This is a genomic window from Vibrio sp. 1151_11, from assembly GCF_029478525.1.
Lineage (GTDB): Bacteria > Pseudomonadota > Gammaproteobacteria > Enterobacterales > Vibrionaceae > Vibrio > Vibrio anguillarum.
The window spans coordinates 403,701-461,371 of sequence record NZ_SHMN01000001.1; the positions used below are offsets into that span (position 1 = coordinate 403,701).

The window sequence follows — 57,671 nt, forward strand, 5'->3', positions numbered from 1 at the left end:
AAGCGCCCCATGAACATGGCCAGTAGCCCATACCTTTGGATCAAGTTATCGGTAGTGCGCCACTGTTTTTCTGAGACTTTGTTGAGCCAAGTTGAGACTAATCGCCACTCTTTAAGTTGGTGGCCTTGATAAAAGGCGATCGCACTGCCCAGCCAACCAGCAAAAACCAGCACGCCAATAATGGCATAAAGGTTGAGTACCCCAACGGCCGCAAGGCTACCGCACAGTACAATCACACTATCGCAAGGCAGCGGCGCTGCTGGAATAAATGCACTTTCAACGAAGATAAGTAATCCAATGCAGAGGTAAAGTAACGACAGATCGACCTGTTGTAGCGCAAACAGATCTTGATGCCATAAGGCAGAGAAAATAGACAAAAAAGTATTCATAACAAGCTTCCTCAATCAGTAAATAGTAATAATTGGTCCGATTGAAAAAGGTGTTAAGCGTGGGCGAAGCGTGAATACAGGTTGGAAAATTGCAGTGCTTTACGCACAAAAACGTGAGTTGATTGACCTATATACAGAGAACAAATGACGACAAACGCAGTGGTACTGAGAGTGTAAAAAAGTAGGGTAGTTTCTGCGCTCGTCTTTTCGTCGTCATCTGAGATTAACCGAAGCCCACTGACTCGTGGCGATTCATGCCTTGTGGTTAATATCGCTGCATCACGATCAACAAAAAATGGATGACTGGAAAAATGAACATGCTGGATTGTCGTAGACTCACTCGCCGAAAAGCTTTGTGTAGCATTGAGGTTGAGCGAGGAGAACAGGCTCAATAAGCTAAACAAGAAGGCAAACATCAATGATTGGATCATAACTATCGCGAGGCTACTTAAACTGAGGGTGAGTATGCGGCGTGTCAGCGGTGCGTGTAAAGGAATTTTAGCCCTGGAAAAGCGTGAAAAAGTGAGCAGCGCTGCTGCTCACTCATGATAGTTAAATATTAATGATGCAAATTATATTGCTGCCGCAGTTGAGCTCTCGCTCGCTTTTGCGCGGTTTTTAAGGAAGGCGTAACCAAAGCCAGTCACCGCCGTACCAGCCGCAATCGCGATTAGGTACATCAGTACAGGTGTAATCGCATTTGGGATCAGTAGGACAAATAAGCCGCCGTGCGGAGCCATTAATTTCGCGCCAAACAGCATAGACAGTGCACCCGTTAACGCGCCGCCTGCCATACAAGCTGGGATAACGCGCATTGGATCTTTCGCTGCAAATGGAATTGCCCCTTCAGAGATAAAGCATAAACCTAGTACAAATGAGGCTTTACCCGCTTCACGTTCACCGGCTTCGAATTTGTCTCTGGCAAGGAAAGTCGCAAGGCCCATACCTAACGCTGGCACCATACCCGCAGCCATAATAGCGGCCATTGGTGCGTAAGTTTGCGAAGCAAGTAGACCAACACCAAAGGTATACGCTGCTTTATTAATCGGCCCACCTAAGTCAAAGCACATCATCGCGCCTAGGATTACACCCAGAAGTACGGCGTTGGCTGAGCCCATGTTGTTTAAGAACTCAGTCATTGCAGCCATGATGCTCGATACAGGGCCACCGACGATGTAGATCATCACCAAGCCAGTAAAGAGACTCGCCACAAATGGAATGATGAGGATTGGTTTTAGCGCTTCCATCGATTGAGGTAAGGAGACTTTATCTGCAATGAATTTAGCGGCGTAACCTGCAATGAAACCGGCCACAATACCACCAAGAAAACCGGCTCCGGTAGAGCTTGCCAACATCCCGCCAATCAAACCAGGAGCAAGCCCCGGACGGTCAGCAATCGAGAACGCAATAAAACCCGCCATGACAGGGATCATTAATGCAAAGGCTGAACCGCCACCAATGGTCATCAGCGCTGCCGCCAATGTGCCTTGCTCTTTAAACGCTTCAATACCAAACACAAAAGAGAGTGCGATGATCAAACCACCCGCGACTACGACAGGAAGCATGTGAGATACCCCAGTCATCAGGTGCTTGTACACCCCTTTTTTCTCTTCGGTTTGATTGTTATTAGACGCTGACGATTGCGTATAAATAGACGCTTGGTTAAACGCGTTGGTGATCTCTTGCTCGGTTTTTTTCAGTGCAAGGCCAGTACTGGTTTTGTACAGTTTTTTGCCGTTGAAACGATCGAGTGGCACTTCGATATCGGCCGCAATGATCACCAAATCCGCATCAGCAATCTCTTGCGCCGTGAGTTGGTTTTTCGCGCCCACAGAACCCCGTGTCTCTACTTTGATCTGGTGGCCAAGGCGTTTTGCATGGTTTTCTAGCGCTTCTGCCGCCATAAAGGTGTGTGCAACACCCGTTGGACAAGCGGTGATAGCCACGATTTTTTTAGCGGCTTGCGTTACGACTGGCGCAGACACCGTTTTTGCCTCTTGCTCAGTTAGGATAGTTGCTGCATTTATCGCGCTGTTTAAAAAAGCAACGGGATCAGACGTGCAGGCTGAAATGTCACTTTGGTACACTTTTTTGCCGATAAAGCGGGTGGTATCTATTGGTGTATTACGAGCAATAACCACCACATCTGCGTTGTCGATTTCACTGCTAGAGAGCGTATGGCCTTGAATGATGCTGGAATGACATTCAACCACAGCGGTCCAATTGAGCGATTTTGCCGCTTGTTCAAGCAGCCCGGCAGCAATGATGCTGTTTGCAACGCCACTGGGGCATGCGGTAATAATAGCAATCTTCATAGTTACGACCTTCTGTCCTTATGAGTTAGCGCTTAAGCTAACGGGTTGTAATTGGATTTGTTGTTGTAGGGTTTCGAGTTGTTTTCGGTTTGACATACCCACGCCGACTTGCGTAACAGCTAACGCAGAGAGGGCGGTGGCAAAAGTAAGCAGTTCTGTTTTTTCCATCTGCTGCATGTGTCCCCAGCAAAGGCCAGCGACTAAAGTATCGCCTGCGCCAACGGTGCTAACGACCTGCATACGTGGTGGTTTTGCATGCAGCCATTGATGTTGGTTCAACCACATCACGCCATTTGCTCCCATCGACACCACGATATTTTCAATGCCTTTTTCGGCCAGTTGCGCGGCGGCAGCTTGGCATTGCTCAGGAGTGTGTAGTTCACGCCCCACAAATTGAGAAAGCTCTTCATCGTTTGGTTTAATCAACCAAGGCTTTGCGTCAAGACCCGCTTTGAGGGCATCACGACTACTATCAAACAGCACTTTTTTACCCATGAAGTGCAGTTTTTCGATCCACGAAGCACATAATGCTGGAGAGATGCCCTGTGGCAAGCTACCAGCGAGCACAAAATAGTCGTGATCAGCGGCTAATCTCTCGAGAGTGCGTTCGAACTGCTCAATGGCAAGCGGCGTCACTTCAACTCCGGGGAAATTGATGTCGCTCACTTCGCCTGATTTCTCGACCAATTTCACGTTAATACGGGTTGCACCATCAACACGAACAAACTCATCAATTGCGGCCATTTGATCAAATAGCTGACAGAACAACGCTTGGTTATCACGGCCAAGAAAGCCGGTCACAGTCACCTTTGCACCGAGATCGCTCAGTACTTTCGCAACATTAACCCCTTTACCTGCGGCGTGAAGTGAACCTTGTTTGACTAGGCTCACTGAGCCAACATTCAGCACATCCAAGCTACCTGTTAAATCAAGCGCTGGGTTTAGCGTGATAGTGACGACTTTATTTGTCATGGCTTAATCCTCACCCTTCACCTAGACCAGAAGCAATCGCTTTACCGATCGATTCTAATGCTTGCTCGGCGTCTGCCCCCTCAGCTGAAAACTGAAGCTGGTGGCCATGTTTTACGCCCAGCGCAATGACTTTCATCAGGCTTTTCGCGTTGGCTGTTTTTCCGTCGCCATCTAAGTTAGACACTTTGATATTGGCTTCAAATTTCTTCGCTTCGGCCACCAACATCGCTCCTGGACGAGCGTGCAGACCATGTGCATTTTTGATTTTGAATACCGCAACCTTGCTTGCTGCGCTCTCATCTTTTGCCGGAGCTTGCTCATTGTCATTGCTGAAGAAAGCCAATAATTGGGCAGCATTCGCATTGAGCAAGGTTTCTTGCTGTTGCTGAAGCACAAGCTGCGTGAGCTTATCCAGAATGTTTTGGTGAGCATTATTACAAGCGGCAATCGCGATCAAGGCTTTGACGTTGAGTTGATTGTATTCACACGCATTGGCGGTTGACACAAACGAAATGCCCGTGCGTTTGACCGCTTTGTCACTGCTGATTAACCACAATCCCTTGCCTAGGTGGGTTGGCTCTTTCGTGACCAGTTCGGCAACAAATTCATTGTCGGCACAGCCGGTATTGCGTAGCAAACCGCCAGCGACGGCGCTCATCTGTACCATATCACTGGCAGGGAAAAGCAGTTGGATCAACGAAGCATCAAAATCAGGCTCAAATTGCACTTCACCATTGAGGAGTGCAATGACATCATTGGCACTGGACGCTTGTTTCAGTTTCTCTTCAACGCCATCGGCGGATAACACTTGCGTCAGTTGCTTCAGAATGCCCAAATGTTCATCGGATTTCGCTGCAATACCAATCGCGACATAAACGGTTGTGTCGTTACCCCAGTCAACGCCGTTAGGGAAGTGATGAACGGCAACACCCGTTTGCTTAACCAGTTGACGTGTATCGGTTGTACCGTGTGGGATCGCGATACCATTACCAAGAAAGGTCGAATTCTGAGCTTCACGGTTAAGCATGCCATCGACATAACCTGCTTCGACGAACCCTTTGTTGGTTAGATCCGCTGCAATAGCTCGAATCGCCTCTTGCTTGTTCGTGGGTGATTGGCCCAAAGTAATATTGTTGGAATTGAGTTGCAGCATTTTGGCCTCTTTGCCTTACGGCTTAATTCGTTATCACTTTGAAGTATGTATTTCACCTAAGTGATCGTTTATTAGTATGATTTATTCAAGCTGAATCGTTTCAGCTTTTTTCCCAAAAAAATTCAGCAAACCTATTTTTGACGAAAAATGGCGCTGTTCAACTTATTCGCACTGCTCATTTTTTAATAACACTCACATTTGGTCATCTTTACATCGACGGAGTGATGGTCAAATGTAGCCTTAGTTATCATTTTGTAATTTTGCTGAATCCTTTCAGCTTTTATACTGAATCGATTCAGCGTATAATTCAACTTCATCAAGGATCAAAAAATGCGTTCTATGATCCGACGCACAGAACAAGAGTGGTTGATATGACACTAGATGAGATAGCGAAGTTAGCGGGAGTCTCTAAAACCACCGCCAGTTATGTAATCAATGGCAAAGCGCAGAAGTACCGCATTAGTGAAAAAACCCAGCAGAAAGTGATGGCGGTGGTGGATGCCCATAATTACCGTCCCGATCACGCCGCTTCTGCTTTGCGAGCAGGAAATAGCCGCTCTTTTGGGCTCATCATCCCTGATCTTGAGAACACCAGTTACGCGCGTCTTGCCAAATTGTTAGAGCAGAACTCTCGTCAAGCGGGTTACCAAATTCTCATCGCCTGTTCGGACGATGACCCGCATACCGAAATGTCGGTGGTGGATGCCTTGGTCTCACGCCGCATCGATGCACTGTTTGTTGCCAGCGCGATTCCTCACGCCAGTGAGTTTTATCTCAAGTTGCAACATTCAGGTACTCCGGTTATTGCGATTGACCGCCCGTTAGATGATGAATTTTTCGCCTGTGTGATCAGTGAAGATTTCAACGCCGCGTTTGAATTGACTCACTCTCTATTAACGCCGGAGATTAAAACCGTTGGTTTGGTCGGTGCATTACCAGAGCTTAATATTTCGCAAGAACGCCAGTTGGGTTTTGAAGCCGCGCTGAGAGCGAAAAATCTGCACAGTATCATCGGTTATGGCGCGCACTTTAACCGTGAAGAGGGCAAACGAGTGGTGAATGAATGGATCGCCAATAACAGTATGCCAGATGCGATCGTCGCGACTTCCTACACTCTGCTTGAAGGGATTTTAGATGTATTGTTTGAAAACCCAAGTTTAATGAATCAGGTTAAGTTATCGACATTTGGTGACAACCGTCTACTTGATTTCTTGCCGATTAAAATCAACTCGTTGCCGCAGCAGTTTGAGCTGATTGCCGACAGCGCACTCGCGTTGGCACTCAACGCTTCGGCAAAACGTTATCAAGCTGGGATCGAATTGGTGCCTCGTAAACTGAAAGTTCGTATTCATTGATGGTCACTTTTTAGCTTGATTTTTATAAAGTCATCAAGAAAATTCACGTAACCTAAGCTCTGTTTTGCTCGATCTTACGTCGCTTTTCTTGGTTAATCGCGTATTATGAAGCACTTTGATTTTCGCTATCTTTAGGGTTGGAATGAAGTTTCTGCACACCTCTGACTGGCATCTCGGTCGACAATTTCATAACGTTTCTTTATTGGATGATCAGCGCGCAGTACTCAATCAATTGATTGAGTATCTGCAGTGCAATCGGGTGGATGCTTTAATCGTCGCCGGAGATATCTACGATCGTTCAGTTCCACCGACGGCAGCCATTGAATTGATGGATGATATAGTCAACCGGGTGTGCAACGAGCTTTCCATCCCCTTAATTATGATCCCCGGTAACCACGACGGGGCGAAGCGTTTAGGCTTTGCGGCCAAGCAGATGCAACACTCGGGCTTGCACATTATTAGCAATTTTGAACAGATGATGCAGCCTGTGGTGCTAAAATCAGCCACTGCTGGTGAAGTGGCATTTTATGGTATGCCTTATAACGACCCTGAAGTCGTTCGCCACCACTTTGGAGAGTCCGTAACCAGCCATGATGAAGCCCATCAATACCTTATTGAGAAGATTATATCGCAGTGGAATCCGTCACAACGTCACGTTATGATTGGCCACTGCTTTGTTGATGGCGCTATCGAATCTGACTCTGAACGTCCTTTGTCCATTGGCGGTTCTGATCGTGTCAGTCATCAACACTTTGTACCTTTTGATTATGTTGCGCTCGGCCATCTGCACCAACCGCAGAAAAAGGGGGAAGAGTATATCCGTTACTCTGGCTCTCTAATGAAATACAGCTTTTCAGAGCAGCACCACAAGAAAGGAGCGACCTTGGTTGAATTTGATGAACAAGGTTTTGCCAGCGCCACGCATGTGCCACTGACTGCTCCTCATAGCATGCGTATTATTGAAGGTGAGTTGCTGGAGATCATAGAGCAAGGCAAAACAGACCCACACAACCACGATTATCTGTTGGTTCGTCTTACCGACAAACACGCGATACTGGACCCGATGGAAAAACTGCGTCAATCCTACCCCAACGTACTGCATTTAGAAAAACCGGGCATGTTGGTGGGAGTTGATCAAGCAATGGGGCGTGCACGTTTGGCACGCGGTGAGGTGGATATGTTCCGCGATTTTTTCTTAGAAGCTAAGCAAGAAGCGTTAACCGCAGCGCAAGAGCAAGCGGTGATCGACGTCATTCAAGCACTAAAACCGGGAGCCCAAGCCTAATGCGTCCAATACAATTGACCCTGCAAGCATTTGGCCCCTTTGCTCATAAAGAAGTGGTGGATTTTACCGCCTTGGGTGCCTCGCCGCTATTTTTGATTAATGGTCCAACCGGAGCGGGCAAAAGTTCACTGCTCGATGCCATTTGCTACGCTTTGTATGGTGAAACGACAGGCAGTGAGCGCACTGGTGATCAAATGCGCTGCGACTACGCGGACCCGCACACGCTCACCGAAATCAGCTACCAGTTCGAGCTTGGCGGGCGAATCTACCAAGTTGATCGCTCGCCCGACCAAGAAGTGCCGAAAAAACGCGGTGAAGGCTCAACAAAAAAATCCCATGCTGCGAGCTTGTTTGAATGGGTCGATGGCGAAATGAAATTGCTTGCTAACAAGCCTAATCCTGTCGGTAAAGCCATGGTGGAATTGATCGGTTTAGATGTAAAACAGTTTCGCCAAGTGATGGTCATCCCCCAAGGGAAATTTCGTGAATTACTGACTGCCAACTCCAAAGAGCGGGAGCAAATCTTTGGTCAGTTGTTTCAAACTCACATTTATAGCCAAATTGAACGAGCGCTGTTTGAGAAAGCCGCGGGGATCCGCAAAGCGAAAGAAGAATTTGATCACCAAATTAAAGGCGCATTGGATGTCGTGAACGCAACTAGCGAGTCACACCTTGAAACGTGTATTGCTGAGCTGTCACCCCAATTAACGGCCGCTCACGCAGCGTACCTAGATGTCCAGCAAAGGTTTGATGCAGCGAGCAGCGAGCAAAAAGCGGCGCAAACCCTTGCTAAACAATTTCAAGAGCAGCGTCAACTCGTGCAACTTAAAGCCGATCACGATGCACAATCGTCAGTCATCGATGCGGTAAAAGCTCAAAGGCATCAAGCCTTGCAAGCTACGCGCTTAGATTCACCCTATTACGAATTACAATCGTCACAACGTCAGTTAGAAGCGGCCAACCAAGCAAAAGTCGAAAAAGAACAAGCGATTACGCAGTCACAACAGCAGTGGCAACAGGCCAAAGCGGCTCAAGAAGACGCGGCAGAAAAAGTCAAAATAGTGCCGAATCTGATGCAACAAATTTATGACTTAAACCTAATCAAAACTAAGCTTGTTGAACGGGAGCATCATCAAAAAGCGCTGCAACAAGCCTTACGTGAAGTGGAGCTCGCGACGCAAAATCGCCACAACTTGCACGCCGCTGTTGAGCAGTTTGAGCAGCAAATTATGCTTAAGCGTCAAGAGTGCGAAAGAGTCAACCAACAGTTAGCTGAGTTAAAAGGACAGCGCTTAGAGCTTGAAACCATCAAACAGCAGATTGATCGCTTATTAAAGCAGCAGCAGCTTGAACAGCGTTTAGCCACAGAGCAAACTGCACTGAGCCATAGTCAGCAGCAGTTTGATTTGGCACAGCACGCAACGTTGGACGCGAAACAGCAAGCCGATAAATTAGAGCTGATTTGGCACACCAACCAAGCCGCCGAGCTGGCTCGAACCTTGGATCAAGGTGATGAGTGCCCAGTGTGTGGCAGTTGCGAGCATCCTAAGTTGGCGCGTTATGCTGGAGAAACGGTGACTAAGGCGCAAGTGCAGCAGGCGAGAGCGATACAGCAAAACAAACTGGCCACAGAGCAAGAAACGCTAAAACAGCAACAGCAACGAGCGACCCAATACGCACGGCTTGAGCAAGAGATGGCAAGTTTGAGGGAGTCATTATCTGGAAATACGCAAAGTTTAGTGCAACTGCAGCAAGCTCAAAGCGATCTTGAACATTCCATTGCTCATCTTGAATCGCTCAATCCAGAGCAATTAGCTCAACAATTGGCAAAATTAGAACTGCAGTTAGCACAAGCTAAGCAAAATGCTGAAACGCAGCAGCATAAAGTCGAACAAGCCACCCTAACGGTTGCCAAAGAGCAGACTGAAGTTTCTGCATTAAGCCAAGGGATCCCGGAGTTGTATCAAGACAGTTTGCATTTGAACGAATCTTTAACCCAGTTAGAGCTGCAATTGGCTAATCTCAACCGTTTAGATGCGGAAACCAAAGCGCGCTTCAATCAAGCGAACGCCGATTTTTCTGGTGCGAAAGCGGCGTTCGCGGCGGCGGTCGAACACCAGATTCATTGGCAAAATGCGTTTACGCAGTCACAGCAGCAGTGGCACAGTGCGCTGATTGAGAGCCAGTTCGACGATACTGAGCACTATTTACAGGCACGTTTATCTTCACAGCAGATCGAGCAGCTTGAAAAGCAGATCAAACAATTTGACGAAAGAAGTACGACGTTAAACGCTCAGCTTCAAACATTAGCCAGTGAGCTGAGTGAAAAAAGTGAGCCCAATCTTGCTGAGTATGCAAGCGCGGTCGAGGCCACGGCCGCGTTGCAGCAAAGCGCACTGGATCAATGGAGCACGTTACGGTCTAAAATGGATGCCTTAACCAGTGTGAAAGAAAAAATCGCTATTTTACATATAAAAAATGAAGCCTTAGAGCAAGAGTACCAAGTATTTGGGACTTTGAGCGATATCGCCAACGGCAAAACAGGCGCTAAAGTGAGTTTACACCGCTTTGTTCTTGGCGTGCTGTTAGATGATGTGCTGATCCAAGCCTCAATGAGGCTGCAGATCATGAGTAAGGGGCGTTATCTGCTCAAGCGTAAAGAAGATCGCGCCAAAGGTAATGTGGGTTCAGGGCTTGATCTGATGGTCGAAGATGGCTACACCGGAAAATGGCGAGATGTGGCGACCTTGTCTGGTGGTGAATCTTTTATGGCGGCGTTGTCATTAGCGCTGGGTTTATCGGATGTGGTGCAATCATACAGCGGCGGTATTAAACTGGATACACTGTTCATCGATGAAGGTTTTGGCAGTTTAGATCCTGAGTCATTGGACTTGGCGATTCAAACCCTTGTCGACTTACAACAAGGAGGCCGAACGATCGGCATCATTTCTCACGTGAGCGAGCTGAAAGAGCAAATAGCCTTACGCATTGATGTCGATGTGGCGAGAAACAACGGCAGTTCAATAAGACTTGTTGCATAATGAATGGGAATGTAGGTTATCTTGTGCTAGTTATTAATAAGCATAGCGTGGCGAGTGTGACTCACTTCGACGTTTAAAAAGACCAGGTTATGCATAATGATGATTATAAAAATGAATATATCAGTTTGGTAAGGTTGCATGGACGTAGTAAAAAAAATATACCAGTACGCTGAGCCGAACCTCACCCTTGTGGGATGGATGGGGTTCATTGGTTTTCCCCTTTATTATTACGTGTGGACTTATCTCTTTCCACAACCTTATGAAAGTATGGAGTTACGGGCGATTTGCGCCATTTTATTTGCGGGGATTATTTTTCGCAATTCAACGCCGAAACATTTACAGCACTACTTACCTTACTATTACTTGTTTTCAATAGGATTTTGTTTGCCATTCTTCTTTGGCTACATGATGCTGATGAACGATTGGTCAACGATCTGGGCGATGTCGTTCATGGCGTCTATTTTCCTCCATATCCTCTTAGTCCACGAAACAAAAGTCATGCTGATTCAAGCCGCCATTGCATTAGCATGTGCTTACTTTGTGACTTATGGCGTAATGGACGCGGAACTGCGAGTGATGGTGGAATGGCCGTACGTACCGATTTTTCTATTTACTTACATTTTTGGTAACCTGTTCTATTTTCGTAACCAAATTGAACATGAAGCGAAGGTGTCGATTGCCAAGTCTTTTGGCGCAGGGATTGCGCATGAAATGAGAAATCCATTAAGTGCGTTAAAAGCGTCAATTGAAGTAATGGGTTCGGTATTGCCCAATCCTACTGCATCCAAATCAGAGTCTTATATGCTACCGTCTAAAGATTTAGATCTGATTGCTGGTCTATTAAGAGATGCTGATGAAGTCATTCGCTCCGGTAATGAGACCATTGATTTGCTGTTAACTTCGATTGATCAAAATAGGGTCTCAACATCGACCTTTAAAAAGCATGCTGTAAAGCCTGTTATAGAAGAGGCACTGCGCAGTTTTTCTTATAAAAGACCAGAAGACAGGCAGGCAGTGACTCTTAAGGTGGTGGATGACTTTGATTTTTTAGGCAGCAGTACACTGTTAAAATACGTGCTCTACAATCTACTCAAGAATGCGTTCTACTATCAAAATAACGATATGTTTAATATCCATATCACCTTGAAATCAAGTGAGAATTGCCACCAAATTACAGTGAAAGACAATGGTGTTGGTATTGAACCTCATTTGCTGGACGATATTTTTAAAGACTTTTATACCTTCGGTAAAAATGGCAGCTATGGTCTGGGGTTACCCTTTTGCCGTAAAGTAATGCATGCTTTTGGAGGGGATATTATCTGCCGTTCTGAACTTGGAGAGTGGACGGAGTTTACTTTAACGTTTCCCGAGTATGATTCGCAAGCCGTCGCTAATATTAAACTCGATCTAATGAAGGCGAAATCTCTGCTTTATATTGGCAAAACGAGCATAGTGAATCGTTATCTCAGTGAGAAATCGTTCTATCTTGGTTTCCAGCTTAATGTCTTAGAGCCTGAGAGTGCTTTGCGTCGAGAAGAGTTTGAATTTGAGTTTGATCTGATCTTTGTGGATCTGCAAACGTTGGATGAAACGCCGGATTACTTAACCAAACTGGAACCTAAACTGCATTTTACACAAGCAAAAGTTTGCTATTTATATGACCAAAATCAGCGTTACGCGCTGACGATGGAGCGTCATTTAACTATTTACCCAATTGAAAAGCACAAATTGTTATTGGATGGATCGGCGATTATTGATGAACTACTCTTTGAAACGGAAGAGCTTATTGCCGATAAAAATGCTATCCCGTTAAAACAATATGATTATGAAAAACGAATTTTGTTGGTCGATGATAACCACTCCTTACGTAGCTTCACCGCTCTGTTGCTAGAAAAGCAAGGGTATGAAGTACTGCAAGCGAGCGATGGGGAATTAGCATTACAAATGTTGGCCAATAATTCAATTGACTTGGTGTTAATGGATATTGAAATGCCGATTATGGATGGTATTTCGGCCACTTTATCTATCCGTTCATCCACCGCTTCTTACAGTAAAGTGCCTATTATTGGGCACACGGGTGACAATAGCCCTTCAACGATAGAAAAAATCCGTACATCAGGAATGAATGATTACGTTTTAAAACCAGCGGATAAAACGCTATTGTTAAAAAAATTAAGTCACTGGATTTAATAACCCTAGGTAAACCCTAGGGTTATTCCTTACCTTATCCTTCTTATTTGAGATTGCACCATTGGTTTAGTATGTCGATGCGTGACTTACTTGAAATAGAGACTGCTATCATTTTGGGCCCTTTCACACACGGTTAATATGGTGTCAATTTGTGAGTCAGTGACATTACTATTTAACGAAAGCCGAATAATGTTTTTATTCTTTGAAGTGGCAGGCCTGCAAAAAACAGCACCAAATATTTGATTCTCTTCTAAATAATCGCGAACTTTTTCTGTATTTCGTTCATCTCCGGTTTCTAGCGCTATGATTTGGGACTCACTTCGTACGCTTAGCCCTATACTATTTAGTCCACGACGCAGTGTGTGTGCATTACGGTGCAACTGAATTCTTTTAGAATCGGCTGATTTGATAATGTCCAATGTCGCTTCTAGCGCTTCGACTTCATAAGGCAAAATAGTTGAGCTAAAAATAGCGGGATAACCCACAAAAGGGATGCAGTGATTCACATTATTATTCGCCCAAATAGCGCCAGCGCGATACGCGAATGTTTTCGCAAGGCTAGCTGTAATAAAGTCAACCTCTGCTGTTAACCCTAATTCACTGACAAGTCCTGCACCTTTTTCGCCATGTGTGCCAAGTGAATGCGACTCATCAACTAAAATGGCGCATCCATACTCTTTGGCGATAGTGACCAAATCGGTGAGTGGTGCAACAGTACCGATAGTGCTGTAAATCGAATCAACCACAATGAGCCCTGGGCCGTGTCGAGCGATCAGTTTTTGCAAATGATCACAATTATTGTGCATGAATGGGTGGATATTGGCATTAGCATAGCGAGCACCTTCCCACATTGACATGTGAGCAAAAAAGTCAATGTAGACGTTACTTTGTGGCCCGCACACGGCTTGCAACAAGGCTGTATTAGCATTCCATCCTGATTGAGAAAGAAGGCAACTATCAAAGCCTACAAATTCTGCAAATTTCGTTTCTAATGAAGGTTTAGACTCTTCATCTTGTAGGAAAATAGCGGACATAAAAACACTATCATGTGTTTTATCGATGGCGTTTTTCAGCCGTGCTTTAATTAATGGATGATCAGCCAAGCTTAAATAATCATTACTTTGTAACACTATGTCGTTTTTTGTTGGTCTTTTCCCTAGGACTAGGTGTTTTCCGTTAGCATTTGCATTAATCAAATCATTGATGAAATAGTCAATTCTAGATTGTATAGAAGCCGGTAGTTCGTGTTTCCACTTACGTGAATTCATGGTTATATCCTTTATATGTTTTTAATTAAATGCCAGCTGACAAAGGATATATTGAATATTAATTTAAAATTGTCACGAGTGAGTTTTTATTATTTTGGCTACTATTGCAAATTAAGGTATAGTGTCTTTTATATTGTTCGTCATTGCCTAGGCTTATCCAGCCCTAATTAATTTTTAATTAAAGATAAATATTAGGTTTTTATTTATTAGCAAATAATTCAGGCCAATACATTTTTATATAACCAATAGAAACCCAAACGACTAAGAAAGTAGCAATAGTCAATTCAAATAACCCAAATTGATGTAACCAGTGCCATTGCGGGTACTGTCCTTCAAAGAAGGTGGTTAAACGATGCATGGCGATAGCACTGATGACAGAAGGGAAGGTCACAGCAGCAATAGACGGTTGAAACTTGAGCCTGAGCAGACGGATATAGCAAAGGTAAATAAGTAGTGTCATGGTGATGGCAATGCCAGCCAGTGCGCCTGTTAATATTGGATCAGGATGAGGGAAGTTGACCAAATACGTCGCGAGGGTGAGGTTAATAGGTGCAGCCATAATCGCGAGTGTTGGGCGTGCGCGTTTAGGTAACATTCCAGCAAACACCAAACGATATAACACTAACGGCAGCATAAAAAAATAGATAGCGATACAGACAGAGACGAGTGTTTCTGAAAAGACAGTGTGGCCAAATTGCGTGCCAGCGAGCGAGCTACTGATTAACCCAACCGGATAAAGAAACCAGCTTGGTACAATATGGCTGATTTTAAAGTTCATGGCCTGAAAACTGAAGAAAAGCAGCATCATGGTGAAGTGCAGCAAGAGCGCGGTAAACCAAATAGGATAAGCAATGAGCGGTGAAATTAAAGCGAGATAATCACTTAAGATCAGTAAAGTCATGCTCATTGGAGCCATCAAGCTACCTGAAAGAGGGTGGCGAATGTCCTCCATGAATGTCTTGAAGCTGGTGAGGTATTTTAGCAAGACAGGCAGCAGTAATAATGCACCGAGCAGTGCCAAATAGGGGCGAATAATGAGACCGACCGAGGGAATATAAAGTGCCCACGCATGCCCGAGGCTGATCACACCTAATGCTAGCGCCGCTTGAGAGGGCGGTGTGCTTTGTACTTGAATTAACCTTTTCCAGTTCAACGATAAACTCCATGTCATCATTTGCTCTAGAAAATGAATAATGTATTTCTAGCAGCCAGCAAACGAGCGCATTATCAAGTTTATCGAGTTGTGGTGCAACATCTCACTTTCTAATTTGTTACTTAGACATAACAATTCGCAGCGGAGTCAATATTCATGAGTCTCACGATTACTCTTTTGGTGGAAGATCTTGTTGTTGCAGCTTGGCATTTTTCAAGGTGCGATGGAGCAACTGACTATAAATGGGTTGGCCGCCAAGTAATTGAGCGAAAATAACCGCGCCAAGGCTAGTAATAATCAGCGGTAAAATTAAATAATAATTATTGGTCATTTCAATAACTAACAAAATACCTGTAATGGGTGCGCGAACCGTTGCGGCAAACAGTGCACCCATGCCTGCAATGGCGAACATTCCTGGGTCAATCGCTAATTGTGGTAACAGTTCTTGCGCAATCAGGCCAAAGGCGTAGCCAAACAGCGTGCCTAATGCCAGCATTGGCGCAAAAATCCCGCCCGGAGCACCAGAACCAAAGCAGATCAAGGTGGTAAAAATACGACCAATGAACAAAAGCAGCAAGATAGCGGCACCGTAGTCACCATTGGTGATATTAGGGATTAGTGAGATGCCACCCCCAGTCAATTCAGGAATATACAATAAAGTTAAGCCAAAACAGCCTCCCAATAGTGAACCCGTGAGTAAATATCGCTTACGATCATTGCGATGAATTCTGGCAAAAATATCTTGTGATAGTGTGATTAAACGGTTGAATAGCACACCGAAAATACCAAACAGTCCCCCAAGCAGCAGAAACAGCCATAGTGAAGCTAGCTCTGGTGCTTGATATTGCGGCATTTGGATCACAGCATGTTGGCCATTAATCACGCGAAAGACGATATTTGCCGCCACCGCAGAGACAATGACGGCACGTACTGAAATGAGGGTATAGCGAAACTGCGGGCGCATCTCCTCTATCACAAACATGATGCCCGCCAGCGGCGCATTAAATGCGGCAGCTAGGCCTCCAGCTGCGCCAGAGGCTAAGAGTGAGTGGCGGGTATCGTCATTTTTGATGCGGAAAATATCCGACACCATTCGGCCAATGGCTCCCCCCATTTGAACCGTGGGCCCTTCACGTCCCAAAACCATACCAGAACCTAAGGCGCCCATACCGCCAAAAAACTTCACTGGCAGTACTCGCCACCAACGAACGGGGCGCATACCATCCATCGCGCCTTCAATTTCAGGAATGCCAGAACCGGCGGCTTCGGGCGCAAACCGGTGTACAAGGAAATAACCGATAAACGCCAACGCTGCACTGATAAGAAAAGCGGCCAACCACAAGGGTAAGATATTACCAATCTCACTTTTTAACCACTCGGTGCGTGTTTCCGAAACCAAGTGCACAGCGGCCTCAAAGTAAGTACCAACAATCCCAGCAAGAATACCGACAATGAGCGAAAGAAAAAGGATTGAGAGTGGTGTTTTGTCCTTAGAGAGAAATTGGTTAATCGTATCTTTTGGAACTTTTGCAAGCAGTGACTGTTTCAATCTCTCTCTTTTGGTCATGTAAAAAAGGGCCTCGATTGGTAAATGTGAACATATTTTGTTACAGAATTATACGCGCCAAAGCCATTAACTATAGCGTCAAAGCTGCAATGTTGATTTCCATATCTGGAAGATGGAGAGATTCTCTACTAAAAACGAGATCTGAGTTTAAAATGAGTTAAAAAAACAGAGATTGAACCTTGCTAAGCCAGCCAAATGAACCATAGTTAAAACGTAAGGCAGATTCAGATATCGTACAGGGAGGAATTCAAGCCTTACCTACAATTTGGATGGAATCAGCAATATTTCAATTCTATGTCCTCGTTTATGATCGGGTTGCATCTATAGTCCTCCCGATTCGCGAACTCACGATTGAGTTACGAGGGGAAAGGCGCGCTCACCGTAGTGCGCCTTTTGTCGTTTATGTACCTCGGCTCATTGTTGCCTGTCTAACTGGCAAACCATGCACTGGCTTCTTATTTCGGTATATACTGCCGCAAAAGGAGTGCTGACATGACAAAAAAAGTACCAACTAACATTATTACCGGTTTTCTTGGTGTAGGAAAAACGACGGCCATTTTGAATTTATTGAAGAATAAACCTGCTGATGAAAAGTGGGCGGTGTTGGTCAATGAGTTTGGAGAAATTGGTATTGATGGGGCGATGATGTCTGACCAAGGCGCGCTGATCAAAGAAGTACCGGGCGGCTGTATGTGCTGCACTGCGGGTGTTCCTATGTCTGTTGGAATTAACGCCTTACTTAGGCAAAAGCCCGATCGTCTATTAATTGAGCCAACAGGGCTTGGGCACCCTAAGCAAGTGGTGGCAACTTTAACTTCTGATCAATATGCACCGTATGTCGATTTAAAAGCCACGATCACTTTAGTGGATCCGCGCAACTTGCGTAATGAAAAATACACATCCAACCAAAATTTTAATGACCAATTGGCCAGTGGTGATGTGGTGATTGGCAATAAAGTGGATCAATGCACTAGTGCTGATGTGGATGCGTTTAATGACTGGGTGACTGATCAATCACCCGCGAAGATTTTTAGCAAGTTAGTCAAGCAAGGTGAGTTGCCTTTAGAATTATTAGATATTGAACGTCTTCACGGCGCAGCTTCTACTCATATTGAAGCGCATCACCATCATCATGCTTCGTTAGAACCACAGTTTGCGTTACAGCCGGGTAAAGCGTTTGTGCGCAAAGAAAATCGGGGCCAAGGTTATTTCAGTTGTGGTTGGTTAATCGGCGCTGAATACCATTTTGATTTTGATGAGCTTTTTTCTATGCTGAGTGCCCTGACCGCTGAGCGTGTTAAGGCGGTCGTCAATACCGATAAAGGATGTTACGCCTTCAACATCAACCAAGGAGTCGTTTCAGTGAATGAGATGAGCTTAGAAGGGTTTGAATCACGCTTAGAAGTGATTGACTCACAGCTCATGCCATGGGATCAACTCGAAGCGGTATTGCTGAAATTGGCGGGTATCTCTCAATAGGATCCAAAGAAAAAACCAACAAAGAAAGAACAAAGAAAAAATGAACTAAGAAAGGCGAACTGGAACGGCTTCGTCTTTCTCGTTCACTTTATAACTTCTTATAATGCGTTGAGCTATTTATGGCTGCCTTGTTGCGTGATCAACGCGTTCATCAGATAAAATCTGCCCATCTTTGATATTCACTATTCTGTGAGTTCGTTTCGCTAATGCGAGATCGTGAGTGACGACAATAAGCGTTCGTCCTTCTTGATGAAGCTCATTGAACAGGGCTTCAATTTCAGCGCCTGATTTTGAATCTAACGCACCTGTCGGTTCGTCAGCTAAGATAATTTGCGGATCATTGACCAACGCGCGCGCAATCGCCACCCGCTGCTTTTGCCCCCCCGAGAGCTGGTTGGGTTTATGCTGCATGCGATCGCCAAGCCCCACTTTTTCTAATAGTGTTGCTGCACGTGCTCGGCGCTCTTTTAATTTTACTCCGCGATAGACCAAGGGTAGGGCGACGTTATCGAGAGCATTAGCGTATTCGAGCAGGTTGAAACTTTGAAAAACAAAGCCAATTTTTTGATTACGAATATGAGCCAATTGATGGCTGCTGAGCGAGGCGACCGCCTTGTCGTCCAACTGATATTCACCCGATGTAGGAACATCCAAGCAACCGAGGATATTCATTAAGGTTGATTTACCCGAGCCTGATGGCCCTAGAATAGAGAGAAATTCGCCTTTTTGAATCGATAGCGAAACACCGTCTAACGCTTTGACCAACTCTTCACCACTGCGATAGTGCTTGCTGATATTGGTCAATTGAACAAGGTTCGGTAAGTTTTGTTTATTCACTTTGTAATGCCTCTAATGGCGTAATGCTAGCCGCGCGATTGGCGGGAAACCACGCGGCAATCACACCGACAATCGCCAGCGCCGCGATCACAAGAAAGACAATCGAAAACGACAGTTCGGGTAAGGGTTTCCCTAATTGCTCAAACAGCATATTGCCTTCTAAGGGAGCGTATCTTAATAAGGTGATCAGCCCGTAAGTGGATCCTAAGCCAGCTAAACCGCCAAGTGACATCGTGAGCAAGGCTTGCACTAAATAATGGAGTTTGATAGTGGTTGGCGTAGCTCCGACGGCCATTCGTACACCGATGTCTCGCGTGGATCGTTTTACCGTGGCGTACATGACATTGGCAATACCAATGCCTGCTACGCCGAGGGTAATAAGCCCAATAATGCCCAAAAAGCCTTGTAGACCGAATAAGAAACGGCGCATGCTTTTTTGCCTCAATAGCATATCTTCGACTTGCAAGAGCTGCGTGTCTGAAGCACTGGCACCGTACTTTCTGGCGATCACTTGCTTAATCACTTGCGCGGCTTTTTCGCGATCAACCGTGGCATTGAGCTGCACATTGATCGCTGCAATCGCTGCGTTGGGGTTAAAACGTTGCCAAGTGCGAAAAGGCACAAATACCGCGTAGTCAATAGGGGTTCCTTGTTCTACCTCTGCACTTGTCTGCGCTATCACGCCGATAACGGTAAAGTTTTCATCACCTATTTTTATCAATTGACCTACAGGGTTTATGCTCAGCGTCTGGGGTTCCAGCCAACTCCAACCATCCTCAGAGTTGAACAATTGCACTGCGGCGTTATAACCGAGTACAACCACTTTACGCTGCTGTTGATTATCGAGCGGGTTGATCCATCGCCCTCCTTTGGCTATCTCAATACCAGTTAAGGACTGATATTCTGGGTTAACCGCTAGTGGGCGCTGCCAGGTGCCATTGTCTTGATTGCTGACGCGTTTATCCCATTGTGCGCTGACTTCAGCGCGTTGGATAAAGGGCAGTGCGCGAACAAGCTCAACATCATCCGCTTGCAAAGAGAGGGCTTTCCCTTCAAAAAAGCGTCCGGCGGTCTGGCTGGCATAACCCCCGGTCACATAGAGTAAATTGCCATTGCCACTTTGTGATGAGCGTGTAAGCCCTTGGCGTAATCCTTCGCCTGTTGCGAGCATGGTGGCGATGCAAAGTGTGCCCCAAGCCACCGCTAAAATAGTGAGTAGCAAGCGCAGTTTTTCGGCCGCCATCTCTTGATAAATTTGCCTGATAGGTAACATCATTATTAAGCCCTCGCACTTAAGGCGATGACGGGGGTGAGATTGGCCGCACGCTTTGCTGGGAAATAAGCAGCCAGCAGTGCAAACAACGTGGTGACGAGCAGTGACCAGCCTAGAGCTGGCACAGTGATGACTGGTTCGCCGAGCCAATCAGGTAAGCCGATGTAATTCAGTAATAGCACCACCAGATAGGAGAGGAGCATTCCGAACACTGCACCTAATACCACTAGCAACCCACCTTCTAAAATAAACTGGCGCAAAATGATCTTCGGTGTTGCGCCAATGGCTAAACGCACACCAATTTCCCGCGTTCTTTCCGTGACAGAAAGGAACATGATATTGGCGACGCCCAAAGCGCCGACCGCAAGCGTCATCGCTCCACTTGCCCCTAAAAATAGTTGTATACCTCGAAACAAGGCATTGAAAAATTGAGCGCCGCTGCTGAAGTCAGGTAGGTTTATGGCCTCAGTATCGCTCGGATCAAAATGTTTCTGTTTGGCGAAGAAAGAGAGGATGTTCATGCGCAATACCGCTGCTGGTATCCCTGCGGCGGGCTGCACAAGGAAAAATTCAGGCTCACTTTGCCAAAGATCAGTAAAAGCGCTGCTTGGGATCATCACTTGGCTGTTTTCATTGTTTATAGAAATGCCCCCTTCTTGCTGCTGAGTAATACCGACAACCGAGAAGGGAATGGTATTGACTTTGATCGTATCACCAATGGATAGCTGACCAACTTGTGCCAACTGCCAACCAACCACCGCAATTCGGGAATGGTTTTGCTGATCGCTGGCGTGAATGCCGCGTGACCCCGCGGTCAGTTGCAAGTTGCGCAATGCTAAAAATTGAGAGTCGATCCCGCTGACGTAACCGGGAAGTGTTCGGCCTTTTACATTCGTGACTTTAGCATCCCATTTCCCGTAGATAACCGATAATGCGCTGATGTTTGGGTGCTGTGCCAAAGCGCGCATTTCCGGCTCGGAGAGGGTGATTGCTCGTCTTGCCGCAAGCCCTTGCCAAGGTTTGGTGGTTTGGCTGGGGAAAGCCATTTGCGTGTTGCTCATTAACAGCGCGAAAGATTGTGTATTGATGCGATAAAATCCTTCGCCCAAGGCGACGAGCACTAAAACCGAAACAATACCCCAAACGATAGCAATGACCGCGAGGGCGCTGCGTAGCCGATGGGCAAGCAGCGTTTGCACGACTTGTTGTAGGCTCGAGATCATGAGTGCAGTGCCTGAGAGAGCGAAGCGATCACGTCATCATCTAACTGCCCAGCGGCTTGCAGCAGGCCAATCCGCTGCTTCCAATATTGGTACAATCGCCGTTGTAAACTATTTTTGCTGTTAAATAGAGCGTTATGGGCGTCAATCAAATCAGAAGCTTCAGTCATTCCTGACTCATAAACCGTTTGCTTACTTTTTAATGCTCGCTCTCGTGAGCGGACTTGCAACTGAGCTATCTCCACTTGTCGCCAATCCAAATGGATTTGGCTAAAGCCACTTTGAATTTTGCGTTTAATCTCGATATCTACCTTGCGCAGTACTTGCTTGGCGCTTAAGACTTGCAGCGCAGCCTGATCGACCGTGGCGCGCGTGGAACCATTCAAATCCAACGGAATTTTTAAGCTTAAACCAGCACTGAGATCCCCATCTCGACCCTGATCATTGTCTTGGTAAGAAACACTGCCAGATAAGGTGGGATAATATTTGGCTTTGGCTGCATCTCGGCCAAATTCAGAAGCGGCGACTTCCTGCTGGGCAGCCAATAACTCAGGGCTGTTATTCTGCGCAAGCTTTAACCATTCAGTTTCGCTGCTGACCTGCATTGGCGGTTCAATGAGGTCGGTCGTTTTAATTTGGTCGATGTGCTGTGGGTCTTGATTGATGAGCGCGATAAGGGCTGACTTTTTCTCTTCTAGAGCGGCTTGCGCACTGAGTATATCGGCTTGCTCATCGACGTGGTTAGCACGCATGTCTTCCAATGCCGTTGATCGAATTTTTCCTGCTTTGTAGCGCTGCTCGGTAATCTTCAGCAGTTTTGCACCTTCTACGAACTTTTGCTCAGCAAGTTGTCGATCGCCTTGTGCGCTGGCGAGATCGAGATAGGCATACAGTAATGTTGCAGCCAGCTCATTATGTGCAGTCTTCACTTTTAATTGTGATGCCACATAGCTTGCTTGAGATTGGTCGAGCTGTGCCCAATTAGCGCTATCCCAAATGGTTTGATTTAATGTGGCACCATAGCCTTTAGTGTTGTTGCCATCGTCATCCCATGAGGTATCCGCGCTGAGACTAAAAGAAGGCAGCAAGGCACTTTTGGTACTTCGGACCTCTGTTTCACTGATTTGAGATTGGATCTGTGCTTGTGAATAAGTAGGGTCAAAAGCTTTTGCGGCTTGCCAAGCTTGTTCAATAGTGATGGCGTGAGCTGAAAAAGTCACCGCGCCACAGAACGTCATTAGCGCGGCTGCTAGCGCATTACGTTGAAAAGGGCGCTTAGTGGTCATCTTTGCCTCCGAATAAACTGTTGTCGATGATCACATCGTCCGCTGATAAACCCGCAATCACTTCCACATTAATGCCATCGGACAAACCTAAGGTTACGGCGCGCACTTGGTAACCTTGTTCTGACTGATCTGGGATCAAGACTTCAGGTTTTTCACCGCTAAATCGTAATGCGCGTTCTGGAATGGTGATGACGTTTTCCACGCTCTTTAATGTGATCTGTGCGGTAGCAGAAAAGCCCGAGCGAATCACCATATTGTCAGGAAAGCGAATCTGGTTAATCTCCACTTCAAATCCATTATCAAAGCTAGTCGTTTTAGTATCACTAGGGTTATTCAACTTATCAGATTGAACCGCAACTTTGCTTAATACGCCGCTGATTTCTGCTTCTGGATACGGTGCTAACGTTAAGTTGACGGCCATCCCTGAGGCGAGTTGCGCCGCATCATGTTCACTGACACTGCCTTTGAAAATCATGTCATTCATATCGGCAATCGACATCATTTCAGTTGCCGCTTGGCTTGAGGCAGTGGAAATGATCGGCTCTCCTACTTCCACTTTTAGGTTTAAAATGGTGCCATCAATGGGGGCGACGAGTGTGGACGTGAGTTTCGAATCGCCAACCGATGCTTCACCGCTGCGGATCAGCTCAAGGTTCTGCCTTTTTTGTTGCACTTCGGCTTGTTTTGATTTTAGCTCTGATTTTGCTTGGATTAGCTCACCGTAGTTTTCCGGCACAATCTTTTGTTCAACTAACTGCAGCAAGTTTGCCAGCGTCTGTTTGGCGGAATCTAAGCTCGCCTCACTTTGCATTAAAGCGGTGGTTGCGTCGGTTAACGCTTGCGGTGTTGGATTTGGACGTACTTTGATCAAAGGCGTGCCCAAGGTAACTTGTTCACCGACCCGATGATAAATTTCACCGACAATCCCCTCAATTTGCGATTTTATAGATACCGAGTGAGCTGGCACGATTTGGCCAACAGCGATTGCCTGTTTGGCAATATTTCCCTGTTCGACCGTCAGAGTGGGGAAAGCCGAGAGAGATTCATTGCTATTGGTAGTTAGGTAATAGCCCCCGCTGATTAAGGCGGCGCTAATTACCGCGATGGCCCAACGCTTTTTCATGAGCAATTCCATATCAAGGAGAAAATAAACAATGGTGGTATGACTTGAGTGTCATCAGAAGGTTCCTTCATGCTATAGAAGTAGCGCATAAAAACCTGTATTGATTTGTCATGATAATGTCAGCTAGAAATAGCAAACAGCATGCAGTTGTCTGTTCTGATGAAAAGGGCGATCATTGACCGCCCTGATGGTAATAGTAGAAATGAGGTGTAGCGTAGAAGGGATCCGAGAGGAATTTAGCGCTTATTACGCAAATAACGTTTACGACGCTCTACTTTTTTGGCTGCTTTTTCCTCGGCTTCTCTGGCCGCTCGTTCTTCCACTTCCACTAACTCTTTGGTGATCATTTCAGGGCGTTCAAGAGTAATTTGGCCGAGAATACCTTGGCGCAATTCATGCAGCAGGATTTCCGACGCTTTGTGTAGATCAATACGGCCACCGGGGCGCAGAGCACCACGTTTGCGGCCAATTTCTTCCATCCATTCCACGTCAGATTGAGGTAGCTCATCGATTTGATAACGCTCTTGCAAACGCTCAGGATAAGCTTGCGCTAAATACTCAACAGTATAAAAGGCTACATCCTCATATTCCATTGCAGTATCTTTTACTGCCCCCGTTGCGGCTAGGCGAAAACCACTGTGCGGGTTTTCCACTTTAGGCCATAAAATTCCCGGAGTATCGGACAGCACAATGCCATTTTGCAAATTGATACGTTGTTGGCGGCGAGTAACGGCGGGTTGGTTACCTGTTTGAGCCACAGCGCGACCGGCTAACGTATTGATGATGGTTGATTTACCTACGTTCGGGATACCCATGATCATGGTGCGAATATTTTTCCCCACTTCTTCACGATGTGGTGCCAACTTACGGCAAAGCTCCATGATCTTATGCACTTCTTGAGGGTTAGACGTGGTTACCGCCATTGCTTTCACCCCTTGTTCTTTCTCAAAATGGTCGATCCACAATTGCGTCATTTCAGGGTCTGCTAGGTCACGTTTATTGAGTACCTTCACACACGGTTTACTACCACGCAAATGGGAGATAAGTGGATTCTCGCTGCTAAACGGGATACGAGCGTCCAACACTTCGATAATCACATCAACTTGCGGAATGACCTCTTCGATCTCCTTACGTGCTTTATGCATGTGTCCCGGAAACCATTGAATTGTGTTGTTAACCATTTGAAAACTGCCTTTTAATGTAAAAATTCTGCTGGTGGAGGAAGAGAGTTTTTATTGATGTTTATGAGAATCATCAACAAGGTTTACTGATAACCACCGCAGTTTTAGATGTGATGATGTTAACATTTAATTGGCGAGGCTGGAATCTAAGCTGTGCGGTGAATTTTACGTGTTCTGCAAAGGTGGAGCGGCTTAGGATTGACGACGCTCGTGCAGTTACATCTCTTGTCGGTGAGAGAGTACTGAGCCGAGCAAAAATTCGGTCAGATCGTGCTTGGTTAAGCAAGTTTTTGCCCAGTGGAGCAATTTATTGCTCAATCAGTCAAAAAGCCAAATTTAACCTATTGAAATATAATAATTTAACACTGGCATTGCTTTTGCTTAGTGAGGCATTACATTATGCGATGTGATTCACGAAAAAGGACCAAACCATGCCAGTCGCTCTTCGAACCATTTCTTACCAAGCGTTATTAAACGCAGAGCAAGCCCATATGCCAGCTGTAAGATTATGCTCTACGCAGGGGAAACCGTCATGATCCTCTCTTGGTTTCAGCAGCAACAAAATCATCGCTATTGGTTAGTTGATCGCAAGCTTCACAAGCAGGCCTTACAGCAAAATGGGGGCTTTGGATTTGAAGAGGCCGTGCCTCTGTTTTATGGTGCAATGTTTACTGAGGTGATGCCACTCTCTCCATGGTTAATCCCTGTTTCTGAATCGGTATTGTCGCTCCCTGAAGCGTTACTTGAACAGGGTATTGGGCTGTCAAGCCATGCCGTGGGTGATGAAGTTTTGCAGCATCTTCGCAGTTTATTAATTGCCGGATTAGAGGGCGAGGAAGTAATGTTTCGCTTTTACGATAGGTCGGTCATTATTGCTATGTTAGCGAGAATGGACCAATCAGAAGTGAACCAGTTTTTGGGCAATATCAATCAATTGGCTGCATTAGATAATGGTGGCCAAGGCCACGATCGAGATCAAGGCCACTTAGTCACGTTTGACAACACCTCGCACGCGCCATTTAATGCTCAGCAAGGTTCTTGGTGGGTGATAAAAGCACATCATCTTGATAAACAAGAGAACTTACCTTTGTTAAAAGCTAACCTTGAATCTTGGTTATGGCAGCATTTCCCCAATGCAATGGACCAGCATCTTACGCAAGGGAGTGATATCGCTTCCATGCTCACACCGTTTCTCTCTGCTGCTGAGCAAACCTTAACGTATCGTGTGATGAGTGCGGCCATCGCGGCGATTATGGGCAACGAATACTTGGCTCAGCCTAGCATGATAGAACTGATCAAAGACAATCAAAATGAAGAGATTAAATACGCTCTGCATGCCTTAAGTCGCCAATTACAACATGAGGGATAATCATGGATTCATTTAACCATTGCGTGCAGTGCAACCCCGAGAAAAACTGGTTGGAACTGGAGTTCATGAGTGAAAACGATGAACCGATTGATGGCCTTGCCGTCACCATTACGAACAAAATTACCTCCAACACACACACGCAAACCACCAGCGCTGGTAAAGTATTATTTGCAAATATTGCCGCAGGTGAATGGCGCGCTTCCGTCAGCCAAGCCTCTTTGTTAAGCGAAGTCGAAAAGTACGCCAGCCGTAAAGAAGGGCAAGAGTCGCCAGTGAAAATCCGTGCATCGGCAGAGCTGGATGCTGCTGAGAAAAACCCGAAACGGTATCACAGCACTACCATAGGTGATTTTTGGGATGAAGCCCCGCAAGATGAGTTTTTGCAAGAGCAGCATAAAGGGATAGATACCAATGCCTCTGCGGAAAAAGCAGGGTTCAGCCTTAGCCACAACCAAAGTTACGTTTTCGAAATCAAAGCACTGCGCAGTTATATGCCAGTGATTATTGATACCGATGAATTTAGTTTGGTGAATAGTTATACCTTTGCGTTGTTATCGAAATTGGCTTATGCGACTGATAAAAAAAGTATTGATCTAAAATCAGAGGCTGACAGTACTGGGAGTATCGAAACAGTTATAAATCAGTTCAAGTCTAGGCAGTTGCCGATACAGTCTGGTAATCAAAAAGTGAGATGGCTTGTCAAGGAAATACCTTACAGCAGAGCGTTGAATTTTAAATACTACGATAACCGCCAGAAACATGCCCAAGGCTATATCCTGTTCAATGAAGAAATAGCTATTGTTTCGGTTAGAGGTACTGAGCCGAGTTTTTACGATAAAGATAGTGCCATTGATCCAAATTCAAAATTCATCATTACTAAAGTGGCTAACGGCATTGACGCTGTACTTAATTCGCCAGGTATAAATGACCTTGTTAAAACAGACTTGGATGCAGCACAAATTGCCCCTAAAGAATTTGGAGGGACTTATATCCATCGGGGGTTCTATCGATATGCTATGGCATTATTAGATATTATGCTGAAAGAATTAGATAAACATGGGGGCAAGAAATTATATTTTTGTGGTCATAGTTTAGGTGGTGCAGGGGCACTGCTGTTAAGTGCGCTAACTAAAGACGCCTATAATTCTTCACAGCTACGCTTATACACTTACGGAATGCCACGTACAGGAACACGCAGTTTTGTTACTCGGTATCAGGATATTCTGCATTATCGTCATGTTAATAACCATGATGGAGTTGCTCAAATCCCCATGACATGGGCAAATACCGATCTTACAGAGGGGCTAGATAAATCGGATGTGTTTAGTAGTGGTATAACATTGATTAAGAAAATGCTCACCGATAACGACGATGATAATTATCTGCACCATGGTCATTTATCGCAGCTACTGACTTATCAAAAACCAGATCAGATTCTATTAACACCCAGACAAACACAAGTGACGATGTTAGATATGGCAAAATTAGCCACTAATGATTCTGTCTCGCTGGTAAATAATTTGTCCGAAGTATCGATTGCTGAGCACGGTATGGATCATTATGTACCTAACTTATGGCAACAGCTTCTTGCTTTAAGTAATGAAAGTTTAATGACGCATTATCAAAAAGCGATATCAGCTCTCGATCAAGAAATTGCTACTTTACAGCAAAATTATCTCACCGTTAAACAAACTTGGGCTCGTTCTATCGGAGATGGCACTCCTGCTATGGGAATTGGACGTTTGATGAGCGAGATGAATTCTATAAATAGGTTAATAGATAACCGTAATCAGATTAGAGGTGAACTAAAGCAGATAGTCTCTGACCCTCAGCGTTTACCTTTAGCAAAACTATTAATAGCGCAGCAAACATTACCTGATGAAATTAAGGAACAACTGCAATGAAGTTATTGAATAGCCTCACAAGAAAAAAAAGAATATCAGTTATTATATTATTCATTGTATTCGTTTTTCTCGGTTTTGATTACTATCAAAGTACTCAGCCGAATATTTGGGGCGATGAACCTGATGAATCCTATATTACTATATCAGGCAAAAAGCCTATCGATACTAAAATAGATGCTTGGGTTGGATGGGGAGCAAGTGGAAGCAACTGTAAGGCGCGTACGTTCAGTTTTTCTAATGTGAAATGGTCAAAAGGGGCAAATGTAGATTTACATATCACCTATGATTTTTCTGCGGATCCCAACCGATATGAATTGAGAATTCCCTACCAGAAATATTATGACGCATTAAACTGTGATGTTACTCTTGGGGATATTATAGTTCAGGCATATAACGCTTTCGATACTGTTGGTTTCGCTCAATTAAGAATTTATAGTCCAAATTCAGCTGACGACAAATTTTTACCATTTAGTTCTTTGATTGAAGCAAAGGATTGCAATGGCGATATATTTAAAAGTATAAGAAAAGAGTGGGCAGGGGCCATTGGTTGTCATTTTTATGTCGATGGAAAGAAAAAAACTAAAGATGAAGAATTTAACGCTTACACCGTCTATTACGATTTCTCGAAATTTAATAACGACACTGTGATTCATTACGATATTTTAGCCGGTGAGAATTACCGCTCTGAGCCGTTAGATAAAGAGAAAGGGCCGCAATAGTGATATTTATCGCTAATGCCAACAGGAAAAAACGAATATCAATTGTTGTATTATTCATTGTATTAGTTTTTCTTGGATACGATTATTACCAAAGCATTCAACCGAATATTTGGGGCGATGAACCTGATGAACCCTATATTACGATCACAGGTAAAAAACCAACCGATGCTCACATAGTTGCATGGGCTGCATTTTGGGTAACGGGCGATGAATGTAAAACCTATTCCTATGATATGTTTGGCCGTAAAGCGCACAAGGGAGGGAAAATTGATAAAAAATATACCTATGATTATTCAGATGAACCAAACCGCTATGAATTGCGTTTACCTTATAAATCCGTAGTAGATAGTAATCAGTGTACGGTTGCCTTAAGAGATGTTTCTATTCATGTGTACAACGATTTTGATGAAAATGGTTTTGCTGAATTGCGAATTTATTCTCCAACAAATAGCTATGATAAGGCGATTGATATTAATTCAATCGTACAAGCAAAGGAATGTAATGCCAAAATTTGGCAATGGGCAAGCAAAGATAGATGGTCAGGAGCTATGACTTGTTTTTATTTCGTAAATGATATAATTAAAATCAAGGAACCAGAATCAAACGCCTACACCGTCTACTACGATTTCTCGAAATTCAATAACGACACCGTGATTCATTACGATATTTTAGCCGGTGAAAATTACCGCTCTGAGCCGTTAGTGCAAGAACAAGCTGCTGTGGTGCAGTAATTAGGCATAACGTCAGACTTTAATTGCGATCTTCCCAAACTGCGGCAGGTTTGTGTGAAGCCAAACGTTGTTTATTCAAATGGTTACATTTAAACTCGTTGCAACATCCTTATCGGTTACCCTACCAAGAATAGAAGGCTCGTGCTAACACGGTAGGTAGGCGATATAAAAGCCGATTTTTACGTGAGGAAGCGCATGGCGCAATCTAATTTCAAATTCTTGCAAGGGGTGAACGATTTTTTGTTCGTCATTGCCCGCGCGGCGGAAAAAAACTACCCGGACGACCCTAACACCACGTTAGTCAAATTACGAATTTTTGGCGAATCCACCGCTAAGCACCTCGCTAAATTGCTCGATATTGAAGAGAAAGAGAACCAGCACGACCTGTTGCGTGAGTTGGGTAAAATTCAATTTGTCGATGATAGCATCCTCAGCGTATTCCATAAGCTGCGCAAAATCGGCAACCAAGCGGTGCACGAATACCACAACGATTTACAAGATGCAGAAATGTGCCTGCGCTTGGCGTTTCGCCTCGCGGTCTGGTATTACCGATTAGTCACCAAGCAGTACGATTTTGCGGTGCCGATTTTTGTATTGCCCAGCTCAGAAAGCAGCGACAAATTTGAGCAAGAAGTGCTGAGCCTTAAGCAAGAACTGGCGTTGGCACGTCAAGCAGAAACACAAACCAAAGCGGAGTTTGACGCCCAACAAGCGAAACTGACTGCGCTGAATGGTTATATCTCGGTACTGGAAAGTAAGCAGGAAGAGACGCAAGAACAAAGCGCGGCGCGTATTGCCGCTTTGCAAGCCAAGTTAAAAGAAAAAGAGCACGAGCTAGCACAGAAAACCGAAGTTGAGCGCAAAGCTTATAAGCAGCAGATCACCCAGCAAGCCGCTTCGCGTAGCCTAGAGCTAAACGAAAGCGAAACCCGCTATCTTATTGACGCGCAGCTACGCAAGGCGGGCTGGGATGCCGACAGCAAAGTGCTGACATTCGCAAACGGCGTACGCCCGCAAAAAGGGCGTAATATTGCGATTGCCGAATGGCCAACCGGCAGAGATGAAACCAGTAAAACGGGCTTTGCCGATTACGTGTTGTTTGTGGGCCTAAAGCCGATAGGAATTGTCGAAGCGAAAAAAGCCAACCAAGATGTGGCCGCCAAACTGAGCGAAGCGTATCGCTACAGTAAAACCTTTGATACTGATTTTCTGCGCCGTGAGCTAGAGCAAGCAGCGGCTAACGACGAGCACGCTTTAGCGCACGTTGCCGAAGCGTTACCGCTGTACTTGCCAGCGTGGGCCGACTCAACGGGCAGCGCCACGTTCAAGGTGCCGTTCTGTTTTTCCGCCAATGGGCGAGACTATCGCGCGGCGGTGAAAAGCAAAAGTGGCATTTGGTTTCGAGATGTGCGCCATCCGACCAATATGCCCAGCGCCTTACCGGAATGGCATCGCCCGGAAGAGTTACTCGCTAAGTTAGCTTGTAATACGCAACAGCAAAACCGCTGGTTTACCGACAACCCAGAGATGAGCGAGTTGGGGCTGCGTTACTACCAAGAAGAAGCCGTACAAGCAGTAGAACAGGCCATCGTGGTGGGCCAGCGCGACATCTTACTGGCGATGGCCACTGGCACGGGCAAAACGCGCACCGCGATTGCCTTAATGTACCGTTTGATCCAATCACAACGTTTTCAGCGCGTGTTGTTCTTGGTCGATAGAACCTCGCTTGGCGTGCAGGCGCTCGGCGCATTTGAAGACACCAACATTAAAGGCGACAGTTTTCATGCCATTTTTAACATCAAAGGCTTAACCGATCGCTTCCCCGAAGACAGCACCAAAATTCACGTGGCCACGGTGCAATCTTTGGTTAAACGCACCTTGCAAAGTGACGAGCCGATGCCTGTTGGCCGTTATGATTGCATCATTGTCGATGAGGCGCACCGCGGTTACATTCTCGATAAAGAGCAAACCGAAGGTGAAGAAAAGTTTCGCAACGCGTTGGATTACATCTCCGCTTACCGACGGATTATCGACCACTTTGATGCGGTAAAAGTAGCACTGACTGCCACGCCAGCACTGCACACGGTCGATATTTTTGGCGGGCAAAACAAAACGCCCGTTTATCGCTACAGCTATCGCAAAGCGGTGATTGATGGTTACTTATGTGACCAAGAACCGCCGATCAAAATCAAAACCAAACTGAGCAGTGAAGGAGTGTATTTGTCGCAAGGTGCACAAGTGCAGCGCTTATCTAACCAAGGTGAGTTGATCAACGACACTTTAGAAGATGAACAAGGCTTCGAAGTAGCGGATTTCAACCGCAACTTAATTGTTTCCAACTTCAATAAGGTGGTTTGCCAAGAGTTGGCGAATAATGCTCAGTACGTGATTGACCCAACCAGCGCCCAAAAAACATTAGTGTTTTGTGTCAACAACGCTCACGCCGATACAGTAGTGGAAGAGCTGCGCAGTGCATTTAAAGCCAAATACCCAGAGCTTGAGCATGATGCGATCATCAAAATCACTGGCGATTCCGATAAAGACAGCAGCAAAGTGCAGTCGCTGATCACCCGCTTTAAGCAAGAGCGCTTGCCCAACATTGTCGTCACCGTTGATTTGCTCACCACAGGGATTGATATTCCGAGCATTTGTAATTTGGTGTTTATGCGCAAAGTGCGCAGCCGGATCTTGTATGAGCAGATGAAGGGCAGAGCAACGCGCCTTTGCCCTGAAGTGGGTAAAACCTCGTTTCGGATTTTTGATGCGGTGGATCTTTATAGCACGCTGGAAAGTGTCGATACCATGCGCCCCGTGGTGGTGCGCCCGCAGGTGGACTTGCAAACCTTGGTCAACGAAATTACCGATTCACAAACCTACCAAATCAGCGAAGCGGACGGGCGCAGCTTTGCCGAGCACAGCCATGAACAACTGGTGGCGAAACTGCAACGCATTATTAGCCACGGTCAATTTAACCGTGATAAATCCAAATCAGTCGAATTGCAGATCAAACGATTGGATGAACTTTGCCTTGATTCCGCTGGCTGCGATTTTGCCAACTTAGGTAAAACCCTCAAACAAAAAGGACCGCAATGGTCAGCGGAGATCTTCAATAAAGTGCCCAATTTGGTTGGCCGCTTAGAGCAGTTAAAAAACGAGATCAACACCCTACGTGAGATGCCGATATTCACCGACCTGCATGATGAAGTGATGGAAGTGAGCCAAGTGTGGGGCGATCACGACAGTGCCGAAGATTTCCTTGAGGCGTTTGATCGCTTAGTTGATCTTTCCATCAATCAAAAAGAAGCGCTGGAGATCATCGTTAATCGCCCGCGTGACTTAACCCGCAAAAGCTTAATTGAACTGCAAGAGTGGTTTGATGAGCAGAACTACAACGACTCAACCTTGCGCCACGCATGGAAAGTCGCCAAAAACCAAGATATCGCCGCGAAATTGATTGGTCATATTCGCCGTGCTTCGATGGGCGATGCCTTAATACCGTTTGAGCAGCGGGTTGATTTAGCGCTGGCGCGTATCACACAAGCCAATGATTGGAACGCCGAGCAATTAAGTTGGTTAGCACGCCTTGCCAGCTCCATTAAAGACAAAGTGGTGCTCGATGAAGACACCTTTAAAACCGGCAACTACAAGCGTAAAGGTGGCAAGCGCAAGCTAATGAGCGTGTTTAATGATCAATTAGACACCATTCTCGCCGAGTTTAATCAATATCTATGGGATGAACCGGCTTAGGTCGGTTACAATTCTACCCCACCCTAACCCTCCCCTAAAAGGGGAGGGAACCTAAAGAGAATTCAAATGAACAATAACGATTTAGTCGCCAAACTGTGGAAGCTGTGTGACAACTTGCGTGATGGCGGGGTGTCTTACCAAAACTACGTTAACGAGCTGGCTTCCTTACTGTTTCTGAAAATGTGTCAAGAGACAGGGCAAGAGCAAGATTTGCTGCCAGTAGGATTTCGCTGGGCGGATCTCAAATCGCGTATTGGTCAAGATCAGCACCAGTTTTACCGTAATATGCTGGTGCAGCTTGGCGCAGACGAGCACGCGATTGTGCGCGCCATTTTCCAAAACGTGAATACCACCATTACTCAACCCGCGCAGCTCACCGAATTAGTCAGCAACATGGATAGCCTAGAGTGGTTTGATGGCGGCCAAGGCAAAAGCCGCGATGATTTTGGCGATATGTACGAAGGCTTGCTGCAAAAAAACGCCAACGAAACTAAATCCGGTGCGGGGCAATACTTCACCCCTCGCGCACTGATCAGCACCATAGTCAAAGTGTTACAGCCGCAGCCGCGGGAAATCATTCAAGACCCCGCCGCGGGTACCGCTGGCTTTTTGATTGAGGCGGATAAATACATCAAAGCCCAAACCAACGATTTGGATGACTTGGACGATGACGACCAAGATTTCCAAATGAAAAAAGCCTTTGTTGGCCTAGAGCTGGTACCCGAAACGCGCCGTTTAGCGCTAATGAACTGTTTGCTGCACGATATTGAAGGCGATGCCAATGATGGGGCGATCCGCCTTGGCAACACCCTGGGCAGCGCCGGTGAAAACCTGCCCAAAGCTAATGTGATTTTAACCAACCCGCCGTTTGGCAGTGCGTCCAGCACCAATATTACCCGCACCTTTGTGCACCCAACCGGTAACAAGCAGCTCTGTTTTATGCAGCATATTTACGATGCGCTGGATCCGGGTGGCCGCGCGGCGGTGGTGATCCCCGATAACGTGTTGTTTGAAGGCGGCAAAGGCACAGACATTCGCCGCGATTTAATGGATAAATGCAACCTGCACACCATTTTGCGCTTGCCGACCGGCATTTTCTACGCGCAAGGGGTGAAAACCAACGTGCTGTTTTTCCAAAAAGGCACGCCAGAGAACAAAAACCAAGATAAAGACTGCACCAAAGAGACGTGGGTGTTTGATCTGCGCACCAATATGAACACCTTTGGTAAACGCCGCCCACTCACCGAGGCCCATTTTGCTGCCTTTATTGCCGCCTATGGTGCGGATAAAAACGGCCAATCTGCGCGCGAAGAAGGGGTGTACGATACGCTCGGCGCGATGTATGCCGAAGGCACCGACTCGCTAGAGCAGACCATCGACAACGCTCGCTGGCGCAAATTTAGCCGCGACTTCATTCGCGAGCAAAAAGGCGACAGCTTAGATATTAGCTGGCTGAAAGATCTTGAAGCCACCAGCGCCGAAAACCTGCCCGAGCCAGAAGTGCTGGCCGGAGAAGCGATGGCCGAACTCACCGAAGCCATGGCTGAAATTTACCAACTGATGCAAGCCCTCGGCGCGGAGGATGTCGCTGAAGGGCAAAAGTTGTTGGTGGCCGAGGCGTTTGGCTTGGAGGAAAAGGTCCTAGGTTCTAGGGACGAGGTCCTAGGTACGGCTGCGGAGGCAAACTAATGAGTGAATTGCCGAAGGGGTGGGTAGGTGTTCCCTTAAATAAAATTGTCGATAAGATTGTTGGTGGCGGAACGCCAAGCAAATCAGTGCCTTCATACTATCAAGGAAATATACCTTGGATGACAGTTAAAGATATGAATAAGTTGTATTTAACAGATACAGTTGATCATATTACCCAAGAGGCTGTTGAAAACAGCAGCACTAATATAATTCCGGCAGGGACTCCTATTATTGCTACTCGTATGAGTTTAGGAAAAATAGTTCGTGCTAGTTTTGACTCGGCAATTAACCAAGATTTAAAAGCGTTATTTGTTAACCGGGAACTGAACGACTATTACTTTGAATATTGGTATCGCTCTCAGGGTATGAAAATTCAATCTTTGGGGACTGGTACAACTGTAAAAGGAGTAAGACTAGAGGTAATTAATGCCCTCGAGTTCCCACTCGCCCCACTCGCCGAACAAAAACGCATCGTGGCTAAGCTGGATGAAGTATTGGCGCAAGTCGATACCATTAAAGCGCGGCTTGATCGCATCCCCGCGATCCTCAAACGCTTTCGCCAATCCGTCCTCGCCGCCGCTGTGTCGGGTAAGTTGACGGAAGATTGGCGTGTTAAAAATGTAGGTTGTTGTGCAGAATCAGAGCTTAACACTAATTTTTCTAAAAAATCAGGGAAACTAAGGCTTCGAGGTAAGCAGACCAACTTAAGTGAATTAAGTCTTTTAACTTTACCTTCTAGCTGGACATGGACTCAAAATTACAAATTGGCTAAAGATACATCTAATGCGATTTGTGCAGGTCCGTTTGGGACGATATTTAAAGCTAAAGATTTTAGAGGTGAAGGTGTACCGATCATTTTCCTTCGCCATGTAAAGAAAGATGGCTTTAATCAAAATAAACCTAACTATATGGATAGAGCAGTTTGGGAAGAGTTTCATCAAGAATACAGTGTCAATGGTGGTGAATTGTTAGTTACTAAGCTAGGAGATCCTCCTGGGGAATGTTGTATTTATCCGGAGAATGCTGGTACATCAATGATAACTCCAGATGTACTGAAAATGGATGTTGATGAACAAAGCGCTGAGAAGAAATATTTAAGTTCATATTTTAACTCGCCAATATCAACAGAGCTTATTGAAAAGCTAGCTTTTGGCGCGACTAGATTAAGAATTGATATCGCTATGTTCAAAGGCTTTCCAGTGCCGCTGCCTCCTATCGAAGAACAAAAACAAATCGTTCGCCTTGTCGATCAATACTTCGCTTTTGCCGATACCATCGAAGCGCAAGTGAAAAAAGCCCAAGCGCGGGTGGATAACCTGACGCAAAGTATTTTGGCCAAAGCCTTCCGCGGTGAGCTGGTGGCGCAAGACGCAAACGACGAGCCCGCCGATAAGCTGCTTGAGCGCATTGCCCAAGCGCGCAAAGAGGCTGAAGCGTTAGCTAAGGTTGCAAAAAAGACGGAGAAGCAGGCTGTAAAACAAGGATAACGTTATCTCTACCGCTTGAAGCTGCAAGGAATACTGCGTAGCTTCAAGCCGCACAATCAAAAACAATAATAAGGATGTTGGCTAAAATTATGCAAAAAAATACCCTGACTCTTCCCAAGGTTTGGCGTGGAGTAAAACTTTTCTTTAAGTGGCTGTGGCTAATCACCCTGTTTCTATTTGGTCTTGCCCTGTATTTATTCTTGGTTCCATTAGGGATGTTTGAATACGCTTTCTCGTTATCAGAGTTAGATATTATTGAAACGTCCTTTATTGTTTTCTTAGTCATGTTTTTTTACCGCTATATTCAACTGTGCCGGCGAAGTGACGCGCCTTTGGTGCGAAAAATTATCACGCCATGGGTTCATCAAGCCTATTTGGGGTTATTTTCTATCGGGCTAGTTGTGATCGCTATTAAGTTTTTTGCTTATAACTTGGAGCAACCGGTAGAGCCTTTGGTTGAGATTATCGAGTATCTTTGCAGTGTTGCTGTTTTTGGCTATAGCTATTACCGAGTGAGTCAACTGTCGAATCAACAAGTATCAACAACACCAGTTGCCAATACGCAAGGAGCGGAACAATGAAATCTATCCATTACTTAACCGCTTTGCTTTTCTTGTTTACTGCGCCAAGCCATGCTTTGCTGCATTCGGATGCAAAGCCCGGCAGCGCCGAGTTTTTGATCTCTGCTTGTCAGGAGTACACGGAACTTTACCAGAAGAAAGATGACCTACGCTTTGGTGCATTTCTCACCACCTCAAAAGAAGAGAGCTTTCGTGCTGGCTATTGCCTTGGTGCGATTATGCATACCAGCAGCACGTGCACATATTCTTCTAGATTCTCTGTGTATCATTCTGCTGAGCGGATTGCGTTAGCCAAAAACGTCTACATGTATTCCGAGGAAGAACTGCTGGAGGATGCTTTGTGTCGTTAGTGAATACCAATCAGGCGGTCAAAGCTTTATTTGGTCTTGAGGGTAGTGAGCCTTTACGCTCCAAGGCCAATACTTATCTACGCAACGGCGTTATTCCGCCATCATTGGTTGTTGATGAAGGGTTTAGCGATGCCAGTATAGATAAGCGTGGTAAGAAATTGCTCAAATCTCAGGCAGTGGATTGTTTGTTTAACGCGCTAGTGCTGGACGGTTTTTTTAATGATTCGACGTTGGTCAAAGCGATTTTTAAAGACTTTGCGACCCGGATGGAAAGTGTAATTCTGTGTGAGGAAGTATTACTCAAAGCACAAGCCGTCAACGAGGTGATGCATTTATCTCTGGCGGCGCAGCAATTTCTCAGCCAGTTGCGCGACGATGCGTTCAATTTGCATGAATCTCGCTTAGTTTGCCCATTTTCTGAGCAGCGTTTGCCGCAAATGGATCTGGCGATGCAAAATACCGGTTTACTGTACCAACTGCTCAGAGCGCAGCGCCTTTCTCTCTCGCATAAAGAACAAATCTTACTCTGCTGGTTAGAGCAAGATCTCTTGGCTGCAGCTCAACTCGCCGACCAAGTCGATTTGGCGCTTTTACAGCGAGATATGGCGTTAGCGGAGCTTGTGCAAAGGGTTCGTAGAGAGTATCAAGAAGGGCAAAGTTTCAACGCGCTATTAAATTGCTTACCGGACTAAAAAAACGCTTTTTTGTGCAGTGCACAAATCAACACTACTCCTACCAACCCAAAGGAGTCGTGTTATGAATACCGTAAACCAGTTAGTCATCAATTATCACATCACAGAAAAATGCAACTACGATTGCCATTATTGTTATGCCAAATGGGCAAAACCGAATGAGCTGCACCGAAATGTCGATGAGATGAAGAGAGTACTGAGCAAACTCGCTGAGTACTTTCTTTCCCCTAATCCTATTCAACAACAACTGCAATATCAGAGTGTCAGGCTCAATTTCGCTGGCGGTGAGCCTTTTCTACTCAAGCAGCGCTTTACGGATGCGCTCGATTACGCCATCGACTTAGGCTTTAAAGCTTCAATCATCACCAACGGGCATTTAATCAGCGATGCGTTTATTGCCGAGCAAAGCCACAAACTGCAGCTTTTAGGGGTGAGTTACGATGCCTGCCAATCTGAGGTGCAAAAGCAAATTGGCCGAATCACTCCGTCAGGTAATGTGCTTTCCGCTGAAAGGCTACAAGCCATTTTTCAGCAGATAAAGCATCACTCACCGACGACAGAGCTGAAAATCAACACCGTGGTGAATCACTATAATACCGAGGGTGATTTCACCGCTTTGATCGAAGCCCTTCAGCCGAATAAATGGAAAGTGCTGCGAGTCCTACCGGTATTTGATTCGATTCAAACCATTAGTGATCAGCAATTTGCGGCTTTTGTCGAGCGGCATCAGCGCGTGGCGCATTGCATGTCGGTAGAAAATAACGACTCCATGACCAACTCTTACTTGATGCTGAGCCCTGACGGCGCTTTGTTTCAAAATGGCAATGGCTCGTCAGGCTATTTTAAAAGTCGCCCTTTGCTCACAACGCCGATGGATGTCGCCTTAGCCGAAGCGGGGTTTGATGCCGCCAAGTTTGCCTTGCGTTATTGAACGGAGCCAGTGGTATGAAGATTCAAAGCATCAAGAGCAGATGGATTGCGTTGTTTATAAGTAAAACTGTCGATGCTTTTCGCTGCCGTCTAACCATCACTTTCTTCGTCTCAATCACCGCCATCACTTGCACGTATTGCCGAAGAATTTGAGTCCTTTATTCCATTTATAGGCTGATTTTGCAGAAGATTGACGCATAGCATCAAGTTCAGGATTAGGCTGCCGTTAGTGTCGCTATGCGTTCGCAAACTAGACAAAAATGACATTCGGAGATTTCAACTATAATTAACGAACAATTAAAGCGTGGCGCGCCGAATAAGGTTGCGCACAACAAGAAAGGAATGAGCAGCAAGATGAAAAAAATGCTGATGTTTCTATTATTGCTGCTTGGGCTGGCGGGTGCAGGCGCTGGCTATTACTTTCTTTATTATCTTCCCGAGCAAGAAGCACTGCAGGCCGATTCGTCGAGTTCGAACGATGAAGAACAAGTGCCAACCACTGAGACGGCTCCTAAAACGGTCTTGCCACCAAAACCGCTTGTTAATGATTTATATGTCGATTTAGCAAGACTCGGAGTAAGAGAAAAGCCCGATGCACAAGCGTTTGTTGAGCGGGTTCTATACCGTGGTGATAAGGTTAAAATCTTGGAGCGCAAAGCAGGTTTTGGCCGCATTACCGATTATTTTGTCTATGAGGAAAACGGGCCGGAAGTCGCGGAGTGGATACCTTTGGATGGTTTAGTGGAGCAAGCCCCGCTGATCACGGCAGAGGAGCGCCGTAAAACGGTCACGCAGTACATTGCGAATTCGGATGATTTTAAACTCTATGAAACGGCTTTTGTGCAGAAAACCGATGAGTTGCTGAAAAATGAAACCTGCGTACCAGAAGATTTTGAAGAGCTTGGTGGCTGGGTAAAGTCGCTCAAATATCAAGAACGTGAGGTTTATTTTGTGTATTGTGGTGGCCGTAAGTTAGCCAACAAAATTTACTTTGATATACAAAGCAAAGAAATATTTTACGCTTCTCATTAGCTAAAGTGATAAGAGCATTTAGATCTTTTTACTTGAGGCTTATGGTTGTCAGGAATATGATGCCTGCTTGAGTTGAGAGGAATGATTTTTTCATGCATTGGCACTTTATTAAATATGTCTGGTTTACGCTTTTTGCGGTTGTTCTGCCTTCGCAAGCGTTCGGCTATTTAATTGAGAGTGAAACGCACAGCCACGCTGAACGTAAAGTTATCCTACAACATGGTGAAAAAACCTCGCTCACGGCGATTGTTCATCAACAACCTATCTCTGATCAACAAGATAAACAAACGGCTCCACCCGTATCAAAATCGCTTCACTCAGACACTTCTGCTGCAATCGTCACCGCGTCTCGTTGGGGGGTAACTTCCCGAGTCGTTGAATACGATGGCCCCACTTTTGTCGATAACACACCCAATTACGACGTAACCGTCGCTCCCTTTAGGCTTTATCTTTTTCCTGTCGCTGAGTTGGCGGCATGGCAAGCTCGCCCCTATAGTTCTAACCACAGAATTTCTGGTTGGAAAGAAACGAATGCCATGTATGTGGCGTTAAATAGCCAGTACTGATCCTTCTTACTTTATATCAAGTGACAAAGTCACTCGCTTGTTCATTTAACTTGTTTATTTAAAGTAATAACAACTCAGCTTTGCTGAGAGGATTGGTATGAAAAAAACACAAAATAAAAAGGCGTCAGCACGTCTTATTAATCACTATTCTGCGTGGAAGTATATCGTATTGGCCGCCACTTTGGTTGTACTTGCCTTGAGCGCTATACCCACCTGGTACGGCGAACAGCCGTCGATTCAACTGCAAGTCTCCGCTAAAAATGAGACGCTTAATTCAGTCGTGGAATTAACTCATCTACTCGAAAAAAACGATATTGCGGTACAAAACATACAGCAGCAAGGTGGGAAAACGACCTTAGTCTTTGCTGATGAAGTCCAGCAAACGCACGCCAGAGAATTACTCGATGGCATGATTGAAAAAGAAGACAGTATTACGTTCTCTTACGTTTCGGTTGCACCAACATGGTTGACAAATTTAGGTTTTAACCCGATTAAACTAGGGTTGGATCTGCGTGGTGGTGTGCAATTTTTGCTGAACGTTGACGTGGATAAAGCGTTCCAAGAGCAGCGTGACAGCATGATCGATACCGTGAAAGATAAGCTTCGTGACGAGCGTCTTCGCAGCGTGAAAGTTAGCTCTGAAGGTATTGATGGCTTCAAAGTAATGAGCAATTCAGCGGAAGATCTCAATAAAATCAATGCATTTCTTAAAGAGACTTACTCAGGGTGGGATATCCAACGCTCTTCTGATCAACTGCTGATCAAGCCTTCAAAACAGAATCGAGTCGATTTCCAATCAACGACGCTGCAACAGAACCTCAAGATTATGCGTGATCGCATTGAAGAGCTAGGCATCACTGAAGCTATGGTTCAGCGCCAAGGTGAACACAGCATTCGTATCGAATTACCGGGCGTGCAAGACCCATCACAAGCGAAAAACGTGATTGGTGCGACGGCGAGCCTTGCATTTTATGAGGCGAAATCACCCAGCGAAGCGTTTACGTCGCAAGACATTGTTCTAAAAGATGAAAATGGCCGCAATGTTGTACTTACTAAACGCCCTGTATTAACCGGCGATCACATTGTTAATGCGCGCGCAGGTATTGACCAAGTGGGAATGTCTGAGGTCAACATCTCACTTGACCACGCGGGTGGCAAAATCATGAGTGATTTTTCATCCAAGCATATCGGTAAGCCGATGGCGACCGTGTACCGTGAATACACCACCAATGCTCGTGGCGAAACAGAGCGTAGCGAAAAAGTGATCAGTGTTGCGACCATTCAATCGCAGCTGGGTAGCCAATTTAGAATCACTGGTGCAGGTTCGATGGAAGAAGCACAGCAGTTGGCTTTATTGCTGCGCGCAGGTTCATTAACCGCGCCTGTGACTATCGTAGAGGAGCGCACCATTGGCGCTTCATTGGGCGCAGAAAACATTCAAAATGGTTTTGCCGCATTAGCCTTAGGTATGGCATTAACGCTGACTTTTATGGCGCTTTGGTATCGCCGTTTAGGTTGGGTGGCGAACGCGGCGTTGCTGTTTAACATGGTGTGTCTCATTGGCCTGATTGCCTTATTGCCGGGTGCTGTGCTGACCTTGCCGGGGATTGCAGGCCTGGTTTTGACGGTTGGCATGGCCGTCGATACCAACGTGCTGATTTTTGAACGTATCAAAGACAAAATTGCAGAAGGACGTAATTTCGCCCAAGCGATTGATTCTGGGTTTAGCAGCGCTTTTAGCACCATTCTTGACGCCAACGTCACCACTATGATCACCGCCGTGATTCTGTATTCGATCGGTAATGGTCCAATCCAAGGCTTTGCCCTGACCTTAGGGCTCGGCATTATGACCAGTATGTTCAGCGGTGTGTTTGCTTCGCGTGCGGTTATCAATCTCATTTGGGGACGAGATGCTCGTCGTGATGTAAGGGTATAAACATGATTGATTATTTGAAAAACCATATTCGTCCAATTCGTTACATCACGAGCGTACTTTCTGTGACATTGATGCTGATCTCGTTAGTGGCGTTTGGTGTGAAAGGCCTTAACATGGGTTTGGATTTTACCGGTGGGATGGTCACTGAAGTCACGGTCGATAAAACCCTCACCAACAAAGAGTTACTGCAAGCGTTGAAACCTACATTAGGAGATTCAACGATGCTCACCAAAGCAGGTGAAGAAGGACGTTGGGTTATCCGCTACGCTCTTCCTGAAAGTGATCAAGAGACGCCTAACATTCCAACTTTGCTCAGCGACGTCTCTGAACATGTGACGGTGGTGAGCAACAGTATGGTCGGCTCGCAAGTGGGGCAAGATCTGGTGGAGCAAGGTAGTTTAGCGTTGATGATCTGCTTACTGTGTATCTTAGGTTACTTGTGTTTCCGCTTTGAATGGCGTTTAGCGAGCGGCTCGTTATTGGCCTTGCTGCATGACGTTATTTTAGTGCTCGGTTTCTTTGCTCTGACACAGATGGAGTTCAACCTAACCGTGTTTGCGGCGGTACTGGCGGTATTGGGTTATTCATTGAACGACTCCATTATCATTGCCGACCGTATTCGTGAACTGCTCGTGGCTAAGCAAAGTACGCCAACCAAAGAGATTACCGACCAAGCCGTGATTGCGACGTTCTCACGCACTATGGTGACTTCGGGTACGACATTACTCACCGTTTCCGCATTGTGGTTAATGGGCGGGGAGCCGCTTGAAGGGTTTGCCATTGCAATGTTCATCGGTATTATTTCTGGAACTTGGTCTTCAATTTCAATCGGGACTGTGTTACCAGAGTGGTTGAAACTTGAACCTAAACATTACTTGCCTGTAGTGGTGGATTCCGCGCCTTAGTATTTCTGCGCATGTCATTTAAAGTGAAGTAAAAAATCCGCCTTATGCACAGGCGGATTTTTATTGGGAGTTGACTATAAATTACGGTAGGAAGTGTGATTTATAGTTCTTTATCTTTACTCAGTGACAGCAACCAAAGTGAAACGGCGGCAACCACCGCAAAGCCGCCGAAGATAATAACAGGCATCGCGCTGTAACCAAGAATATGCCAAATCACCGATTCTAATGTACTCATGTGTTAATTCTCCTATTGCCAGCCTTCAACGCCTTGCATGTCTGGCAGTTTATGTGCAATACCTTTATGGCAATCGACACAGGTTTTTTCACCACTAGCAAGGGCGGTTGAATGCTGTTTGGCACTGCGTGGACCTTGCTCTGAAAAATCCATGTATTCGAACTCATGGCAGTTGCGGCACTCTAATGAGTCATTATTTTTCAATCGTGACCACTCACGCTCCGCGAGATGTGCTCGACGTGCTTGAAACTTTTCTGGTGTGCTAATGGTGCCTAACACCACATGAGCAAACAACTCTTTGGATGCTTGCACTTTGCGGATAATCTTGTCTGTCCACTCATGGGGAACATGGCAGTCAGAGCAGATAGCACGTACGCCGGAACGGTTAGAATAGTGAATCGTCTCTTGGATTTCTGCCACAATCGGTGCATGACAGCCTGAGCAGAATTCTTCTGAGTTTGTTGCTTCCATACCGGTGTTAAATGCGCCCCAAAATAGCAGACCACCTGCAAACCCCATGAACAATACGATGCCAACGGCCGCTTTACTTGGGCTTGTGAGCCTTTTCCAAAACGCTTTTAATAATTTCATAAATAGCCTCTTAAGTTATTATCTGGCTACGATTAGCGAAGTGAATCAACGGATTTGAACTCATTTTCCACCAAAGGCTTCGCAATGGCTTGCGGTACATGGCACTGTAAACAGAAATAACGGCGCGGTGAGACGTCAGCTAGCACCGCATCTTCACGGTTAACATAGTGGGTCACGCTGATTTTGGTTGCGCCCATCTCTTTGGCATTTTTCCAACTGTGACAAGCAAGGCACTTATTGGCGTTTAGCGACACTTCGTAGCCACGAATGTTATGTGGGATCAAAGGTGGCTGATAGACGTATTCGCTTTCAAGCGCTTGATCTCTCGGGTACTTCTTAAAGTCGTCTGCAGGACGAGTCTCTTCAAGTTGCGTTGCGCCACGCAGCGATTCCAGCCCGCCGTTGCCGCCGGGGTTATTCAGTTCCGCCTGTACCGTTTGGCCAAATAAAGCCCCAAAAGATAAAAGGGCGATCAGTAGTTTTTTCATCTTAAATTCTCCGCCTAATGGCTCATTCTAAGATCGGCTCCCCACAGGGCAGCCGATGCATTCATTAACTGGCTTACGCTACTTTAGTGATTTTTACCGGACATTTTTTGAAGTCTGTCTGCTTCGACAGTGGGTCCGTGGCATCTAAAATCAGCTTGTTAATCAAAATGCGAGCATCAAAGAATGGGATAAAGACTAAACCATGCGGTGGACGATTTCGGCCGCGCGTTTCCACACGAACACGAACTTCGCCGCGTTTGTTGGAAATCAATACTTCATCACCACGTCGTAACCCACGCGCTTTGGCGTCATCTGGGTGGATGTAACAGAGCGCATCGGGTACGGCTTTATAAAGTTCAGGCACGCGCCGCGTCATAGTGCCGGTGTGCCAGTGTTCTAACACGCGGCCCGTACACAGCCACATATCAAATTCGGCATCAGGTGATTCCGGTGGAGCTTCATAAGGAGCGGAGATGATCCACGCTTTACCATCCGGTTTGCCGTAGAAATCCCAATCAGATCCTTTTTTCGCATAAGGGTCAGAGCCTTCTTTAAAGCGCCATAACGTTTCTTTGCCATCCACAACCGGCCAACGTAAGCCGCGAACGTTATGGTAGGTATCATAAGGAGCTAAGTCGTGGCCGTGACCGCGTCCGAAGCTGGCGTACTCTTCAAATAACCCTTTTTGTACATAGAAACCGAAGTGATGTGCGTCATCGTTCAGCTCACGCGCTTCTTCAAGCGGGAATTGGTCAACCTGTCCGTTTCTGAACAGCACATCAAACAGGGTTTTACCGCGATATTGTGGCGCTTTGGCGAGCAATTCTTCTGGCCATACTTCTTCCATTTTGAAGCGTTTAGAGAACTCCATCACTTGCCATGAGTCTGATTTTGCTTCGCCCACAGTACCAACTTGCTGATACCAAGCTTGAGTGCGGCGTTCAGCATTACCGTAAGCACCTTCTTTTTCCACCCACATTGCGGTAGGGAGCACTAAGTCGGCCGCTTGCGCTGTGGCTGTTGGATACGGGTCAGACACGACGATAAAGTTTTCTGGGTTACGATAACCCGGTAAACGTTCTTCGTTAATATTCGGGCCTGCTTGCATGTTGTTATTACACTGCACCCAGTAAGCGTTGAGTTTGCCATCTTTGAGCATTCGGTCTTGCTGTACCGCGTGAAAGCCCGGTTTTTCAGGAATGGTGCCTTGCGGAAGCTTCCATGTCTTTTCAGCAATCGCGCGATGTTTGGGGTTAGCCACCACCATGTCAGCAGGCAAGCGATGAGAAAAGGTTCCGACTTCACGTGCCGTGCCGCAAGCGGATGGTTGGCCTGTTAATGAAAATGGACTGTTGCCAGGTGTGGCAATTTTGCCTGTCAGTAAGTGCAGGTTGTAGACCAAGCTTTGCATCCAAACACCGCGAGTGTGTTGGTTCATGCCCATAGTCCACAATGACATCACTTTGGTGTTAGGGTCAGCGTACTGTTTTGCAAGCGCGATCAGTTTATCTTCGGCAACGCCTGACATTTGCGCGGCTTTTTCAACCGTATAAGGTGCAACCGAGGCTTTATAAGCTTCAAAGTCAATCGCAGTCACATCACCGGAGTTGGCATTTTTCGCTTTAACTTGCAGTGGGTGCTCGTCACGCAGACCATAACCAATATCCGTAGTCGCTTGTTTGAAGTGGGTATGTTTATTGACGAAATCCCAGTTCACCGCATTGTTTTGAATGATGTAGTTGGCGATGAAGTTGGCGATGGCAAGGTCACTTTGTGGGTGGAAAATGTAACCGTGGTCGGCCAGCTCAAACGAACGATGATAATAAGTCGAAAGGACATTTACTTTAACGTGTGGGTGACTTAAACGACGATCGGTAATACGAGTCCAAAGAACTGGGTGCATTTCAGCCATGTTTGAACCCCAAAGCACAAAGGCATCAGCGTGTTCAAAATCATCATAGCAGCCCATCGGTTCATCAATACCAAAGGTGCGCATAAATCCAACAACGGCTGAAGCCATACAGTGGCGAGCGTTTGGATCAATGTTATTAGAGCGAAAACCCGCTTTCATTAGTTTAACGGCGGCGTAACCTTCCATCACGGTCCATTGGCCTGAACCGAACATGCCAACACTGGTTGGCCCTTTCGCTTTTAGAGCTTGTTTCCACTTTTCAGCCATCACATCGAAAGCCTGATCCCACGACACTGGCGTGAATTCTCCATCTTTATGATATTGGCCATCTTTCATGCGCAGCAGTGGCTGTGTTAAGCGATCTTTGCCATACATGATTTTTGAAAGGAAGTAGCCTTTAATACAGTTCAACCCTTTGTTAACGGGCGCTTCAGGGTCACCTTGTGTGGCAACCACTTTGCCGTTTTGAGTGCCGATTAATACTGAACAGCCCGTACCGCAGAAACGACAAGGCGCTTTATCCCAAGTGATTTTTGTTTGGTCTGAGCTGGCAATCAAGTTTGTAGCGCTGGCGGGTAGAGTAATACCAGCGATAGCGGCTGCGGATGCGGCTGCGTTTGCTTTCACAAACGCGCGTCTTGTCATTTTCATACGTCATCCTCAATGTGGGAATGTTGTGTTCCAGTGTTGGTATCCGTGTCATCCAGCCCACTTTCTATTTGGTGATAAACCAAAGCGGTGCTGAGAACATGTGGTAAGTTGTTAATCGCATCGATGGTGTCAGTAACGAAGCCTTGATTTTCCGTTTCCAAAACGACGATCATTTTCCCTTCGTTGCTTTGGCCATACACTTCGGCGTTCTCAAACGATTCGATTGTCGCTTTGAGCGCTGCTAAATGTTCAGGTACGACGTGAACGATCAAACTTGAAATATGTACTTCATTGAGTGACATGTTTATCTCTCATTATTATTAATATTGCTCACACGGATGGCTGAGGTTGGACAGATGGAAACGCACGCGCCACATCCGTTACAGGCATCAATATCGACATTCGGTTGCGCCACTTTTCCGATCACTAAATTGAACGTTATAGCGCTGACTTCACATGACTCAGCGCAGCTACGACACTCCACATTGCGTTTAGCCAAGCAGCTTTCTTCGAGCTTTGCTTTAGCCAGCCACGGTTGTGTTGAGCGCGGTGCGAAAATTGGCTCTGGGCAGCTTTGCGCGCACTGATAACAAAAGGTGCACTCATCAATATGAAAATCTATGGTTGGGAAGCCGCCATCACCTAAGGTGATGATCTTTGTCTCGCACGCGTCTAGGCAGCGGCCGCAGCGAGTGCACTCATCTGAAAAGGAGAGGGGGTGAGCAATCCAAGGCAAGCGGACAATGGTGTCATCGACCTGATTACGAGAAAAAAAACGCCTTTTCGAGAGATCAACCAAAGTGCATTCCTGTATTTGTTAACAAATCTTCATTTATCCATACACAAATTGTAGTTTTTGTCCTATTTCTATAAATACCCCCAAGGAGGTAATTGGCTAGGCATGTTGTTTTAGATCAATAAATTCAAGCGCGAGTGATCACATATTGAATGGCTTTAACGACAGCGGCGCCCAATCAGATACAATAGGCAAGGAGAGGTTCACGGAGAGATGTTTTGAGAAAACGATCCAAACAGTCGGTCACCAGCACCATTGCCAAAGCCATGGTGTCGATTTTACTGTTATCGGTTGCCATCACGGGGTACGCCATTTTTACACTCGCCTCATCACTCAATGATGCGGAAGCGGTGAACGTGGCTGGCTCAATGCGTATGCAAAGCTACCGATTGGCACATGATATTCAAAGTGATTCGGTGGATTATCCATCTCACATTTATCTTTTTGAACGTTCGCTTTATTCACCCTCAATGAAAGCATTGCAGCGTTGGCCTGTGCCAAACGACATCACTAAAGATTATTATCAGTTGATCATTCGTTGGCACGAGCTGAAAAGTTTGCTAAATAGCGAGAACAAAGACCGCTATCTTGATGAGGTGGCAAAATTTGTCAGCCAAATCGACCGTTTTGTCTTTAAGTTGCAGCACTTCTCAGAACAAAAGCTGATCCAACTGGCTTGGTTTGGCGGCATGGGGTTGGGTGGTGTGTTGTGTATCTCATTGTTTGTGGTGCATTTTATTCGTAAGGAAGTGGTGGGGCCATTGCGTTCGCTAGTGACCGCCAGTGAGCAGATCCAAAACCGTTCATTTGATGTATCGCTCAATGTCACCAGCCATAATGAAATGGGGATCTTAACCCGCACGTTTAATAAAATGGCCACCGATCTTGGTAAGTTGTACCTTGGTTTAGAGCAAGCGGTGAATGAGAAAACCCATAAGTTGCAAAATGCCAACCAAGCACTGCAAGTGTTGTATGACTGCTCGCAAGAGTTAACCGCGTCGCGCATTAGCCAAGATAATTTCCAAGCGATTTTGCAACACTTGGTCACCATTGAAGGGGTCACATTTGCCCAGTTAGAAATTGGTGATGACGCGGGTAAAAGTACGCGCTTATCCGAAGGTGAGAGCAATGGGTTCTCCCTTTCTCCGCTTTTGCTGAGCTTAGATGGGATGCAACTGGGTTACTTGTATCTGCAATACAGCTTGCCTTGTCCAAATAGCGCCTTGATTGATAACTTCGTACAAATATTGTCGCGTGCTATTTATTATAATCAAGCACAGAAACAAGCCGAACAGTTGATCTTGATGGAAGAACGCGCCACCATCGCACGGGAACTGCATGATTCGTTGGCTCAATCGCTTTCGTATCTGAAGATACAAGTATCATTACTAAAACGCGTGATTGGCCGAGCAGAGACCCCGCACGCCGCAGAGAAAAAAGAGCAAATCATTTTAGATATTGATCAAGGTTTGTCGGGCGCTTACACCCAGTTAAGAGAGCTATTAACCACCTTTAGGCTAACGATTAAAGAAGGCAATTTTGGTCAAGCGCTCAAGGGCATGCTAGAGGAACTTGGCGAGCAAACTACGGCGGAGATAGTGCTTAATAATAATTTGTCATCGATTGATTTAGATGCGCATCAACAAGTGCATTTACTGCAATTGATCCGGGAAGCGACTATCAATGCTATCAAACACGCTCAAGCTAATGTTATTCAAGTCAACTGTGATGAATTAGACGATCAGGTGATGGTGACGGTCAAAGACGATGGGGTTGGCTTTGATCAACAGCGTGCTAGGCTCAATCACTATGGATTAAGCATTATGCAAGAAAGAGCGGCGCGGCTGCATGGCGCAGTGTCAGTAACCTCCGCACCCAATGCTGGGTGTGAAGTTATATTGAAATATAAACGTTCAAAGGATACAAATTTTGACGAGATGTAGAGTAATGTTGGTAGATGACCATCCTTTGATGAGACGTGGTATCAACCAGCTATTGAGTTTTGAAGATGACTTTGAAGTGGTTGCTGAAGCTTGTAACGGCAGTGAAGCCATCGCTTTGGCACATGACATCGAGCCGGATCTCATTCTGCTTGATTTGAATATGAAAGGCATGTCAGGGCTCGATACGTTAACAGCGCTTCGTGCGGATGAATCAACCGCTACCATCGTTATTTTAACCGTATCAGACAGTGCGCTCGATATTGAAGCTATGGTGAAAGCGGGGGCTGATGGCTACCTTCTTAAAGATACAGAACCAGATGAGCTGGTGGAACTGCTTAGACAGGCCGCGACGGGTGTAAAAGCGTACAGCGAGTTTGTTACTCAGTACCTCGCCGAACGTCATACGCATGAAGATCTTTTTGAGGCATTAACCGACCGTGAAACTCAGATTTTAAAAGAGGTCGCGAAAGGGTATCGGAATAAGCAAATTGCGGATCGTCTGTTCATTTCTGAGTCGACAGTAAAAGTGCACATGAAGAGTTTACTGAAGAAGCTACGCGTCCCATCGCGCACGGCAGCAACGATTTTATACTTGGAGCGTTATAGCGAGAGTAAATAACACCTATTTGGAAATAGCGGTTTGAAAAAAGGGCGTCCTGTTGGACGCCCTGATTGTTCGTTAACGTTATGCTGTCATCGGTACAAGGATTACTGTACCAATAATGACAGTGATTAAACCGAGGATGACAGGAACGGAAGTGCGTTTTACCACTTCAAATGGACTGATATGGCCCATACCAGCTGTTGCTACTACGACGCCTGATACTGGCGAAATGGTACGCCCAAGGTTTGAAGCTTGCAGCATCGGGATAATGAGAAAGGCTGGGTTCACGCCCAATTTAGCCGCCAACGATGGCGCTAACTCAACAAAGGCGTAGAACGGAGCGTTGCCTGAACCCGTCGCAATAGCGGCTGCTACGGTAAGGCCTGTCAAAATCAGCATCAAGGCTATGCCGCCTGCGCCTGCGGTTTCTGCAAGATGAAGCAGGTTATCAATCGCCCCAATCGACATCAAACCTTGTGCGAACACGCCCGCAGCAACCAATAACATCACCACGCCTTTGAATGCTTCGGCCATGCCTGCGTAGCATGATTCTAGATCTTCTAACGTCTCTTTACCTTTAAAACGCTTCGTCACGAAGTCAACCAATGCACCGATGAAGATGGATCCGACCACAATGGTGTAAATATCAAGGCTCAAACCTTGAATGGTTTCTCCGTTGAATAAAAACACACCCACAATAGGTAAGAATGGAAGAGCCGCATAGTAAGCGGGTGCTTTCACTTCGATGGCAGAAACATCGATTTTTTCCATCGGTGTATTGTCTTTCTTATCGAGATACTTGTTCCAGAAGAAGGCCGCGATCGCCATGACGATAATGGCGCAGATCGAAACAGGAAGAACCGTTTCCACGGCAAAAACGTGTAAAGGTAGGCCTGATTTTTCCGCCGCAATAACCACATCACCGGAGGTCGGGGAAAGGATGATCGCAGCGGGAGATGCACATACCGCAACTGCGGCCGGACGAGAGATCCCCATCGCTACCATCATCGGAAATAAAGTGGCCATCAACAGTACGCCAAGACCCGTTGCTGAGCTCACCGCTAAAGACATCAAACATGCCACAATGTAAGCAGCAACCAGCAAGATATAAGGGGATGTAATAACCGAAAGAGGTTTAGAAAACTGTTTTACAACCACATTGTTGGCGCCGATGTGTGTCATGTACGAAGCAAAACCACACAGCAACATAATTTGCATGCCTAAACCGCCACCACTGTAACGCAACATGTATTTCACGAATTCGAGTGCATCCGTTACTGTGTTACCGGTTGAGGGTACTTTGGCTGGCAGCACTGAATAGCCAAGTGCGCCAGTTAATAGCAGTAAAACGATACCTGCGGTGAGTAACACACCGGCTGGCTTGTAACCTTTAACAATGAAATAACCCACCGCTACTGTTACCGCCAAGCCAATTAAAAGCTCTAGCATTTAAGTCTCCTGAAATTATGAACAATATTGCAAAAACGTGTATCAATTTATGACAAGGAATTTACCGAAAAGAATGCTGTAGCACGAGAGCAAGTTGAGCTTTAGATGATCTAAAACAATAAAATTATCAATTGATAACCTAGTTGAAAATTCTTTAACTTTGAATATGTTTTAGTCGTTCTAACTATTCATTTAGCAAATATGCGGCTAGAAGTTCTGTTAGAGGGGGGATAATTTAAGCTAAGAAAAATGAAGCCACTTAAGGCATGGCTTCATCAAATCTGTAAAGTATGAATTTAGGAGTACTGACGCACAATGAGCTGCCAATTGGATTTTTGTAGTGCTAATTGTTGCTTCACTTGTCGATAGCGCAGCATCAATAGGGAGTGTTCATATCTACGAACCATATTGTTTTTTTTACTTTCGATCAGCTGTTTCTTTAATTCATAATACTCTTGCAACTGCATGACTAAAGCGTCAAATTCACGTTGTATGCTGGCCATAACGAGTTGCTGATTGGGCAACGCGGCGATCTGTTTTTGCGCATGGCTTAATGCCATTAACGCTTTCGCTTTTTCTACCTTAAGGGGGGGAGAAGTGCGCAGTTTACCAGCCAACCCAAGCCACGAACACAGCTTGATCAGCCATTTTGTTGGGTCGTATTGCCACCAATAAATCCCATTACGATAATCGTTTTCAAAAATATGGTGATAATTGTGGTAGCCCTCGCCAAAAGTGAAGAAAGCCAAAATACCGTTATCGCGGGCTGTATTTTTATCAGTATACGGCTGGCTACCCCATATATGAGCCAGCGAATTGATGAAAAATGTCGTGTGATGATTGAGCACCAAACGCAGTGCACCCACGATCAGTAACATGCCCAGTATATCGTGATAAATAAAACCAAGGATCAGAGGAACGCCCAAGTTCATTGCGAGTGCCAAAGGCACATAATACTTATGCTGCCACATGACGATCTTATCTTTTTGCAGGTCACGGCAGTTGGAGTAGTCATCGTACGTGGTTTTATTGTAGTGACGCAGCATCCAACCTATGTGTGAAAACCAGAATCCACGTTTGGCTGAATAAGGATCTTTGTCATTATTGTCTACATGCTTGTGATGAACTCGGTGATCAGAAGACCAATGTAGCGCACTGTTTTGCAGTGCAAACGCCCCACCTAATGCAAACAATAATCTCAGTGCCCAATGTGCTTCATAGGCTTTATGTGACCATAAACGGTGATAGCCCGCGGTAATGGAAAGGTTGCAAAAGGAAAAACAAATCATCAACCAAAGCCAATGCTCCATGCCGTAGCCAAATTGCCATCCATACAAAGGGGCTGCAATCGTCGCTAAGCCCAAGCTGAAGCTAAAAATGACGATGTTTATCCAAATAAGTGGTGGTTTTGATGCCGATTCCATGATTAAAGTCCTTGAGCTTACAGTTGTTCGCTAGAATATCAGCGAACAACTGTAAGTCAAAGAGGTTTAATGATTCTTTTAAGGGATTGTGACTAGTATATTTTGCTTTTCTATTTGAACCGAATAGTATGAAAGACGATGTTAATCCTTACAGGAAGTAATAAGGACTAGAATATGGAAATAAAAGCAGCTGAATATTGCGATTTTGAAAGAATTGCTCAGCTACACGCTCAAAGTTGGCGAACTCACTACCAAGGCATATTAGGCAAAGAGTACCTTGATAACGACGTTCTAGAAGACCGTTTACTGATTTGGCAAACTCGCTTAATCAATCCACCATTTAATCAACATGTCCTACTGATTGAAGAAGGAGGGCTGCTGTGTGGGTTTATCTGCGCCTTTGGTAACCACGATTTTGACAAAGGCAGCATTATCGAGTCTCTGCACATTGATGAAAATTATCGAGGAAGGGGGATTGGTCGCCAGTTGATTCAAGAGATGGCGGCATGGTTTGAGCAGTATTTCCCTAATAGCGGTGTGTATTTGGAAGTGATGGCAGACAATAAGCAAGCCATCGAATTTTACGACTACTTAGCTGGTCGACCTAAAGGAGAGCGTTTATGGCGGTCTCCCTGTGGGCAAGATATTAAAGAGTGGGTTTATACTTGGACTAGCCCAACAGATTTGCTGGCTTCGGTCTCTTCTACGGTTGATTGAAACGCATAGTGCGCGGGCTATGTCTTCTTACCTATCGGTATTCGTGTGATTCGTTCTTGATGTATTGAGGAAGAGGCGATGACCAAATATGATTGCATCTTCCAGACACATGAGTTTTTAGTGATCTAAAGTTTCCAAATGCTATAAATAGAAAAAGCCTCTGATAATCAAAGGCTTTTTCTTGATATTTGGCGGAGAGATAGGGATTTGAACCCTAGGATAGCTATTAACCATCGCCGGTTTTCAAGACCGGTGCTTTAAACCACTCAGCCATCTCTCCGTGTGGTGCGCATAATAGATAGCCACCATAATATTGTAAAGCAATAAGTTGAGTCATCGACTCGGTTTGGCTAACCGCAATAACGTTTTCAGTTACAGTAAAGCGCTGTTTTACCGCTTCCCTTGATTTTATGAGCTATATACTCTACAACCTAGTTATCTAATAAAATGGTGTTTTATTTTTATTTGATTGATTTATATGTAATTTGTGTGTTTCAGGGAACGGTTGTACGCTCGAAAGTGTTTGCAGCTAAGTGTGAAGTACTTCAAAATTACCTCAATCCAAGGGCATTCTAACTAATCACCGAGGTTTAGATGAAAGTCGAGAATCTTTTTAAGCATCGTGGCGATTCAATGAACAAGTACTCCTCTGAGCTTATGCAGTGGGTATCACCTTCAGTACGTGAGTACTGGGGCGAGCTTCTACATAAAACAAACAGTCGCCAGTTGTTTTCTTGGGTTAGAGATTTTCACCAACCAGCAGTGAATGAAGATGCTCCTATTGCCGAACCCTTGATACTCAAACCTGAAGCGCAACGTCTGTATAAACAGCTCCAGACTCAGATTGGTGAAGTCATTCATACAGGTAAATGGCTGGTGGTTGATCAAGAGCGCATTAACCAGTTTGGTCAAGTAACTGAGGATATGCAGTGGATTCATACCGACCCTCAAAAAGCGGAAGTTGATTCTCCATTTAGGACCACAATTGCGCACGGCTTTTTGACCTTGGCCTTGTTACCTAAATTGACGGATAGCGTTGATCCTGACAAACCAATATTTCCGACCGCAAAAATGGTGGTGAATATCGGTTTAAATGAAGTTCGTTTCCCATATCCAGTGAAATCAGGAAACAGAGTAAGAGCCATTAGTACTCTATTGAAAGTTACGCCAATCAAAAAAGGTTTGGAGATCGAGAGAGAAATTAAAGTTGAGATTGAAGGTATTCGTCGCCCAGGCTGTGTCGTGGTTTCAGTGATCCAACTCCATTTTTAATTTTAGAAAAATGGCATAAAAACAGGAGAGTCGATCACTCTCCTTTTTTGTATTTATTTGTTTTTCAAAGGAATATAACCATATTCTTCTATGCGAGTCTTTGCTTCCGCTGACTTTAAAGATGCAATGAAAGCTTGAGTCTCTTTAGTGATTTTTTCAGGGTAATAGACCACTAAAAATGGCATAGAAAGTTTATATTCATGAGTGACAATATTTTTTGCAGTGGCTTCTACTCCCTCAAATTTTATCGCTTTAATCGATTTATCTACCGATCCCGTAGAGATGAAACCGATCGCTTGAGGGTTATGGTTAATCAGTGTTTTAACCATACTATTGCTATTGACCACTAAGTTATTGGAACTGATGTCTGACACTAAGCGATCATTAATCACACGAGTCAGGCCTAATAAGCTTTCAAAGCTATAGCGGGAACCTGATGATGCTTCTCTGGTCACAACTGCGATTTTTTGATCAGCACCACCGACTTGTTTCCAGTTGGTTATTTTCCCTTTATAAATATCAAATAACTGCTCACGAGTCAGATTTTCAATACTGTTTAAGCGATTGATTACAACAGCCAACCCATCATAGGCAATCGGCAAGGTGCTCATCGTCTCATCTTGCTCACTTTCTGTGAGGTAGCGCGAGCTCATGGCGATATCTGCGACACCTTTTTTCAGTAATGTGATGCCAGCACTCGAACCTACGGCTTGAACCGCGATATAAGTTTCAGGGTGTGCGGTATTGTAGTCCTCGGCGAATACTTCCATGATCCTAGCGACCGAGGTCGAGCCAGAAATATTAACTTCACTTGCGAAGGCAAACTGGGTATGTAGCAAAGTTGAAAGCAGTGTAGCAAGCGCGACTCGAAACATAGTGGCTCCAATATGGTTATTTAGAAAAATTGAGCCACCATAATATGTCGTATAGATGACACTTTTGTGAACCACAAAGGTAAGTGGTTTGTAGCCTTACGGTTTTTCATATCAGAGATAAGCGAAGTCAGCTATAGTCGAGATGTCAGGAAACCGTGTTTGAGCGAGGGTAAAATGGCGGTAGTGAATTTGTTGCAACGTCAACTAGAACGAAGAGCAGAGCTTGTTTGCCATAATCGTAACCAAAGTGTGTCTGTTGAATTAGGCAAATCCTGTTTTGAGCCTATTGTTAACGGTGTGCACTTCATCAAACACCATTACAAATTAGATTCAACGCATTGCGACTATTCAAGTATCGTGGCGAAAGTGATTTGGGAAGAAGCTAAATGGGCGCTGTATATTCCCAATACGGATCCCGATAAAGAAATTGAAGATTGGTTGCCGTATCCTTTTCTCCCTAAAACAACGGATTTGACAGCGTTGATCCGCGAAATTGAAAAAGATCCTAAATCTTACTTTTGGTGATCAATAAGCAATAAAAAGGCACTCCGAAGAATGCCTGATAGAAATGTCTATGCTGCTAAAATCACTCCCCTTGGATAGTGGTATTAGCTTCTGAAGGTATAGGTAACGGTTCGAAAACCTGAGTCGGTTTTGCAATCAGACTGCGGTTTTCCATATTCACTTCTGCGAGCACGACTTCGAGCGTATCACCGAGCTTAAAGGCGACCTCTTTATCGACAAGCAGCGTTCCACTTTCCGCATTACATTCAATACGTTCTTTGTTGTCTAAGATTAAAGAACCAGGAATGAATGCGGCAGCGCCATTTTCCAAAAGACGTACGCGCATGCCAGCACGATTGATATCAAAGATTTCAGCCGTAAAACGGGTGCCTTTGCTAGGTTCGTTTACTAGTGTTCTAGCATAGAGCCAGTCGCCTACGTTACGTTCGGCCATTTTGTGGTGTTTGCGGTGTAGTGCCAACTCT

At 45.5% G+C, this 57,671-nt stretch carries 48 protein-coding genes and 1 tRNA gene (2 of these 49 cut by a window edge); 25 read left to right on the forward strand and 24 right to left on the reverse strand.

The features are described from left to right. From EXZ60_RS01570 to fruB, 4 genes are all read right to left on the reverse strand, one after another. Window positions 1-389 carry the 5' portion of a DedA family protein gene (locus EXZ60_RS01570; RefSeq protein ID WP_277435169.1) on the reverse strand. Its footprint begins 295 nt before the window's first position, so only the first 389 of its 684 coding nucleotides appear in the window; the start codon lies at window positions 387-389; the stop codon falls past the left edge of the window. 572 nt (window positions 390-961) lie between these two features. Next, window positions 962-2,704 (reverse strand): PTS fructose transporter subunit IIBC, encoded by a 1,743-nt coding sequence (fruA, locus tag EXZ60_RS01575; RefSeq protein WP_094163156.1) that lies wholly within the window; start codon window positions 2,702-2,704, stop codon window positions 962-964. 18 nt (window positions 2,705-2,722) lie between these two features. Further along, window positions 2,723-3,676: a 1-phosphofructokinase gene (gene pfkB, locus EXZ60_RS01580; protein WP_017042404.1), complete on the reverse strand. Its 954-nt coding sequence runs from the start codon at window positions 3,674-3,676 to the stop codon at window positions 2,723-2,725. Window positions 3,677-3,686: 10 nt separating this feature from the next. Beyond that, complete coding sequence (fruB, locus tag EXZ60_RS01585; RefSeq protein ID WP_115340062.1) at window positions 3,687-4,829, reverse strand: fused PTS fructose transporter subunit IIA/HPr protein; 1,143 nt, start codon at window positions 4,827-4,829, stop codon at window positions 3,687-3,689. 224 nt (window positions 4,830-5,053) lie between these two features. Here fruB and cra point away from each other — a divergent pair, with 224 nt between their 5' ends. The 4 genes from cra to EXZ60_RS01605 all read left to right on the forward strand — a co-directional run bounded on the left by cra (window position 5,054) and on the right by EXZ60_RS01605 (window position 12,700). Continuing rightward, on the forward strand, window positions 5,054-6,184 hold the full coding sequence (gene cra, locus EXZ60_RS01590) for a catabolite repressor/activator (protein ID WP_277435170.1): 1,131 nt from the start codon (window positions 5,054-5,056) through the stop codon (window positions 6,182-6,184). A 142-nt stretch (window positions 6,185-6,326) separates the two neighbouring features. After that, window positions 6,327-7,469, forward strand: a complete 1,143-nt coding sequence (locus EXZ60_RS01595; protein ID WP_115340064.1) for an exonuclease SbcCD subunit D — start codon at window positions 6,327-6,329, stop codon at window positions 7,467-7,469. Continuing rightward, window positions 7,469-10,510: an SMC family ATPase gene (locus EXZ60_RS01600; protein ID WP_277435171.1), complete on the forward strand. Its 3,042-nt coding sequence runs from the start codon at window positions 7,469-7,471 to the stop codon at window positions 10,508-10,510. The genes EXZ60_RS01595 and EXZ60_RS01600 overlap by 1 nt, the downstream gene beginning before the upstream one ends. 138 nt (window positions 10,511-10,648) lie before the next feature. Continuing rightward, window positions 10,649-12,700 (forward strand): response regulator, encoded by a 2,052-nt coding sequence (locus EXZ60_RS01605; protein WP_277435172.1) that lies wholly within the window; start codon window positions 10,649-10,651, stop codon window positions 12,698-12,700. An 86-nt stretch (window positions 12,701-12,786) separates the two neighbouring features. Here the strand turns inward: EXZ60_RS01605 and cqsA are convergent, their stop codons facing one another. From cqsA to clcA, 3 genes are all read right to left on the reverse strand, one after another. Further along, the gene (cqsA, locus tag EXZ60_RS01610) at window positions 12,787-13,968 is read right to left on the reverse strand and encodes an alpha-hydroxyketone-type quorum-sensing autoinducer synthase (RefSeq protein WP_222715557.1); all 1,182 of its coding nucleotides are present in this window, start codon (window positions 13,966-13,968) and stop codon (window positions 12,787-12,789) included. A gap of 199 nt (window positions 13,969-14,167) precedes the next feature. Next, window positions 14,168-15,142, reverse strand: coding sequence for a TDT family transporter (locus EXZ60_RS01615; protein ID WP_013868491.1), 975 nt, complete (start codon window positions 15,140-15,142; stop codon window positions 14,168-14,170). Between the two features lie 148 nt (window positions 15,143-15,290). After that, window positions 15,291-16,688: a H(+)/Cl(-) exchange transporter ClcA gene (gene clcA / locus EXZ60_RS01620; protein ID WP_013868492.1), complete on the reverse strand. Its 1,398-nt coding sequence runs from the start codon at window positions 16,686-16,688 to the stop codon at window positions 15,291-15,293. A gap of 492 nt (window positions 16,689-17,180) precedes the next feature. On the opposite strand from clcA, the gene EXZ60_RS01625 reads away from it, so the two are divergent. Beyond that, window positions 17,181-18,167 carry a GTP-binding protein gene (locus EXZ60_RS01625; protein ID WP_010320211.1) on the forward strand — a complete coding sequence of 329 codons (987 nt, stop codon included), beginning with the start codon at window positions 17,181-17,183 and terminating at the stop codon, window positions 18,165-18,167. Between the two features lie 117 nt (window positions 18,168-18,284). Here EXZ60_RS01625 and EXZ60_RS01630 read toward each other — a convergent pair whose 3' ends face one another. The 6 genes from EXZ60_RS01630 to ylqF form a co-directional block, all read right to left on the reverse strand. After that, the gene (locus EXZ60_RS01630) at window positions 18,285-19,004 is read right to left on the reverse strand and encodes an ABC transporter ATP-binding protein (RefSeq protein WP_017045357.1); all 720 of its coding nucleotides are present in this window, start codon (window positions 19,002-19,004) and stop codon (window positions 18,285-18,287) included. Further along, the gene (locus tag EXZ60_RS01635; RefSeq protein ID WP_017046954.1) at window positions 18,997-20,280 is read right to left on the reverse strand and encodes an ABC transporter permease; all 1,284 of its coding nucleotides are present in this window, start codon (window positions 20,278-20,280) and stop codon (window positions 18,997-18,999) included. The genes EXZ60_RS01630 and EXZ60_RS01635 overlap by 8 nt, the downstream gene beginning before the upstream one ends. Window positions 20,281-20,282: 2 nt before the next feature. Continuing rightward, window positions 20,283-21,500 (reverse strand): ABC transporter permease, encoded by a 1,218-nt coding sequence (locus EXZ60_RS01640; protein WP_277435173.1) that lies wholly within the window; start codon window positions 21,498-21,500, stop codon window positions 20,283-20,285. Continuing rightward, on the reverse strand, window positions 21,497-22,783 hold the full coding sequence (locus EXZ60_RS01645; protein ID WP_277435174.1) for a TolC family protein: 1,287 nt from the start codon (window positions 22,781-22,783) through the stop codon (window positions 21,497-21,499). The genes EXZ60_RS01640 and EXZ60_RS01645 overlap by 4 nt, the downstream gene beginning before the upstream one ends. Then, window positions 22,773-23,918 (reverse strand): efflux RND transporter periplasmic adaptor subunit, encoded by a 1,146-nt coding sequence (locus EXZ60_RS01650; RefSeq protein WP_277435175.1) that lies wholly within the window; start codon window positions 23,916-23,918, stop codon window positions 22,773-22,775. The genes EXZ60_RS01645 and EXZ60_RS01650 overlap by 11 nt, the downstream gene beginning before the upstream one ends. A gap of 224 nt (window positions 23,919-24,142) precedes the next feature. After that, a complete protein-coding gene (gene ylqF, locus EXZ60_RS01655) occupies window positions 24,143-25,087 on the reverse strand; it encodes a ribosome biogenesis GTPase YlqF (RefSeq protein WP_277435176.1) in 945 nt (314 codons plus the stop codon). A gap of 508 nt (window positions 25,088-25,595) precedes the next feature. Here ylqF and EXZ60_RS01660 point away from each other — a divergent pair. The 15 genes from EXZ60_RS01660 to secF all read left to right on the forward strand — a co-directional run bounded on the left by EXZ60_RS01660 (window position 25,596) and on the right by secF (window position 43,725). Next, complete coding sequence (locus EXZ60_RS01660) at window positions 25,596-26,456, forward strand: DUF4123 domain-containing protein (RefSeq protein WP_277435177.1); 861 nt, start codon at window positions 25,596-25,598, stop codon at window positions 26,454-26,456. 2 nt (window positions 26,457-26,458) lie between these two features. Next, complete coding sequence (locus tag EXZ60_RS01665) at window positions 26,459-28,360, forward strand: lipase (RefSeq protein ID WP_277435178.1); 1,902 nt, start codon at window positions 26,459-26,461, stop codon at window positions 28,358-28,360. Continuing rightward, on the forward strand, window positions 28,357-29,079 hold the full coding sequence (locus EXZ60_RS01670) for a hypothetical protein (RefSeq protein WP_017042919.1): 723 nt from the start codon (window positions 28,357-28,359) through the stop codon (window positions 29,077-29,079). The genes EXZ60_RS01665 and EXZ60_RS01670 overlap by 4 nt, the downstream gene beginning before the upstream one ends. After that, a complete protein-coding gene (locus EXZ60_RS01675; protein ID WP_017042920.1) occupies window positions 29,079-29,810 on the forward strand; it encodes a hypothetical protein in 732 nt (243 codons plus the stop codon). Before EXZ60_RS01670 ends, EXZ60_RS01675 begins: the two co-directional genes overlap by 1 nt. Window positions 29,811-30,005: 195 nt before the next feature. Next, window positions 30,006-33,557 (forward strand): type I restriction-modification system endonuclease, encoded by a 3,552-nt coding sequence (gene hsdR, locus EXZ60_RS01680; RefSeq protein ID WP_277435179.1) that lies wholly within the window; start codon window positions 30,006-30,008, stop codon window positions 33,555-33,557. Between the two features lie 66 nt (window positions 33,558-33,623). After that, window positions 33,624-35,246 (forward strand): N-6 DNA methylase, encoded by a 1,623-nt coding sequence (locus EXZ60_RS01685; protein ID WP_277435180.1) that lies wholly within the window; start codon window positions 33,624-33,626, stop codon window positions 35,244-35,246. Further along, complete coding sequence (locus EXZ60_RS01690; protein ID WP_277435181.1) at window positions 35,246-36,733, forward strand: restriction endonuclease subunit S; 1,488 nt, start codon at window positions 35,246-35,248, stop codon at window positions 36,731-36,733. The genes EXZ60_RS01685 and EXZ60_RS01690 overlap by 1 nt, the downstream gene beginning before the upstream one ends. 89 nt (window positions 36,734-36,822) lie before the next feature. Continuing rightward, complete coding sequence (locus EXZ60_RS01695) at window positions 36,823-37,314, forward strand: hypothetical protein (protein WP_277435182.1); 492 nt, start codon at window positions 36,823-36,825, stop codon at window positions 37,312-37,314. Next, complete coding sequence (locus tag EXZ60_RS01700) at window positions 37,311-37,664, forward strand: hypothetical protein (protein ID WP_277435183.1); 354 nt, start codon at window positions 37,311-37,313, stop codon at window positions 37,662-37,664. Before EXZ60_RS01695 ends, EXZ60_RS01700 begins: the two co-directional genes overlap by 4 nt. Beyond that, window positions 37,655-38,356 (forward strand): hypothetical protein, encoded by a 702-nt coding sequence (locus EXZ60_RS01705; protein WP_277435184.1) that lies wholly within the window; start codon window positions 37,655-37,657, stop codon window positions 38,354-38,356. Before EXZ60_RS01700 ends, EXZ60_RS01705 begins: the two co-directional genes overlap by 10 nt. A 64-nt stretch (window positions 38,357-38,420) precedes the next feature. Beyond that, window positions 38,421-39,287 (forward strand): viperin family antiviral radical SAM protein, encoded by an 867-nt coding sequence (locus EXZ60_RS01710; protein ID WP_277435185.1) that lies wholly within the window; start codon window positions 38,421-38,423, stop codon window positions 39,285-39,287. Window positions 39,288-39,640: 353 nt separating this feature from the next. Further along, on the forward strand, window positions 39,641-40,318 hold the full coding sequence (locus EXZ60_RS01715) for an SH3 domain-containing protein (RefSeq protein WP_277435186.1): 678 nt from the start codon (window positions 39,641-39,643) through the stop codon (window positions 40,316-40,318). A 92-nt stretch (window positions 40,319-40,410) separates the two neighbouring features. After that, a complete protein-coding gene (locus EXZ60_RS01720; protein WP_277435187.1) occupies window positions 40,411-40,884 on the forward strand; it encodes a hypothetical protein in 474 nt (157 codons plus the stop codon). Window positions 40,885-40,981: 97 nt separating this feature from the next. Then, entirely contained in the window at window positions 40,982-42,820 is a 1,839-nt protein-coding gene (gene secD / locus EXZ60_RS01725; protein ID WP_017046966.1) for a protein translocase subunit SecD, read from the forward strand. Between the two features lie 2 nt (window positions 42,821-42,822). Further along, window positions 42,823-43,725: a protein translocase subunit SecF gene (gene secF, locus EXZ60_RS01730; protein WP_017045371.1), complete on the forward strand. Its 903-nt coding sequence runs from the start codon at window positions 42,823-42,825 to the stop codon at window positions 43,723-43,725. Window positions 43,726-43,825: 100 nt separating this feature from the next. Here the strand turns inward: secF and EXZ60_RS01735 are convergent, their stop codons facing one another. From EXZ60_RS01735 to napF, 6 genes are all read right to left on the reverse strand, one after another. Further along, window positions 43,826-43,960, reverse strand: a complete 135-nt coding sequence (locus EXZ60_RS01735) for a TIGR02808 family protein (RefSeq protein ID WP_013868527.1) — start codon at window positions 43,958-43,960, stop codon at window positions 43,826-43,828. Window positions 43,961-43,972: 12 nt separating this feature from the next. Continuing rightward, window positions 43,973-44,551: a NapC/NirT family cytochrome c gene (locus EXZ60_RS01740; protein ID WP_013868528.1), complete on the reverse strand. Its 579-nt coding sequence runs from the start codon at window positions 44,549-44,551 to the stop codon at window positions 43,973-43,975. Between the two features lie 32 nt (window positions 44,552-44,583). After that, complete coding sequence (locus tag EXZ60_RS01745) at window positions 44,584-45,039, reverse strand: nitrate reductase cytochrome c-type subunit (RefSeq protein WP_013868529.1); 456 nt, start codon at window positions 45,037-45,039, stop codon at window positions 44,584-44,586. A 73-nt stretch (window positions 45,040-45,112) separates the two neighbouring features. Then, window positions 45,113-47,602, reverse strand: coding sequence for a periplasmic nitrate reductase subunit alpha (napA, locus tag EXZ60_RS01750; RefSeq protein WP_094126834.1), 2,490 nt, complete (start codon window positions 47,600-47,602; stop codon window positions 45,113-45,115). Then, window positions 47,599-47,904, reverse strand: coding sequence for a chaperone NapD (locus EXZ60_RS01755; protein ID WP_013868531.1), 306 nt, complete (start codon window positions 47,902-47,904; stop codon window positions 47,599-47,601). Before EXZ60_RS01755 ends, napA begins: the two co-directional genes overlap by 4 nt. 2 nt (window positions 47,905-47,906) lie before the next feature. Beyond that, window positions 47,907-48,401, reverse strand: coding sequence for a ferredoxin-type protein NapF (gene napF, locus EXZ60_RS01760; protein ID WP_017045373.1), 495 nt, complete (start codon window positions 48,399-48,401; stop codon window positions 47,907-47,909). Window positions 48,402-48,616: 215 nt separating this feature from the next. On the opposite strand from napF, the gene narQ reads away from it, so the two are divergent. Beyond that, window positions 48,617-50,341 (forward strand): nitrate/nitrite two-component system sensor histidine kinase NarQ, encoded by a 1,725-nt coding sequence (gene narQ / locus EXZ60_RS01765; RefSeq protein ID WP_277435188.1) that lies wholly within the window; start codon window positions 48,617-48,619, stop codon window positions 50,339-50,341. Next, window positions 50,328-50,960 carry a response regulator gene (locus tag EXZ60_RS01770; RefSeq protein WP_013868534.1) on the forward strand — a complete coding sequence of 211 codons (633 nt, stop codon included), beginning with the start codon at window positions 50,328-50,330 and terminating at the stop codon, window positions 50,958-50,960. The genes narQ and EXZ60_RS01770 overlap by 14 nt, the downstream gene beginning before the upstream one ends. A gap of 66 nt (window positions 50,961-51,026) precedes the next feature. Here the strand turns inward: EXZ60_RS01770 and dcuC are convergent, their stop codons facing one another. Beyond that, window positions 51,027-52,394, reverse strand: a complete 1,368-nt coding sequence (dcuC, locus tag EXZ60_RS01775) for an anaerobic C4-dicarboxylate transporter DcuC (protein ID WP_017045375.1) — start codon at window positions 52,392-52,394, stop codon at window positions 51,027-51,029. A gap of 296 nt (window positions 52,395-52,690) precedes the next feature. Then, window positions 52,691-53,818 carry a fatty acid desaturase gene (locus tag EXZ60_RS01780; RefSeq protein ID WP_017050757.1) on the reverse strand — a complete coding sequence of 376 codons (1,128 nt, stop codon included), beginning with the start codon at window positions 53,816-53,818 and terminating at the stop codon, window positions 52,691-52,693. Window positions 53,819-53,992: 174 nt separating this feature from the next. Here EXZ60_RS01780 and EXZ60_RS01785 point away from each other — a divergent pair, with 174 nt between their 5' ends. After that, window positions 53,993-54,535: a GNAT family N-acetyltransferase gene (locus tag EXZ60_RS01785; protein ID WP_013868537.1), complete on the forward strand. Its 543-nt coding sequence runs from the start codon at window positions 53,993-53,995 to the stop codon at window positions 54,533-54,535. 189 nt (window positions 54,536-54,724) lie between these two features. Here EXZ60_RS01785 and EXZ60_RS01790 read toward each other — a convergent pair. Next, window positions 54,725-54,815 (reverse strand) — tRNA-Ser (locus EXZ60_RS01790). Window positions 54,816-55,129: 314 nt separating this feature from the next. Here EXZ60_RS01790 and EXZ60_RS01795 point away from each other — a divergent pair. Then, the gene (locus tag EXZ60_RS01795) at window positions 55,130-55,807 is read left to right on the forward strand and encodes a MaoC family dehydratase (RefSeq protein WP_013868538.1); all 678 of its coding nucleotides are present in this window, start codon (window positions 55,130-55,132) and stop codon (window positions 55,805-55,807) included. Between the two features lie 53 nt (window positions 55,808-55,860). Here the strand turns inward: EXZ60_RS01795 and EXZ60_RS01800 are convergent, their stop codons facing one another. Then, complete coding sequence (locus EXZ60_RS01800) at window positions 55,861-56,682, reverse strand: phosphate ABC transporter substrate-binding protein (protein ID WP_194662084.1); 822 nt, start codon at window positions 56,680-56,682, stop codon at window positions 55,861-55,863. Between the two features lie 174 nt (window positions 56,683-56,856). Between EXZ60_RS01800 and EXZ60_RS01805 the strand changes: the two genes are divergently transcribed. Then, window positions 56,857-57,207 carry a DUF3024 domain-containing protein gene (locus EXZ60_RS01805; RefSeq protein ID WP_026027345.1) on the forward strand — a complete coding sequence of 117 codons (351 nt, stop codon included), beginning with the start codon at window positions 56,857-56,859 and terminating at the stop codon, window positions 57,205-57,207. Window positions 57,208-57,268: 61 nt separating this feature from the next. Here EXZ60_RS01805 and rnb read toward each other — a convergent pair whose 3' ends face one another. Beyond that, window positions 57,269-57,671 carry the 3' portion of an exoribonuclease II gene (gene rnb, locus EXZ60_RS01810; RefSeq protein ID WP_277435189.1) on the reverse strand. 1,607 nt of this gene lie beyond the right edge of the window, so only the last 403 of its 2,010 coding nucleotides appear in the window; its start codon lies off the right edge, out of view — the gene reads right to left on this strand; the stop codon is at window positions 57,269-57,271.

What these genes read in the sequence shown, in the direction of transcription:
- fruA (WP_094163156.1), bottom strand. Translation starts at nt 2,704, where the DNA reads ATGAAGATTGCTATTATTACCGCATGCCCCAGTGGCGTTGCAAACAGC.
- pfkB (WP_017042404.1), bottom strand. Translation starts at nt 3,676, where the DNA reads ATGACAAATAAAGTCGTCACTATCACGCTAAACCCAGCGCTTGATTTA.
- fruB (WP_115340062.1), bottom strand. Translation starts at nt 4,829, where the DNA reads ATGCTGCAACTCAATTCCAACAATATTACTTTGGGCCAATCACCCACG.
- cra (WP_277435170.1), top strand. Translation starts at nt 5,054, where the DNA reads ATGGTCAAATGTAGCCTTAGTTATCATTTTGTAATTTTGCTGAATCCT.
- EXZ60_RS01595 (WP_115340064.1), top strand. Translation starts at nt 6,327, where the DNA reads ATGAAGTTTCTGCACACCTCTGACTGGCATCTCGGTCGACAATTTCAT.
- EXZ60_RS01600 (WP_277435171.1), top strand. Translation starts at nt 7,469, where the DNA reads ATGCGTCCAATACAATTGACCCTGCAAGCATTTGGCCCCTTTGCTCAT.
- EXZ60_RS01605 (WP_277435172.1), top strand. Translation starts at nt 10,649, where the DNA reads ATGGACGTAGTAAAAAAAATATACCAGTACGCTGAGCCGAACCTCACC.
- cqsA (WP_222715557.1), bottom strand. Translation starts at nt 13,968, where the DNA reads ATGAATTCACGTAAGTGGAAACACGAACTACCGGCTTCTATACAATCT.
- EXZ60_RS01615 (WP_013868491.1), bottom strand. Translation starts at nt 15,142, where the DNA reads ATGATGACATGGAGTTTATCGTTGAACTGGAAAAGGTTAATTCAAGTA.
- clcA (WP_013868492.1), bottom strand. Translation starts at nt 16,688, where the DNA reads ATGACCAAAAGAGAGAGATTGAAACAGTCACTGCTTGCAAAAGTTCCA.
- EXZ60_RS01625 (WP_010320211.1), top strand. Translation starts at nt 17,181, where the DNA reads ATGACAAAAAAAGTACCAACTAACATTATTACCGGTTTTCTTGGTGTA.
- EXZ60_RS01635 (WP_017046954.1), bottom strand. Translation starts at nt 20,280, where the DNA reads ATGATGTTACCTATCAGGCAAATTTATCAAGAGATGGCGGCCGAAAAA.
- EXZ60_RS01640 (WP_277435173.1), bottom strand. Translation starts at nt 21,500, where the DNA reads ATGATCTCGAGCCTACAACAAGTCGTGCAAACGCTGCTTGCCCATCGG.
- EXZ60_RS01645 (WP_277435174.1), bottom strand. Translation starts at nt 22,783, where the DNA reads ATGACCACTAAGCGCCCTTTTCAACGTAATGCGCTAGCAGCCGCGCTA.
- EXZ60_RS01650 (WP_277435175.1), bottom strand. Translation starts at nt 23,918, where the DNA reads ATGGAATTGCTCATGAAAAAGCGTTGGGCCATCGCGGTAATTAGCGCC.
- ylqF (WP_277435176.1), bottom strand. Translation starts at nt 25,087, where the DNA reads ATGGTTAACAACACAATTCAATGGTTTCCGGGACACATGCATAAAGCA.
- EXZ60_RS01660 (WP_277435177.1), top strand. Translation starts at nt 25,596, where the DNA reads ATGCTCTACGCAGGGGAAACCGTCATGATCCTCTCTTGGTTTCAGCAG.
- EXZ60_RS01665 (WP_277435178.1), top strand. Translation starts at nt 26,459, where the DNA reads ATGGATTCATTTAACCATTGCGTGCAGTGCAACCCCGAGAAAAACTGG.
- EXZ60_RS01670 (WP_017042919.1), top strand. Translation starts at nt 28,357, where the DNA reads ATGAAGTTATTGAATAGCCTCACAAGAAAAAAAAGAATATCAGTTATT.
- hsdR (WP_277435179.1), top strand. Translation starts at nt 30,006, where the DNA reads ATGGCGCAATCTAATTTCAAATTCTTGCAAGGGGTGAACGATTTTTTG.
- EXZ60_RS01685 (WP_277435180.1), top strand. Translation starts at nt 33,624, where the DNA reads ATGAACAATAACGATTTAGTCGCCAAACTGTGGAAGCTGTGTGACAAC.
- EXZ60_RS01690 (WP_277435181.1), top strand. Translation starts at nt 35,246, where the DNA reads ATGAGTGAATTGCCGAAGGGGTGGGTAGGTGTTCCCTTAAATAAAATT.
- EXZ60_RS01695 (WP_277435182.1), top strand. Translation starts at nt 36,823, where the DNA reads ATGCAAAAAAATACCCTGACTCTTCCCAAGGTTTGGCGTGGAGTAAAA.
- EXZ60_RS01700 (WP_277435183.1), top strand. Translation starts at nt 37,311, where the DNA reads ATGAAATCTATCCATTACTTAACCGCTTTGCTTTTCTTGTTTACTGCG.
- EXZ60_RS01710 (WP_277435185.1), top strand. Translation starts at nt 38,421, where the DNA reads ATGAATACCGTAAACCAGTTAGTCATCAATTATCACATCACAGAAAAA.
- EXZ60_RS01715 (WP_277435186.1), top strand. Translation starts at nt 39,641, where the DNA reads ATGAAAAAAATGCTGATGTTTCTATTATTGCTGCTTGGGCTGGCGGGT.
- EXZ60_RS01720 (WP_277435187.1), top strand. Translation starts at nt 40,411, where the DNA reads ATGCATTGGCACTTTATTAAATATGTCTGGTTTACGCTTTTTGCGGTT.
- secD (WP_017046966.1), top strand. Translation starts at nt 40,982, where the DNA reads ATGAAAAAAACACAAAATAAAAAGGCGTCAGCACGTCTTATTAATCAC.
- secF (WP_017045371.1), top strand. Translation starts at nt 42,823, where the DNA reads ATGATTGATTATTTGAAAAACCATATTCGTCCAATTCGTTACATCACG.
- EXZ60_RS01735 (WP_013868527.1), bottom strand. Translation starts at nt 43,960, where the DNA reads ATGAGTACATTAGAATCGGTGATTTGGCATATTCTTGGTTACAGCGCG.
- EXZ60_RS01740 (WP_013868528.1), bottom strand. Translation starts at nt 44,551, where the DNA reads ATGAAATTATTAAAAGCGTTTTGGAAAAGGCTCACAAGCCCAAGTAAA.
- EXZ60_RS01745 (WP_013868529.1), bottom strand. Translation starts at nt 45,039, where the DNA reads ATGAAAAAACTACTGATCGCCCTTTTATCTTTTGGGGCTTTATTTGGC.
- napA (WP_094126834.1), bottom strand. Translation starts at nt 47,602, where the DNA reads ATGAAAATGACAAGACGCGCGTTTGTGAAAGCAAACGCAGCCGCATCC.
- EXZ60_RS01755 (WP_013868531.1), bottom strand. Translation starts at nt 47,904, where the DNA reads ATGTCACTCAATGAAGTACATATTTCAAGTTTGATCGTTCACGTCGTA.
- dcuC (WP_017045375.1), bottom strand. Translation starts at nt 52,394, where the DNA reads ATGCTAGAGCTTTTAATTGGCTTGGCGGTAACAGTAGCGGTGGGTTAT.
- EXZ60_RS01780 (WP_017050757.1), bottom strand. Translation starts at nt 53,818, where the DNA reads ATGGAATCGGCATCAAAACCACCACTTATTTGGATAAACATCGTCATT.
- EXZ60_RS01785 (WP_013868537.1), top strand. Translation starts at nt 53,993, where the DNA reads ATGGAAATAAAAGCAGCTGAATATTGCGATTTTGAAAGAATTGCTCAG.
- EXZ60_RS01795 (WP_013868538.1), top strand. Translation starts at nt 55,130, where the DNA reads ATGAAAGTCGAGAATCTTTTTAAGCATCGTGGCGATTCAATGAACAAG.
- EXZ60_RS01800 (WP_194662084.1), bottom strand. Translation starts at nt 56,682, where the DNA reads ATGTTTCGAGTCGCGCTTGCTACACTGCTTTCAACTTTGCTACATACC.
- EXZ60_RS01805 (WP_026027345.1), top strand. Translation starts at nt 56,857, where the DNA reads ATGGCGGTAGTGAATTTGTTGCAACGTCAACTAGAACGAAGAGCAGAG.